This is a genomic window from Streptomyces sp. NPDC058576 (assembly GCF_042718715.1).
Classification (GTDB): domain Bacteria; phylum Actinomycetota; class Actinomycetes; order Streptomycetales; family Streptomycetaceae; genus Streptomyces.
The window spans coordinates 97,825-154,056 of the sequence record NZ_JBHXPF010000007.1 but is presented as its reverse complement, the minus strand read 5'-3'; the positions used below and the strand labels follow the sequence as shown (position 1 = coordinate 154,056).

Annotated in this window: 46 protein-coding genes, 1 tRNA gene and 1 pseudogene (1 of these 48 only partly in view); 24 read left to right on the top strand and 24 right to left on the bottom strand. The window is 71.5% G+C overall.

Going from position 1 to position 56,232, the window contains the following annotated elements; translation table 11 throughout:
* The 3 genes from ACFWRV_RS08490 to ACFWRV_RS08480 form a co-directional block, all read right to left on the bottom strand.
* Positions 1 to 127, bottom strand: partial view of an SWIM zinc finger family protein gene (locus tag ACFWRV_RS08490; protein ID WP_384330159.1) — the 5' portion only. Its footprint begins 1,229 nt before the window's first position; 127 of the gene's 1,356 nt are visible here — the first part of the coding sequence; the start codon lies at positions 125 to 127; the stop codon falls past the left edge of the window.
* Positions 124 to 3,159: an SNF2-related protein gene (locus ACFWRV_RS08485; RefSeq protein ID WP_384330156.1), complete on the bottom strand. Its 3,036-nt coding sequence runs from the start codon at positions 3,157 to 3,159 to the stop codon at positions 124 to 126. The genes ACFWRV_RS08490 and ACFWRV_RS08485 overlap by 4 nt, the downstream gene beginning before the upstream one ends.
* A gap of 183 nt (positions 3,160 to 3,342) precedes the next feature.
* Entirely contained in the window at positions 3,343 to 4,278 is a 936-nt protein-coding gene (locus tag ACFWRV_RS08480) for a slipin family protein (RefSeq protein WP_384330153.1), read from the bottom strand.
* A gap of 240 nt (positions 4,279 to 4,518) precedes the next feature.
* On the opposite strand from ACFWRV_RS08480, the gene ACFWRV_RS08475 reads away from it, so the two are divergent.
* The gene (locus ACFWRV_RS08475; protein WP_384330150.1) at positions 4,519 to 4,875 is read left to right on the top strand and encodes a hypothetical protein; all 357 of its coding nucleotides are present in this window, start codon (positions 4,519 to 4,521) and stop codon (positions 4,873 to 4,875) included.
* A 42-nt stretch (positions 4,876 to 4,917) separates the two neighbouring features.
* On the opposite strand, the gene ACFWRV_RS08470 is transcribed toward ACFWRV_RS08475, so the two are convergent.
* Entirely contained in the window at positions 4,918 to 5,616 is a 699-nt protein-coding gene (locus tag ACFWRV_RS08470; RefSeq protein ID WP_384330147.1) for a class I SAM-dependent methyltransferase, read from the bottom strand.
* 71 nt (positions 5,617 to 5,687) lie between these two features.
* On the opposite strand from ACFWRV_RS08470, the gene ACFWRV_RS08465 reads away from it, so the two are divergent.
* On the top strand, positions 5,688 to 6,053 hold the full coding sequence (locus tag ACFWRV_RS08465; protein ID WP_384330144.1) for a DUF6343 family protein: 366 nt from the start codon (positions 5,688 to 5,690) through the stop codon (positions 6,051 to 6,053).
* Positions 6,054 to 6,093: 40 nt separating this feature from the next.
* Here ACFWRV_RS08465 and ACFWRV_RS08460 read toward each other — a convergent pair whose 3' ends face one another.
* From ACFWRV_RS08460 to ACFWRV_RS08450, 3 genes are all read right to left on the bottom strand, one after another.
* Entirely contained in the window at positions 6,094 to 6,462 is a 369-nt protein-coding gene (locus ACFWRV_RS08460; RefSeq protein ID WP_384330141.1) for a tetratricopeptide repeat protein, read from the bottom strand.
* Between the two features lie 108 nt (positions 6,463 to 6,570).
* Positions 6,571 to 7,173 (bottom strand): dephospho-CoA kinase, encoded by a 603-nt coding sequence (gene coaE, locus ACFWRV_RS08455; protein WP_384330138.1) that lies wholly within the window; start codon positions 7,171 to 7,173, stop codon positions 6,571 to 6,573.
* A gap of 31 nt (positions 7,174 to 7,204) precedes the next feature.
* On the bottom strand, positions 7,205 to 8,143 hold the full coding sequence (locus ACFWRV_RS08450; protein WP_384330135.1) for a PAC2 family protein: 939 nt from the start codon (positions 8,141 to 8,143) through the stop codon (positions 7,205 to 7,207).
* A gap of 277 nt (positions 8,144 to 8,420) precedes the next feature.
* On the opposite strand from ACFWRV_RS08450, the gene ACFWRV_RS08445 reads away from it, so the two are divergent.
* Entirely contained in the window at positions 8,421 to 9,380 is a 960-nt protein-coding gene (locus ACFWRV_RS08445) for a right-handed parallel beta-helix repeat-containing protein (RefSeq protein WP_384330132.1), read from the top strand.
* Positions 9,381 to 9,490: 110 nt separating this feature from the next.
* Here the strand turns inward: ACFWRV_RS08445 and rpsA are convergent, their stop codons facing one another.
* The gene (gene rpsA / locus ACFWRV_RS08440; protein ID WP_030593748.1) at positions 9,491 to 11,011 is read right to left on the bottom strand and encodes a 30S ribosomal protein S1; all 1,521 of its coding nucleotides are present in this window, start codon (positions 11,009 to 11,011) and stop codon (positions 9,491 to 9,493) included.
* Positions 11,012 to 11,420: 409 nt separating this feature from the next.
* Between rpsA and ACFWRV_RS08435 the strand changes: the two genes are divergently transcribed.
* Both ACFWRV_RS08435 and hrpB read left to right on the top strand, forming a co-directional pair.
* On the top strand, positions 11,421 to 12,260 hold the full coding sequence (locus ACFWRV_RS08435; protein ID WP_384330129.1) for a class I SAM-dependent methyltransferase: 840 nt from the start codon (positions 11,421 to 11,423) through the stop codon (positions 12,258 to 12,260).
* Between the two features lie 38 nt (positions 12,261 to 12,298).
* Positions 12,299 to 14,806 (top strand): ATP-dependent helicase HrpB, encoded by a 2,508-nt coding sequence (gene hrpB / locus ACFWRV_RS08430; protein ID WP_384330126.1) that lies wholly within the window; start codon positions 12,299 to 12,301, stop codon positions 14,804 to 14,806.
* Here hrpB and ACFWRV_RS08425 read toward each other — a convergent pair.
* The 3 genes from ACFWRV_RS08425 to ACFWRV_RS08415 all read right to left on the bottom strand — a co-directional run bounded on the left by ACFWRV_RS08425 (position 14,778) and on the right by ACFWRV_RS08415 (position 17,822).
* A complete protein-coding gene (locus ACFWRV_RS08425; protein ID WP_384330123.1) occupies positions 14,778 to 15,758 on the bottom strand; it encodes a DUF3068 domain-containing protein in 981 nt (326 codons plus the stop codon). The genes hrpB and ACFWRV_RS08425 overlap by 29 nt on opposite strands.
* A 25-nt stretch (positions 15,759 to 15,783) precedes the next feature.
* Positions 15,784 to 15,921, bottom strand: a complete 138-nt coding sequence (locus ACFWRV_RS08420) for an SPW_0924 family protein (protein ID WP_107085744.1) — start codon at positions 15,919 to 15,921, stop codon at positions 15,784 to 15,786.
* Positions 15,922 to 16,076: 155 nt separating this feature from the next.
* Entirely contained in the window at positions 16,077 to 17,822 is a 1,746-nt protein-coding gene (locus tag ACFWRV_RS08415) for a lytic murein transglycosylase (protein WP_384330120.1), read from the bottom strand.
* Positions 17,823 to 18,010: 188 nt separating this feature from the next.
* On the opposite strand from ACFWRV_RS08415, the gene ACFWRV_RS08410 reads away from it, so the two are divergent.
* Entirely contained in the window at positions 18,011 to 18,889 is an 879-nt protein-coding gene (locus ACFWRV_RS08410; RefSeq protein WP_384330117.1) for a DUF4184 family protein, read from the top strand.
* 77 nt (positions 18,890 to 18,966) lie between these two features.
* On the opposite strand, the gene polA is transcribed toward ACFWRV_RS08410, so the two are convergent.
* Positions 18,967 to 21,678 (bottom strand): DNA polymerase I, encoded by a 2,712-nt coding sequence (gene polA, locus ACFWRV_RS08405; protein WP_384330114.1) that lies wholly within the window; start codon positions 21,676 to 21,678, stop codon positions 18,967 to 18,969.
* Between the two features lie 127 nt (positions 21,679 to 21,805).
* Here polA and ACFWRV_RS08400 point away from each other — a divergent pair, with 127 nt between their 5' ends.
* The 7 genes from ACFWRV_RS08400 (at position 21,806) to ACFWRV_RS08370 (ending at position 31,031) form a co-directional block, all read left to right on the top strand.
* On the top strand, positions 21,806 to 24,103 hold the full coding sequence (locus tag ACFWRV_RS08400; protein WP_384330111.1) for an FdhF/YdeP family oxidoreductase: 2,298 nt from the start codon (positions 21,806 to 21,808) through the stop codon (positions 24,101 to 24,103).
* 89 nt (positions 24,104 to 24,192) lie between these two features.
* Positions 24,193 to 24,663 carry a PaaI family thioesterase gene (locus tag ACFWRV_RS08395; protein WP_384330109.1) on the top strand — a complete coding sequence of 157 codons (471 nt, stop codon included), beginning with the start codon at positions 24,193 to 24,195 and terminating at the stop codon, positions 24,661 to 24,663.
* Positions 24,664 to 25,374: 711 nt separating this feature from the next.
* On the top strand, positions 25,375 to 26,610 hold the full coding sequence (locus tag ACFWRV_RS08390) for a branched-chain amino acid ABC transporter substrate-binding protein (protein ID WP_384330106.1): 1,236 nt from the start codon (positions 25,375 to 25,377) through the stop codon (positions 26,608 to 26,610).
* 101 nt (positions 26,611 to 26,711) lie between these two features.
* On the top strand, positions 26,712 to 27,644 hold the full coding sequence (locus ACFWRV_RS08385) for a branched-chain amino acid ABC transporter permease (protein WP_010061202.1): 933 nt from the start codon (positions 26,712 to 26,714) through the stop codon (positions 27,642 to 27,644).
* Between the two features lie 5 nt (positions 27,645 to 27,649).
* Entirely contained in the window at positions 27,650 to 29,434 is a 1,785-nt protein-coding gene (locus tag ACFWRV_RS08380; protein WP_384330103.1) for a branched-chain amino acid ABC transporter permease, read from the top strand.
* A 5-nt stretch (positions 29,435 to 29,439) separates the two neighbouring features.
* The gene (locus ACFWRV_RS08375) at positions 29,440 to 30,318 is read left to right on the top strand and encodes an ABC transporter ATP-binding protein (RefSeq protein ID WP_384330358.1); all 879 of its coding nucleotides are present in this window, start codon (positions 29,440 to 29,442) and stop codon (positions 30,316 to 30,318) included.
* Positions 30,315 to 31,031: an ABC transporter ATP-binding protein gene (locus ACFWRV_RS08370; RefSeq protein ID WP_010061197.1), complete on the top strand. Its 717-nt coding sequence runs from the start codon at positions 30,315 to 30,317 to the stop codon at positions 31,029 to 31,031. The genes ACFWRV_RS08375 and ACFWRV_RS08370 overlap by 4 nt, the downstream gene beginning before the upstream one ends.
* Positions 31,032 to 31,113: 82 nt before the next feature.
* On the opposite strand, the gene ACFWRV_RS08365 is transcribed toward ACFWRV_RS08370, so the two are convergent.
* A complete protein-coding gene (locus tag ACFWRV_RS08365) occupies positions 31,114 to 31,770 on the bottom strand; it encodes an ANTAR domain-containing response regulator (protein WP_003969810.1) in 657 nt (218 codons plus the stop codon).
* 99 nt (positions 31,771 to 31,869) lie between these two features.
* Here ACFWRV_RS08365 and ACFWRV_RS08360 point away from each other — a divergent pair.
* Both ACFWRV_RS08360 and ACFWRV_RS08355 read left to right on the top strand, forming a co-directional pair.
* A tRNA-Leu gene (locus ACFWRV_RS08360) sits at positions 31,870 to 31,942 on the top strand.
* A gap of 111 nt (positions 31,943 to 32,053) precedes the next feature.
* Positions 32,054 to 32,833 (top strand): helix-turn-helix domain-containing protein, encoded by a 780-nt coding sequence (locus ACFWRV_RS08355; protein WP_384330099.1) that lies wholly within the window; start codon positions 32,054 to 32,056, stop codon positions 32,831 to 32,833.
* 6 nt (positions 32,834 to 32,839) lie between these two features.
* On the opposite strand, the gene pyk is transcribed toward ACFWRV_RS08355, so the two are convergent.
* Together pyk and ACFWRV_RS08345 are read right to left on the bottom strand one after the other, a co-directional pair.
* Positions 32,840 to 34,279 carry a pyruvate kinase gene (gene pyk, locus ACFWRV_RS08350; RefSeq protein WP_384330096.1) on the bottom strand — a complete coding sequence of 480 codons (1,440 nt, stop codon included), beginning with the start codon at positions 34,277 to 34,279 and terminating at the stop codon, positions 32,840 to 32,842.
* Positions 34,280 to 34,399: 120 nt separating this feature from the next.
* On the bottom strand, positions 34,400 to 35,110 hold the full coding sequence (locus ACFWRV_RS08345) for an SIMPL domain-containing protein (RefSeq protein WP_384330093.1): 711 nt from the start codon (positions 35,108 to 35,110) through the stop codon (positions 34,400 to 34,402).
* A 140-nt stretch (positions 35,111 to 35,250) separates the two neighbouring features.
* Between ACFWRV_RS08345 and ACFWRV_RS08340 the strand changes: the two genes are divergently transcribed.
* Positions 35,251 to 37,065: a bifunctional metallophosphatase/5'-nucleotidase gene (locus tag ACFWRV_RS08340; protein WP_384330090.1), complete on the top strand. Its 1,815-nt coding sequence runs from the start codon at positions 35,251 to 35,253 to the stop codon at positions 37,063 to 37,065.
* 72 nt (positions 37,066 to 37,137) lie between these two features.
* Here ACFWRV_RS08340 and ACFWRV_RS08335 read toward each other — a convergent pair whose 3' ends face one another.
* From ACFWRV_RS08335 to pepN, 3 genes are all read right to left on the bottom strand, one after another.
* Positions 37,138 to 38,565, bottom strand: a complete 1,428-nt coding sequence (locus ACFWRV_RS08335) for a lysine N(6)-hydroxylase/L-ornithine N(5)-oxygenase family protein (RefSeq protein WP_384330087.1) — start codon at positions 38,563 to 38,565, stop codon at positions 37,138 to 37,140.
* Positions 38,562 to 39,989 carry a pyridoxal phosphate-dependent decarboxylase family protein gene (locus tag ACFWRV_RS08330; protein ID WP_384330084.1) on the bottom strand — a complete coding sequence of 476 codons (1,428 nt, stop codon included), beginning with the start codon at positions 39,987 to 39,989 and terminating at the stop codon, positions 38,562 to 38,564. Before ACFWRV_RS08330 ends, ACFWRV_RS08335 begins: the two co-directional genes overlap by 4 nt.
* 316 nt (positions 39,990 to 40,305) lie before the next feature.
* Complete coding sequence (pepN, locus tag ACFWRV_RS08325; protein ID WP_384330081.1) at positions 40,306 to 42,861, bottom strand: aminopeptidase N; 2,556 nt, start codon at positions 42,859 to 42,861, stop codon at positions 40,306 to 40,308.
* A gap of 159 nt (positions 42,862 to 43,020) precedes the next feature.
* Here pepN and ACFWRV_RS08320 point away from each other — a divergent pair, with 159 nt between their 5' ends.
* Entirely contained in the window at positions 43,021 to 43,821 is an 801-nt protein-coding gene (locus tag ACFWRV_RS08320) for an MIP/aquaporin family protein (protein WP_384330078.1), read from the top strand.
* Positions 43,822 to 43,949: 128 nt separating this feature from the next.
* Here ACFWRV_RS08320 and ACFWRV_RS08315 read toward each other — a convergent pair whose 3' ends face one another.
* Positions 43,950 to 44,297: a chorismate mutase gene (locus tag ACFWRV_RS08315; protein ID WP_384330075.1), complete on the bottom strand. Its 348-nt coding sequence runs from the start codon at positions 44,295 to 44,297 to the stop codon at positions 43,950 to 43,952.
* Between the two features lie 25 nt (positions 44,298 to 44,322).
* A complete protein-coding gene (locus ACFWRV_RS08310; RefSeq protein WP_384330072.1) occupies positions 44,323 to 45,201 on the bottom strand; it encodes a helix-turn-helix domain-containing protein in 879 nt (292 codons plus the stop codon).
* A gap of 170 nt (positions 45,202 to 45,371) precedes the next feature.
* Between ACFWRV_RS08310 and ACFWRV_RS08305 the strand changes: the two genes are divergently transcribed.
* Positions 45,372 to 47,192, top strand: coding sequence for a beta-galactosidase family protein (locus tag ACFWRV_RS08305; protein WP_384330069.1), 1,821 nt, complete (start codon positions 45,372 to 45,374; stop codon positions 47,190 to 47,192).
* 25 nt (positions 47,193 to 47,217) lie between these two features.
* Here ACFWRV_RS08305 and ACFWRV_RS08300 read toward each other — a convergent pair whose 3' ends face one another.
* The gene (locus ACFWRV_RS08300) at positions 47,218 to 47,985 is read right to left on the bottom strand and encodes a S1 family peptidase (RefSeq protein ID WP_384330066.1); all 768 of its coding nucleotides are present in this window, start codon (positions 47,983 to 47,985) and stop codon (positions 47,218 to 47,220) included.
* A 321-nt stretch (positions 47,986 to 48,306) separates the two neighbouring features.
* On the opposite strand from ACFWRV_RS08300, the gene ACFWRV_RS08295 reads away from it, so the two are divergent.
* A complete protein-coding gene (locus ACFWRV_RS08295; protein WP_384330063.1) occupies positions 48,307 to 49,224 on the top strand; it encodes a hypothetical protein in 918 nt (305 codons plus the stop codon).
* A 38-nt stretch (positions 49,225 to 49,262) separates the two neighbouring features.
* A complete protein-coding gene (locus ACFWRV_RS08290) occupies positions 49,263 to 50,081 on the top strand; it encodes an ankyrin repeat domain-containing protein (protein ID WP_384330060.1) in 819 nt (272 codons plus the stop codon).
* On the opposite strand, the gene ACFWRV_RS08285 is transcribed toward ACFWRV_RS08290, so the two are convergent.
* From ACFWRV_RS08285 to ACFWRV_RS08275, 3 genes and pseudogenes are all read right to left on the bottom strand, one after another.
* Positions 50,032 to 50,661, bottom strand: coding sequence for a GNAT family N-acetyltransferase (locus ACFWRV_RS08285; protein WP_384330354.1), 630 nt, complete (start codon positions 50,659 to 50,661; stop codon positions 50,032 to 50,034). The two genes, ACFWRV_RS08290 and ACFWRV_RS08285, sit on opposite strands and share 50 nt — an antisense overlap.
* 381 nt (positions 50,662 to 51,042) lie before the next feature.
* Positions 51,043 to 51,315: pseudogene (locus ACFWRV_RS08280) on the bottom strand (VOC family protein); the annotation flags it as partial.
* 170 nt (positions 51,316 to 51,485) lie between these two features.
* Positions 51,486 to 52,454, bottom strand: coding sequence for an SDR family oxidoreductase (locus ACFWRV_RS08275; RefSeq protein ID WP_384330056.1), 969 nt, complete (start codon positions 52,452 to 52,454; stop codon positions 51,486 to 51,488).
* 96 nt (positions 52,455 to 52,550) lie between these two features.
* On the opposite strand from ACFWRV_RS08275, the gene ACFWRV_RS08270 reads away from it, so the two are divergent.
* Genes ACFWRV_RS08270 through ACFWRV_RS08255 form a run of 4 tightly spaced genes read left to right on the top strand, consistent with a single transcriptional unit; the run spans position 52,551 to position 56,019 of the window.
* A complete protein-coding gene (locus tag ACFWRV_RS08270; protein ID WP_384330054.1) occupies positions 52,551 to 53,294 on the top strand; it encodes an enoyl-CoA hydratase family protein in 744 nt (247 codons plus the stop codon).
* A gap of 51 nt (positions 53,295 to 53,345) precedes the next feature.
* A complete protein-coding gene (locus tag ACFWRV_RS08265; RefSeq protein ID WP_384330351.1) occupies positions 53,346 to 54,203 on the top strand; it encodes a CoA transferase subunit A in 858 nt (285 codons plus the stop codon).
* Positions 54,200 to 54,949 (top strand): CoA-transferase subunit beta, encoded by a 750-nt coding sequence (locus ACFWRV_RS08260; RefSeq protein ID WP_384330051.1) that lies wholly within the window; start codon positions 54,200 to 54,202, stop codon positions 54,947 to 54,949. The genes ACFWRV_RS08265 and ACFWRV_RS08260 overlap by 4 nt, the downstream gene beginning before the upstream one ends.
* Entirely contained in the window at positions 54,949 to 56,019 is a 1,071-nt protein-coding gene (locus ACFWRV_RS08255) for an NAD(P)H-dependent flavin oxidoreductase (RefSeq protein ID WP_384330048.1), read from the top strand. The genes ACFWRV_RS08260 and ACFWRV_RS08255 overlap by 1 nt, the downstream gene beginning before the upstream one ends.
* Positions 56,020 to 56,232: the final 213 nt, after the last annotated feature.

The window sequence follows — 56,232 nt, the reverse complement described above, 5'->3', positions numbered from 1 at the left end:
AGGGCTCGCCCTCGACGGAGGTGCGCGCGGGCACCGCCTCGAAGGTGCGCCGCAGATCGTCCGGGCCGATCCGGGCGCGGGGCGCGGATCTGCGGGCGGCCGGGCCGGTGGTCGGGCGAGGGCTCATGCGGGCCTCCGCAGCGATACGAGGTCGGCGAGGTCACGGTCGCTCAGCTCGGTCAGAGCACTCTCCCCGCTGCCGAGCACCGCGTCCGCCAAGGCGCGCTTGGACTCCAGCAGCTCTCCGATCCGGTCCTCCACCGTGCCCTCGGCGATGATCCGGTGGACCTGGACGGGCTGGGTCTGACCGATGCGGTACGCCCGGTCGGTGGCCTGCTCCTCCACGGCCGGGTTCCACCAGCGGTCGAAGTGGACGACATGGGCGGCGCGGGTGAGGTTCAGCCCCGTGCCGGCCGCCTTGAGGGAGAGCAGGAAGACCGGGACATCGGCGGACTGGAAGCGGTCCACCATCCGCTCCCGCTCGGGCACCGGCGTACCGCCGTGCAGGAGTTGGGAGGGGATCGCGCGGGAGGCGAGGTGCGCGGAGAGGAGCCTCGCCATCGACACGTACTGGGTGAAGATCAGGACCGAGCCGTCCTCGGACAGGATCGTGTCCAGCAGTTCGTCGAGGAGGGCGAGCTTGCCGGAGCGGCCGGTGAGCCGGGTGGGCTCCTCCTTCAGATACTGGGCGGGGTGGTTGCAGATCTGCTTGAGCGAGGTCAGCAACTTCATGATCAGCCCTCGGCGGGCGATGCCCTCCGCCCCCTCGATCTGCGCCATCGTCTCGCGGACGGCCGCCTCGTAGAGCGTGGCCTGCTCACGGGTGAGGGAGACGGGGTGGTCGGTCTCCGTCTTGGGCGGCAGCTCGGGGGCGATGCCGGGATCGGACTTCTTGCGCCGCAGGAGGAAGGGGCGCACCAGCCGGGACAGCCGCTCGACGGCTTCCTCGTTGCCGAGACCGGCGGCGGTGTCCGTGTTCTCCACGATCCGGGCGTGCCGGGCGCGGAACGCCTTGAGCGGGCCGAGCAGTCCGGGGGTCGTCCAGTCGAGGAGCGCCCAGAGCTCGGAGAGGTTGTTCTCGACCGGGGTGCCGGTGAGGGCGACCCGGGCCGGTGCGGGGATGGTGCGCAGCGCCTTGGCCGTGGAGGAGTGCGGATTCTTCACGTGCTGCGCCTCGTCGGCGACGACCAGGCCCCAGCTCTGCTCGGCGAGCTGTGCCGCGCTGGAGCGCATGGTGCCGTAGGTGGTGAGGACGAAGCCACCGTCCGGGTCGGTCAGCGTCCGGTCGGTGCCGTGGAAGCGGCGCACGGGGACACCGGGGGCGAAGCGGTTGATCTCCCGGTGCCAGTTTCCGAGGAGGGAGGCGGGGCAGACCACGAGGGTGGGCGAGGGGTGCGCCCGGTGCAGATGGAGGGCGATGAGGGTGATCGTCTTGCCCAGGCCCATGTCGTCGGCGAGACAGCCGCCGAGCCCCAGCGAGGTCATCCGGTCCAGCCAGGCCAGGCCTCGCAGTTGGTAGTCGCGCAGGGTCGCGTCGAGGCCGGGCGGCGGGGCGATGGTCGTGTCCTCGGCGAGGATGCGGGTCCGGAGCGCGGCGAGGGCCCCGGCCGGGACGGCGTCCACCCGCTCGCCGTCCACCTCCGCGCTGCCGGTGAGGGCGACGGCCAGCGCGTCCACCGGGTCCAGGAGCCCCAACTCCCTTTTCCGCGCCTTGCGTACGAGGGCGGGGTCGACGACCACCCACTGGTCGCGCAGCCGCACCACCGGGCGGTGCGCCTCGGCCAGCAGGTCCATCTCGGCCTCGGTCAGCCACTCGTCGCCCAGGGACAGCTGCCAGTCGAAGGAGAAGAGGTGCTCGGCGTCGAAGAAGGACGTGCCGTCGGTGGCCGATCCGGGCGCGGACCGCACGACGGCGGCCGCGGTGAGCGAACGGGCCAGTTCGCGCGGCCAGTGCACCCCGACCCCGGCGGCGGCCAGCCGGGACCCGGCGTCGCTCAGCAGCTCGTACAGCTCGTCCTCGGTGATCGCGAGCACATCGGGGACCGGCTGCCCCAGGAGCCGTTCCAGCGGGGCCCAGACGCGGGCGGCGCGGCGCAGGGCCAGCACCGCGTCGACCTGGGAACGCGGCCCGAACGGCTCGCCCGCTCCGCCGTTCCACAGGGCCGCCGCGTCCACCACGTAGGTCGGGTCGGCGAGGCTGTGGACCTGGACGATCGCCGCGGCGGCGTGGCGGACCGCCGGGTCGTCCGCGTGCCCCGGCCGCGCGGATCCGTCGGCGGCCTCCGCCTCCTCCCGGGCGGCGGTGAGCGCGTAGGTGTCGGCGGTGTCGAACAGCTCGTACGCCGAGAGATCCAGGCGCAGCGAGACGCGCACGCCCGCGTCCAGGCCCGAGGCGACCTCGACGGCCCAGGCGGCGGCCTGGGGCAGGTGCTGGGCCTCGCGGGCGGCGAACGGCGCGCCCATCGCGAACGCGGCGGCGGGCGTGCGCGGCAAGGTGTCGGCGACGGCGTCCAGGAACGCCCCGGTCAGCGCCTCGGGGTCGGGCAACCGGGGCGGCTCGGAGCCGGGGACCGGCACCGCGTGCCCCTCGGGCGGCAGGGCGGCGGCGACCGCCCGCAGATGCGCGATGTCCTCGGCGTCCCTCGGACCGGCCCGCCAGGCGTCGTGGCCGTCCGCCGTGAGTCCGGGGAGGAGCCGGCCGCGGGCGACGAGCTGAAGGGCGTGCAGGGCGGCCGCGCCCCAGCAGCGCGTGGCGGGGTGGGCGGACGCCTGCTGCCGGGCCCGGACGAGCAGGGGCAGCGCGTCGGCCACGGACAGCAGTGCGGCGGGCGCCTCGGTGGTGCGGACGCCTCCGGGGCCCGCCGCCGGGTCCGGACGGACGACCGTGAGCCGGGCGGTGGTGTACGGGACGGTGTCGGGGCGCGCGGTGGCGTCCCCGTACGCGAAAGGGGCCCCGCTCCGCTCCGGAGCACCGTCGGCGTGCCAAGGGGCACCGTCGGCGGGTGCGTCGGCGTGGGGGTCCCAGAAGGCGATACGGCCGTCCCTGGGCACCGGTCCGGGCAGGAAGACCGCGGCACAGCGCAGCAGGCGGGCGACGTCCGCGGCCCGGGGCGCGCCCTCGGTGCCCCGCTCCTCGCCCTCACGGGCCCGTGCCGCCATGTCCACTCCCCCTCCCACGCGATCCCCGGCTTCCGGTCGCCGGTCTCCGTCGGCACGGAATGTGCTGACTCGGCGAGTCTAGGCGGGAGGTCTGACACCGTGGACGCCCACCGCATCATCCCAGCTCAGCAGCGGAACGACCGGAGCAGAGCGCGCCCGGCAGCGGGAGTGGAACCGCCACGCTCAGTGATGGGCGAACGGCTGCTTCGCGGAGGACCGTGCGGTGGAGGCGGCCGGGGCGCGTGTGGCCGGTGAGGGTGGCGCGGCCGGTGCGGCCGGGGTGCTCGGAGGGGTCGGTTCCTCGGGGATCGAGAGGCGCGTCTCCCGCCCTGCCTCTCCGCCCTCTGCCGCGATCGCCGGCTGCTGCGCGCGCTCCAGGAACCGGAGCAGCTCCACCGGGAAGGGCAGCACCAGCGTGGAGTTCTTCTCCGCCGCGACGGCGACGATCGTCTGCAACAGCCTCAGCTGGAGCGCGGCGGGCTGCTCGGACATCTCGCCCGCCGCCTGGGCCAGCTTCTTCGAGGCCTGGAGCTCCGCGTCGGCGTTGATCACCCTGGCGCGGCGCTCCCGGTCGGCCTCCGCCTGGCGGGCCATGGAACGCTTCATGGTCTCCGGCAGCGAGACGTCCTTGATCTCCACTCGGTCGATCTGCACGCCCCAGCTGACCGCCGGGCTGTCGATCATGACCTCCAGCCCCTCGTTCAGCTTCTCGCGGTTGGACAGCAGGTCGTCCAGGTCGCTCTTGCCGATGATCGACCGGAGCGAGGTCTGGGCCATCTGCGAGACGGCGAACCGGTAGTCCTCCACCGCGATGACGGCGCTCGCCGGGTCGACCACCTTGAAGTAGATGACGGCGTCCACGCGGACGGTGACGTTGTCCCGGGTGATGCCGTCCTGGGCGGGCACCGGCATGGTGACGATCTGCAGGTTGACCTTGCGCAGCCGGTCGATCCCCGGCACGACCATCGTGAAACCCGGGGGCCGCACGTCGTTCCGCAGTCTGCCGAGCCGCAGCACGACGCCGCGCTCGTACTGCCGGATCACCCGCGCCGCCGAGGCCACGTACAGCGCTCCGGCGCAGAGCACCGCCACCAACGCGATCACCAGTTCCTGGACCATGACGGCTCCCTGGAAGGAAGGGCGGCGGAGACCCGCGGGACCCCGACTACGTAACACCTTTTACGACTTTATGCCCTTTTTGGGCGCACCGGGAACCCCCGGCCACGCACGCCTCGCCCGGTCGGCCGCGCACGGGATGCCGGGGCCGTCCCCGCCGGGCAGGGTGGCCAGCGCCAGCACGTCTTCCCGACGTACCGATTTCGCCGGACGAGCACCGGACGAGCAGACGAGGACCCGCCCATGTCCGTGACCGCCACCGTTCCCCGCCGCCGACGCCGTCTCGCCATCGCCGCCGGCGTCTCGCTCCTCGCCCTCGCCGCCTCGGGCTGCTCCGGGCTCGGCCGCACCGCGGTGGGCCCGGTGACGTACACGACGGAGCGCGAAGCGGTGATCCAGGTGAACAGCCCGTCGGTACGCGGCTGCCACCGGATCGCCCCGGCGGGGGCCCGCGAGGTGGAGAACGGGACGCTGGTCGACGTGATCCTCTACCCCACACGGGACTGCACGGGCCGCGGGACGACGTACGTGCCGACCCGGTTCAGCGATGTGACGGCGCCGGGCAGCGGGCCGTGGCGCAGCTACAGCTTCGTGCACTGACACGCGGCCCCCGACGCGCGGAGGGTGAGACCCCGCGGCCGGTCAGAGCACCGGGCGGGCCAGCAGCCAGGTGCCGTCGTCGGTGAGGGTGCGGTCCACCGTGAGCCCGGCCGCCGCGAGATGTCCGGCGAGGTCCTCGTCGGACAGCTCCCGCGACAGGAACGTCTGCGTCCACCGCGCGTCGTCGAAGTGATACTCCGCGCGCACCGAGCGCACGCCGTCGCCCACCGGATCCGCGGAGACGATCCGGACCAGGCCGCCGGACGGGTCGGTCCGCTCCCACGGCAGCTCCGAGCGGTGCGCCGCGCCCTCGCGCTGGACGAGGACGATCCCGTCGTCCCGCACATGGGCCCGGCAGACGCGCAGCATCCCGTCCCGCACCCGGTGCTCACCCGCGTGGACCAGGAACGAACCGAGCAGCACCACATCGAACCGCTCGCCGCCCAGGTCCAGCGACTCGATGGGGCTGCGCACCGTGCGCGCCCCGACGATCTGTTCCAGCATCTCCGGCGACTCGTCCACCGCCGTCACCCGGAAGCCGCGCCCCACCAACGGGTGGGTCACCCGGCCCGCCCCGCAGCCCAGTTCGAGAAGGCTCGCCCCGGCCGGGGCCACGCCCGCGATCACGTCCGGCTCGTCGCCGACGGCCAGCCGGCGATACAGCTCCACCGCGCACCCGTCCGGCGTGATGGCTCCGGGACCGGTCCCCGCGTACCCCTCGCGTACCAGTGATTCGCCCATGCAGGACGAACGAGCCGCCGCCGGGCGCGGTTCCCGCCTCGGCGCTGTTCCGTCCGCCGCCGGGCGGGTCCATGCTGGTGAGTGAGGTGATCGCCATGCGTACGGGCAGTGAACCCGCGACCGCGCGCAGTCCCCTGCGGATGCGGCTCTGGCTGAGCCTGTGGGGAATGGCCTGGGCCCTGTTCGGCCTGGTGGCCTTCGCGCTGAACGGGCGGCCGGGCTGGGCGGCGGCCTGCGCGGTGGTGCTGCTGCTCGCGGTGGTGGACCTGGGCGTGATCACGTACCGCATGCGCCAGGGCCCGCACTACCAGCCGGGCCGTGGCGTGCCGCCGTACGAGCCGGACCACGGCGACGGCCGTCCGCGACGGCCGAAACGCGGGGCGGACGGCGGCCGGCCGGGTGGCGGAGGAACCGGCCCCTTCTCCGGGCGGCCCTAGGGCACGCCGTCCCCTCAGCCTCGTCCGAGTCCCGCTCGTCTCAGCCCCGCTCGTCGAACTTCGCCGCCCGCAGGTACTCCGGCTTCGGGTCCAGTGCCGCAGCCAGGCGGAAGTGCCGGGTCGCCCGCTCCGGGTTGCCGGACCGCTCGAAGGTGCGGGCCAGGGCGAAGTGGGCGAACGCGTTGTCCGGCTCGCGCTCCAGCACCAGCTCGAATTCCAGCTCCGCGGGGCGCAGTTGGGCAGCGGCGAAGAAGGCCCGGGCCCGGAGGAGCCGGGCGGCGGTGTTCTCCGGGTGGGCGGCGATCACCGAGTCGAGGAGCTTGACGGCTCCCCGGGGGTCCCGGGCGTCGAGCAGCTGCTCGGCCGCACGGAAGTCGATGACGTCGGTCTGCGGATTCCTCTCGGGCACGGTCGCGTCCTTTCCTCTCCTCGCGCGGGTCCACCGTCGCTTCCTCGCGCGTGTCCAACGTCCGCCCCGGGTCGGCCGTTCCGGCCGGAGCGTTCCCGTACGCCGCGCTCAGCCGGCGGCGGCCCTGCGGACCAGTTCCTCCCAGACCTCCCGGACCTGTGCGTCCAGCGCCTCGCGCGGCCCGTCGTTGTCCACGATCAGGTCGGCGACGGCCCGGCGCTGCTCGCGGGTGGCCTGGGCGGCCATCCTGGCACGGGCGTCGGACTCCGTCATTCCGCGCAGCCTCACGAGCCGGTCGAGCTGGGTCTCGGCGGAGGCGTCGACGACCACGACCAGGTCGTAGAAGGGGGCGAGCCCGTTCTCGGCGAGGAGGGGGACGTCGTGGATGACGACAGCGTCCTCGGGGGCGGCCCGTTCCAGCTCGGCGGCGCGCGCGCCGACCAGGGGGTGGACGATGGCGTTGAGGGCGGCCCTGCGGTCGGCGTCGGCGAAGACGACCGCGCCGAGCGCCGGGCGGTCGAGAGTGCCTTCGGCCGTCAGGACGCCCGGCCCGAACTCCTCGACGACGGACGCGAGTCCGGGGGTCCCGGGCTCGACGACCTCGCGGGAGATCCGGTCGGAGTCGATCAGGACGGCGCCGTGCTCGACGAGCAGCCGCGACACTTCGCTCTTGCCGGCGCCGATGCCGCCGGTCAGGCCCACTTTCAGCATGGGCCGCAGCCTACGGGCCGGGCGGGGGCGCTCAGCCCTCACCCTCCCGCTCGGCGAGGAAACGCTCGAACTCGCGGCCGATCTCGTCGGCGGACGGCAGGTCGACCGGCTCGGCGACGAGGTTGCCGCGCGTCTCGGAGCCGGCGACGGCGTCGTACTGGTGCTCCAGGCCCTCGACGAGGGAGACGAGCTCCTCGTCGCCCTGGCCGATCTGCCGGTCGATCTCGGTCTGGGTGCGGTGCGCCTCGGTCCGCAGGGAGTGCGCGAGGGCGGGCAGCACCAGACCGGTCGCCGCGGTGATCGCCTCCAGCGCGGTGAGCGCCGCGTCCGGGTAGGCGGACCGGGCCACGTAGTGCGGGACGTGGGTGGCGACCCCGAGGACGTCGTGGCCGGACTCCATCAGCCGGTACTCGACCAGGGCCTCGGCGGAACCGGGCACCTGGGCCTCGTCGAAGGGGCTGCGGTGGCCCGGCGTCAGGTCGGTGCGGTTGCCGTGCGGGGTGATGCCGACGGGGCGGGTGTGCGGGACGCCCATCGGGATGCCGTGGAAGTTCACCGCGAGCCGGACGCCGAGGCGCTCGACGATCTGCTCGACGGCGGCGGCGAACCGCTCCCACTCCACGTCGGGCTCCGGGCCCGACAGCAGCAGGAAGGGCGCTCCGGTGGCGTCCTGGACCACCCGGACCTCCAGGGTCGGGGCCTCGAAGGACGCCCAGCGGTCGCGCCGGAAGGTGAGCAGGGGGCGCCGTGCGCGGTAGTCGACGAGCCGGTCGTGGTCGAAGCGCGCGACGACCTGGTGCGGCAGTGTTTCGAGCAGGCCGTCGACGATCTGCTCGCCGGTCTCGCCCGCGTCGATGTAGCCGTCGAAGTGGTAGAGCATGACCAGGCCGGCCGACTCCTGCGCCAACGCCATGTCGACGACAGCCAGGCCCTTCGGCTCCCATTCGTACAAACTCTGCGGATCAGGCACGGTTACCGCTCCTCCTCGTGTTCCTAGGCAAGAACACGACCGGCGGCACACGCATTCCCCGTGCCCCGATCTTTCCCCGGTGAGGCCGGGTCACGGTGCGTCAGTTGCCCGTGCCGCGAGGACGCTTCACCGTTTCCGGTGGAGCCCGCCGATCCTGGTCCAGACCTTGACGCACTCCGCCGCCGTCCCTACCGTCACTGGGCAACACGTTCAGACACGCGCATCACGTTCATGTACGAGAACTCCTGAACATTTCCACGACGGGAAGGCAACCCCCATGCGCACCCGCATCCCCCTCACCGTCCTGCTCGCCGCCACCCTGGCCGCCGGCGGTCTCACCCTGGTCGGCGCCGGGCCCGCCGGCGCCGCGGTCATCGAGGTGAGCACCGCGGCCCAGCTCAAGGCGGCGCTCACCACCGTCTCCCCCGGCGACACGATCCGGCTCGCCGACGGCACGTACACAGGCAACTTCAAGGCCACCCGGCCCGGCGCCTCCGGGGCCAGGATCACCCTCACCGGCTCCAGCCGGGCGATCCTGACCGCGGGCGGCGGCTACGGGCTGCACCTCAACGGCGCCTCGTACTGGACGGTCCAGGGGGTCACGATCAAGGGCGGCCAGAAGGGCATCATGGCCGACGCGGCGAACGGTGTCGTCATCGACTCGGTGACCGTGCACGACCTCGACATGGAGGGCGTCCACTTCCGCACGTCCAGCAAGGACGGCGTCCTGAAGAACTCCCGCATCCACGACACCGGGCAGAACGGGCGCGGCATGGGCGAGGGCGTGTACGTCGGTTCGGCCGGCGACCTGTCCGACCGGAGCGACAACGCGCAGATCCTGAACAACACCATCGGGCCGGACGTCGGCGGCGAGTCCATCGACATCAAGGAAGGCACGACCGGCGCGCGGATCATCGGCAACACCTTCGACGGCCACGGCCTGACCGGCGCCAACTACGACGACTCCTGGGTCGACGTGAAGGGCAACGACGTCCTGGTCGAGGGCAACAAAGGCTCGCGCACCACCAACAACGGCTACGAGACCCATACCCAGCAGAGCGGCTGGGGGTGCGGCACCGTCTTCCGGAACAACTCCTCGAACCTCTCCGGGGCCACCGGCGACAAGCAGCTCGCCATCAACGTGACCAACCACAGCTCCAGTTGCCGCACGGCGGTCCACGCGAGCAACACCGTCACCGGCGGCAAGGGACTGACCAACATCGCCGTCACGCCGTAGCCGCAGGCGCAGCCGCCCGGATACGCGAGTGAGGCCCGCCCCCCGAAGGGAACGGGCCTCACTTACCGCTGTACAGCTACCGCAGCCGATGGGCCGCCGGGGTCAGAGCGTCAGCTCTGGCCGCCCGCGAGCTTCTCGCGCAGCGCGGCAAGGGCCTCGTCCGACGCCAGGGCGCCGGAGTTGTCCGCCGACTCCGAGGAGTAGGAGCCGCCGCCGCCACCACCGCTGCCGCCGGAGGCGGCCGGAGCAGCGCCGGCCGGGGCGGCAGCGCCCTCGGCCGCAGCAGCCTCGTCGGCCTCGCGGGACTTGATGACCTGGGCCTGGTGCTGCTCGAAGCGCTGCTGCGCCTCGGCGTACTGGGTCTCCCAGACCTCGCGCTGCGCCTCGAAGCCCTCGAGCCAGTCGTTGGTCTCGGGGTCGAAGCCCTCGGGGTAGATGTAGTTGCCCTGGTCGTCGTACGACGCGGCCATGCCGTACAGCGTCGGGTCGAACTCGACCGAGGCCGGGTCGCCACCGAAGGACTCGTTGGCCTGCTTCAGCGAGAGGCTGATGCGACGACGCTCGAGGTCGATGTCGATGACCTTGACGAAGATCTCGTCGTTGACCTGGACGACCTGCTCCGGGATCTCCACGTGGCGCTCGGCCAGCTCGGAGATGTGGACCAGACCCTCGATGCCCTCGTCGACGCGGACGAACGCACCGAACGGAACGAGCTTGGTGACCTTACCCGGGACGACCTGACCGATCTGGTGCGTCCGGGCGAACTGCTGCCACGGGTCTTCCTGCGTCGCCTTGAGCGACAGGGAGACGCGCTCGCGGTCCATGTCGACGTCGAGGACCTCGACGGTGACTTCCTGGCCGACCTCGACAACCTCGGAGGGGTGGTCGATGTGCTTCCAGGACAGCTCGGAGACGTGCACGAGACCGTCGACGCCACCCAGGTCCACGAAGGCACCGAAGTTGACGATCGAGGAGACGACGCCGGAGCGGACCTGACCCTTCTGCAGGGTGGTGAGGAACGTCTGGCGAACCTCGGACTGGGTCTGCTCGAGCCAGGCGCGGCGGGACAGGACCACGTTGTTGCGGTTCTTGTCCAGCTCGATGATCTTCGCCTCGAGCTCCTTGCCCACGTAGGGCTGAAGGTCGCGGACACGACGCATCTCGACGAGCGACGCCGGGAGGAAGCCGCGGAGGCCGATGTCGAGGATGAGACCACCCTTGACGACCTCGATGACGGTACCGGTGACGATGCCGTCCTCTTCCTTGATCTTCTCGATGGTGCCCCAGGCACGCTCGTACTGAGCGCGCTTCTTCGAGAGGATCAGGCGGCCTTCCTTGTCCTCCTTCTGGAGAACCAGGGCCTCGATCTCGTCGCCGACCTTGACGACCTCGTTCGGGTCGACGTCGTGCTTGATCGAGAGCTCGCGGCTCGGGATGACACCTTCGGTCTTGTAACCGATGTCGAGGAGAACCTCGTCCCGGTCAACCTTGACGATGACACCGTCAACGATGTCGCCGTCGTTGAAGTACTTGATCGTCTCGTCGATCGCCGCGAGGAACGCGTCCGCGTCGCCGATGTCGTTGACCGCAACCTGCGGAGTGGTGGCGGTGGTCTCGGTGCTGCTCGTCATGTGGGAAAGGGCTCCGGTACGGACAGAGAGTCGTAGGTACTGCCACGCCGAAAGCCCGTATCGCCTCTGCAGAAGCCGGACAGCCTGGAAAGCGCGCAATCCGTTTCCGGAGGGGCGCCTCGACAACCGAGGGGACATGCAACAGACGCGAGCGCGGCCTGCTAGGTCTGAGGCGCGCAGGCTCGCAGCGCAACTTGTAGCATACGGGGGCAGCCGGACAGGGTCAATGCGCGAAGGCGCACACCCGGGGCACTTCGCCCCATTCCCGGCACAACTTGTGTTCTCCGAGGCCACATCGGCCCGAGAACACTACGGCACGGCGTCGCGGACGCCCGTCCGTACCCCCGGGGCACACCCCTTGGTACGGACCGCGCGCGGCGGGTGAAGGCAAACTACAACGACGGGCACGATGAGCCAAGAGATCCACGGGACCTACTCCTCAGAACCGGCGGAGTCCCCTGAGCCGGAAGCCACGCGCCGTGCCGCGGACGAGGCCGAGAGCAGCCGGGCCAGCCGCGGCTGGTGGGACCGCAACGCCGACGAGTACCAGACCGACCACGGCGGCTTCCTCGGGGACGACCGCTTCGTCTGGGGCCCGGAAGGGCTGGACGAGGCGGACGCCGCTCTGCTGGGGCCGGCCGCCGATCTCAAGGGGCTCGACGTCCTGGAGATCGGGGCCGGGGCCGCCCAGTGCTCGCGCTGGCTGGCCGGTCAGGGCGCCCGCCCGGTCGCGCTGGACCTCTCGCACCGCCAGCTCCAGCACGCCCTGCGGATCGGCGGGGACGTCCCCCTGGTCGAGGCGGACGCGGGCCGGCTGCCGTTCCGGGACGGCGCCTTCGACCTGGCCTGCTCCGCGTACGGGGCGGTGCCCTTCGTCGCCGACCCGGTGCGGGTGTTCCGCGAGGTCCGCCGGGTGCTGCGGCCCGGTGGGCGCTGGGTGTTCTCCGTGACGCACCCGATCCGCTGGGCGTTCCCCGACGAGCCCGGGCCCGAGGGTCTTTCCGTCGCCGCCTCCTACTTCGACCGCGTCCCCTACGTCGAGCAGGACGAGAGCGGCGACGCCGTCTATGTGGAACACCACCGCACGCTCGGCGACCGGGTCCGGGACGTGGTGGCGGGCGGTTTCCGGCTGGTGGACCTGGTCGAACCGGAATGGCCCGCCTGGAACAACCAGGAGTGGGGCGGCTGGTCCCCGCTGCGCGGCAACCTGATCCCGGGCACGGCGATCTTCGTGTGCGAGCGGGACTGACCGTCCGCGAAAGGAAGCGCCCGTACGACACTGGGGGCGTGATCCGCACCGAAGCCCTGGACCGCCTGCCCGTCCGCACCGCCGTACCCGCCCTGGAGCGCGCGCTCGCCGACCGGGGAGTCGCCGTCCTGTGCGCCCCGCCCGGCACCGGCAAGACGACGCTCGTCCCGCTGGTGCTGGCCGGGCTGACCGGTGCGGGCCCCGTGCGCCGGGTCGTGGTCGCCGAGCCTCGCCGGATCGCCGCGCGGGCGGCGGCGCGGCGGATGGCCTGGCTGCTGGGCGAGCGGCCGGGTCAGCGGGTCGGCTTCACGGTGCGCGGCGAGCGCGTGGTGGGGCGGGAGACGGTGGTGGAGGTCGTGACCACCGGGGTGCTGCTCCAGCGGCTCCAGCGGGACCAGGAGCTGGCCGGGGTCGACGTGGTGATCATCGACGAGTGCCACGAGCGTCATCTGGACGCGGACACGGTCGCCGCCTTCCTTCTCGACGTACGCGAGGCGATCCGGCCCGATCTGCGGCTGGTGGCGGCCTCGGCGACGACGGACGCGGAGGGCTGGGCGCGGCTGCTGGGCGATGCCCCGGTGATCGAGGCCGAGGGCGTCTCGTACCCCGTGGAGGTTCTCTGGGCGCCGCCCGCCCGGCCGGTGAAGCCTCCGCACGGGATGAGGGTCGATCCGGCGCTGCTGACGCATGTGGCGGCGACCGTGCGGCGGGCGCTGGCGGAGCGGGAGGGGGACGTCCTGTGCTTCCTGCCCGGCGTCGGGGAGATCGGCCGGGTGGCCGGACAGCTCGCCGGGGTGGCAGCGGAGGTCCTCCAGGTGCACGGGCGCGCTCCGGCCGCTGTGCAGGACGCGGTGCTGGCCGGGTCCGCCGGGGGGCGGCGGGTGGTCCTGGCGACCTCGGTGGCGGAGTCGTCCCTGACCGTGCCGGGCGTGCGGATCGTCGTCGACTCGGGCCTCGCGCGCGAACCCCGTACCGACCATGCCCGGGGCCTGAGCGCTCTGACGACCGTACGGGCCTCCCGGGCCTCCGGGCGGCAGCGCGCGGGGCGGGCGGGGCGGGAGGCTCCGGGGGCGGTGTACCGGTGCTGGGACCAGGCCGAGGACGGGCGGCTCGCGCGTTTCCCGTCGCCGGAGATCAAGGTCGCCGACCTCGCGGCCTTCGCGCTCCAGGCGGCGTGCTGGGGCGATCCGGACGCCTCCTCGCTCGCCCTGCTGGACGCGCCGCCCGCCGGGGCGATGGGCGCGGCCCGCGAGGTGCTGGGGGCGATCGGTGCGGTGGACGGCGGCGGCCGGGTCACCGAGCGCGGCGTACGGATGTCCCGGCTCGGGCTGCACCCCCGGCTGGCCCGGGCCCTGCTGGACGGTGCTCGGGAGGCCGGGGCACGTCGCGCCGCGGAGGTGGTGGCGCTGCTGAGCGAGGAGCCGCCGAGGGAGTACGGGGACGATCTCGCGGCGGCGCTGCGGACCGCCCGCCGGGGCCAGGACGGGTACGCGGCGCGCTGGAAGCAGGAGGTGCGCCGGCTGTCGTCGTCGCTGGGGAGCGAGTCGTCCGGGACCGGCAGAGGCGGCTCCGACGACGCCGTCGTGGGGCTCGTCGCGGCGCTGGCGTTCCCCGAGCGGGTGGCGCGGGCCCGGGGCGACGGGGCATTCCTGATGGCGTCGGGCACGGGCGCGGAGCTGCGGGAGGGGTCGCGGCTGCGCAGCGCGCCCTGGCTGGCCGTGGCGGTCGCGGACCGGCCCTCCCACGCGGCGTCGGCGCGGGTGCGGCTGGCGGCGGTGATCGACGAGCCCACGGCGTTGCTGGCCGCCGGGCAGCTGCGGGTGCGGGGCGAGGAGGTCGGCTGGGTGGACGGGGAGGTGGTCGCCCGGTCCGTGGACCGGCTGGGGGCCGTCGAGTTGGCGGTAAGGCCGTTGAAGCAGCCCGATCCGGAGCTGGTGCGCGGGGCCCTCGTGGCGGGTCTGCGGCGCCAGGGGCCCGGGCTGCTGCGCTGGAACCGGGACACCGAGCAGCTGCGGTCGCGCCTGGCGTTCCTGCACCGGGTGCTGGGTCCGCCGTGGCCGGATGTGTCGGACGAGGCGCTGCTGGCGGATCCGGACGCCTGGCTGGAGCCCGAGTTGTCGCGGGCGCGGCACCGCTCCGACCTGGGCCGGATCGACGCGGGCCAGGCGCTGCGCCGGCTGCTGCCGTGGGCGACCGGGGAGGCCGTCCGGCTGGACGAGCTGGCGCCGGAGCGGATCGAGGTGCCGAGCGGGTCCCGGATCCGGGTGGAGTACGGCGGGGAGCAGCCCGTCCTGGCGGTGAAACTCCAGGAGTTGTTCGGGCTGGCCGAGACGCCCCGGGTGGCCGGGGTGCCGGTCCTGGTCCATCTCCTCTCCCCCGCCGGGCGGCCCGCGGCCGTCACCGCCGACCTGGCGTCGTTCTGGCAGGACGGCTACCGGGCCGTACGGGCGGAGCTGCGCGGCCGCTACCCGAAGCATCCGTGGCCGGAGGACCCGGCGACCGTACCGGCGACGCGGTTCACCTCGGCGCGGCGGGGGCGCTCGTAGGGCTCGGTGATGTTCGCGCGCGGGCTTCCAGCCACAGGGCGAGGGCGAGCAGTCCGATGCCGAGGCCGAGGAAGCCCCAGGGCAGGTACGAGGTGAGGAGGAGGACCAGGACGCGCTGGGACTTCACCAGGTCGACGGTGTCCGCGATGTAGTCCTCGCGCATCTTCACATGGCCGGAGAACGCGGTGACGGTGTCCTCGGACATGCCCATCTTCTTCGCGTCGCGCAGCTCCTCCGTGTGGATCTCCTCGCCGTTGACGGGGGCGCCGGTGACGGGGTCGACCCAGAACATGCGCTTGGTGGTGTACCAGCGGGTCATGCCGGTCTGCGCGATCTGCTCGGCGGTGACGCCCTCGATGGGCATCTTCTTCGGCATCGGGACCTTGGTCCACGGGATGGTCTGCTCGAAGTAGTAGACCTCCAGGCCGCGGAAGGTGCGGGTGCCCCGGTAGTGGATGGGGGCGGTGGTGCGGCTCTGGGCGTCGAAGTACTCGTAGTCCCGTTTCTCGGTGAGGAAGGGCCACTTGAACTCGATGCCCTCGCGCCGGACCGGGTCGCCGTCGACCATCTCGCCGGTGGCGTTGACGGGGGCCTGGGTGTGGGCGTCGAAGATGTAGCGCTCGGGGATCTCGGAGACCATCTTGCCGTCGGGGCCCTGGATGTAGGAGAGCGCGTCCCAGACGACGACGTCGCGTCCGGCGCTGCGCTCGATCTTCTCGGACTCCTCCACGTTGCCCTTGAGCGTCTGGACGATGGTGACCTTCTCGACCTCCTCGGCCTTGAGGGTGGTGTAGTCCAGGAGGGTCGCGGGGGCCGCCTCCAGGACGACTTCCTGGTACTGGCTCGGCGGGACCTTGGCCAGGCGCGGGAAGGCGTACCAGCGCATCAGCGGCGACAGGGCGGCGAAGAACACGGCGAAGGCCAGGAGTACGAGACCGGCTCGGCGGCGCATGGTGGTGACCTCTTCCTCTGCGGTGTTATCGCTTCGGACCCGGGACGGTGGTCAGCAGGGGTTTCGGCGAGGTCTCCCCGGCCGGGGAGCCGACGGCGGAGATGGTGAACACGAGCACGAGGGCGGCGGCCAGTCCGATGGCGGCGGCGACGAGGGCACGCATGCTCGGCCTCCCGGGGCGGTGATCCGACGACGGCCGCCTGATGGGCCGTCAGGGCTGGGGCACCGTAGCAACCGGGGCGCGAGATGAGAACACAACGGACAGCCCCTCGGCCGGGAGACCGAGGGGCTGTGCGACGGGTGTGCGGTGGGGCGGGGTCAGGGCTTGACGGCCTTGGGCGTCTTGGTCGGCTCCGGGGTGGCCGTCTTCTCCGGGGCCGTCTCCTCCGGGGCCTTGACGGTCAGCTCGACAACGACCGAGGCGCCGCCCGCGGTGGTGAGGCGCAGCAGATAGGTGCCCTCGTTGTCGTCGGCGAAGATCTCCGGGAGGCGGAGCTGCCCCCCGGCGTCCGTCGTCAGCGTGGTGAGGGTACGGACCGGCTTGCCGTCCGTGTCCTTGAAGTACGGGCCCTTGTCGTTGTCGATGATGCCCAGGCGGTCCTTGACCATGGTGGCGGTGACGGCCACTCCGCCCGCGACGGCGCCCTTGTAGGTGGCCTTGACGGTGACGGAGTCCGCGAACTTCTGGCCGGGGGCGGCGACGAGCGCCTTCTCGTCGGTGCGGGCGATCGCGTCGGCCTGGCGGGCGGTGACGGTCGCCGCGTACGTCAGGGTGCGCGGCCGGCCCGTGCCCGCGACGGCGGTCACGGTGAACTCCCCGGCCTTCTCGCCGGCCTGGAGCTCCGGTGCGGTGGCGGTGCCGTCGGGCCCGGTCCGTACCGTGACGGACTTCTTGCCGCCGGCGAAGAGCGTGCCGGTCCTGCCGGTGACGGTGAAGGTGACGGGCACCTTGGCGAGCGGGGCGCCCAGCGCGTTGCGGGCGCGGACGGAGACCCGCTCGTCGAACGCCTGGCCCGCCGTGGCGCGCAGCGGGCCGGTGCCCGCGTTCTCCAGGGAGCCGAAGGTCTCGGCCGGCGGCGTCGGCTTGGGGGTGGGCGGCTTCGGCGTGGGCGGCTTCGGCGTCGGGCTGGTGGAGCCGCCGCCGCCGGGCTTCGAGGGGCCCGGGCCCGGCTTGCCGCCCGGGTCGGACGGGGAGGGCTTCGGGCTCGGGGTGACGCTCGGGGTGGGGGTGCTCGGTGAGGTGGGCAGCGTGCCGGTGCCGTCGGGGATCTCGTGCGTACCGCGCTGGTAGTACGAGAACCAGGAGCGGACCGTGCGCAGGTACTCCGTCGACCGGTTGTAGCTCAGCACGGCCTGGTCGAGGTCGGCGGAGAGAGCCAGGTCGCGGTCGTTGGCGCAGAGGTAGCGGCCGGCGGCGAGCGACGCGTCGTAGATGTTGTTGGGGTCCTTGCGGCCGTCGCCGTTGGCGTCCTGGCCCCAGGAGGCCCAGGTCGACGGGATGAACTGCATCGGGCCGACCGCACGGTCGTGGACCGCGTCGCCGTCGTACGCTCCGCCGTCGGTGTCCTTGATCAGGGCGAAGCCCTGGCCGTTGAGGGCCGGGCCGAGGATGCGGGGGCTGGCGGTGCCGTTGGCGTCGACACGGCCACCGCGGGCCTGGCCGGACTCGACCTTGCCGATCGCCGCGAGGAGTTGCCAGGGCAGCCGGCACGTGGGGTCGGTGGTCGTGACGGTCCGCTCGGCCTGCTGGTACGCGGCCAGGATCGACGCCGGGATACCCGCTTCCGCGCTGCCGGCCGCCGGGAGGTTGCTGGACGAACCGGGCTTGTCGGGCGTGACCAGGGGCGGAAGGTCCGTGTAGTAGGGCGAGTTGCCGGTCGCGGCGCCGTCGGTGTCGGCGCTCGCGGTGTCCTCGCCCGCCGCCTTCGGGTCACCGCTGCCCGCGGGTCCGTCGGCCAGGGTCGCGGCGGGCGCCTGCGAGGCCGCGAGCGCCGCCACGGCGGCCGCCGCCACCGCGGTGGTCGTGGCTCCCTTGCGCAGACGACGGCGAATGTGCGCTGCCATACGTTCCGGTCCTCCCCCTCGACGGCTGCTCGCGCTCCCCAGCGCGAGAACTCCAGCGACCCTACGGCACCTTGTGTCGCCCAGGCACCGAGGGCTGACCGCTTCTTACTGTTTTTTCACGTTCGCGGGAACATGTTGTCCGGCCGGTCACCTGGGGGGTGCCCTGACGGTCCCGCATACTTGCCGCCATGCCGTTCACGCTCAGTCATGCCGCCGCCGTGCTCCCGGCGATCCGCCGGAACGGGACCGCCCGGTGGCCGCTGTTCCCCTCGGCGCTCGTCGCCGGTTCGTTCGCGCCCGACATCACCTACTTCGCGGACACGGTGATCCCCGGGGCGATGGAGTTCGGGTCGTTCACGCACACCTTCCTCGGGGTCGTCACGGTGAACGTGGCCATCGCCGCGGTGCTGGTCGCGGTGTGGGCGCTGCTGCGGGAGCCGCTGGTGGCGCTGCTGCCGGTACGCGTACGGGGCCGTGTCCACGCCTTCGTCCGGGGGCAGCGGTGGGGTCGGGCCTCCTTCGGGCCGTCCGCCTGGCTCTGGTTCGCCGCCTCCGGCGCGCTGGGCGCGGCCACGCATGTGGTGTGGGACGCGTTCACCCACCACAGCCGGTGGGGCACGGAGCTGGTGCCGGTGCTCAGCCACAGCGTCGGCGGCTTCCCGGTGTTCCAGATCGTGCAGTACGGGAGTTCGGCGCTCGCCCTCGTGGTCATCGGCTGGTTCGCCGCGACCGGGCTGCGGCGGACCCCGGCGGCGCCCGCACCCGTGGAGGTGCCGGTGCTCGGCCGCCGGGAGCGGCGGGGCGCCCTAGGCCTGCTGGCCCTGTGCGTGCTGGCGGGCGTCGTCCACCGGTGCGCCCGCTGGTACGCCCACTTCGGCCGGGTGGAGAGCCCGCTCGACATCATCCCCACGGCCTGCTTCGGCGCGGGCGCCGGACTGGCGGCCGGACTGCTGCTGTACGGAGGGTGGATGCGGGTGCGGCGGACGCGACGGGGAGCCCGGGGTCCGGGCCGGTCCGTGTCCGTACCGGAGGAGTCCCGTACGGAAACTCCGGCCGGTCGGGGGTAGCTGCGGGAAGAAGGGGGTGGGCCCGGAACCGACGCGGTTCCGGGCCCACCCCCCTTGAGGATCGGGGCGCGGGTCGTTCAGTGCGCGGCCGACTCCCAGTCCTTGCCGACGCCGACCGAGACGTCGAGCGGGGCGCGCAGTTCGACCGCGTGGGCCATCTCGTGGCGCAGGATCTCCTCCACCTGCTTCCGCTCGCCCTTCGCGATCTCCAGGACGATTTCGTCGTGGACCTGGAGCAGCATCCGCGAGGTCAGCTCCGCCTCCCGCAGCGCCTTGTCCACCCGCAGCATCGCCACCTTCACGATGTCCGCGGCGGTGCCCTGGATGGGGGCGTTGAGCGCCATCCGCTCGGCGGCCTCGCGGCGCTGGCGGTTGTCGCTGTTCAGGTCGGGGAGATAGCGGCGGCGGCCGAGGATCGTCTCCGTGTAGCCGGTGGCCCTCGCCTCCTCGACGACCCGGTGGAGATAGTCCCGCACACCGCCGAACCGCTCGAAGTAGGTGTCCATCAGCACCCGGGCCTCGGCGGGGTCGATGTTCAGCTGCTGGGAGAGGCCGAACGCGGAGAGACCGTAGGCCAGGCCGTAGGACATGGCCTTGATCTTGCGGCGCATCTCCGCGTCGACCGCGTCCTTCCCGACGCCGAAGACCTGCGAGGCGACCGTGGTGTGCAGGTCCTCGCCGGAGGTGAACGCCTCGATCAGACCGGCGTCCTCGGAGAGGTGCGCCATCACCCGCAGCTCGATCTGGCTGTAGTCCGCCGTCATCAGCGTCTCGAAGCCCTCGCCGACGACGAAGCCCCGGCGGATCGCCCGGCCCTCGTCGGTCCGGACGGGGATGTTCTGCAGGTTGGGGTCGGTGGAGGAGAGCCGGCCGGTCGCCGCCACCGTCTGGTTGAACGTGGTGTGGATCCGGCCGTCGGCGGCGATCGTCTTGATGAGGCCCTCGACGGTGACCCGCAGCTTGGCCTGCTCACGGTGGCGCAGCATCAGCACCGGCAGCTCGTGCTCGGTCTGCGCGGCCAGCCAGGCGAGCGCGTCCGCGTCCGTCGTGTACCCCGTCTTGGTCTTCTTCGTCTTCGGCAGACCCAGCTCGCCGAAGAGGATCTCCTGGAGCTGCTTGGGCGATCCGAGGTTGAACTCGCGGCCGACCGCCGCGTGCGCCTCCTTCACCGCCTGCTGCACGGTCCCGGCGAACTGCTGCTCCATGGACTCCAGATGGGCCCGGTCCGCGGCGATCCCGTGCCGCTCCAGACGGGCGAGGAGGATCGAGGTCGGCAGCTCCATGTCGTGCAGCAGCTCCGCCGCGCCCACCTCCTTCAGCCGGGTGGTGAACGCGTCGCCCAGGTCGAGCACGGCGCGGGCCTGCGCCATCAGGGCGTCCTGCTCGGCCCGGTCGTCCGCGCCGAAGGCCAGCTGCCCGTCGGACGCGGCGGCCGGGGCCAGCTCGCGGCCCAGATACTCCACGGCCAGCGCGTCCAGGGCGAAGGACCGGCGGCCCGGCTTCACCAGATACGCGGCGAGCGCCGTGTCCATCGCGACGCCTTCGAGCCGCCAGCCGTGCTCGGGGAAGACCCGCATCACGTTCTTCGCGTTGTGCAGGACCTTCGGGCGGGCCGGGTCCGACACCCAGGCCGCGAACGCCTGCTCGTCGGCCTCCTCCAGCTGCGTCGGGTCCAGCCAGGCGGCGGCCCCGTCGGCGGCGGCGAGCGCGACCTCGGTGACCGTGCCGGCGCCCAGCGACCAGGTGTCCACCGTCATGACGCCGAGCGGCTGGGCGCCGTGCGCCTCCAGCCACGGGGCGACCTCGCCGGAGCCGAGCACGGCCCCGTCCAGCTCGATCCCGGCGGCGGGCGCGGGCGGCTCCGCCTCCGCCGCCCCAGGGTCGACGGCGAGCAGCCGCTCGCGCAGGCTCGGGTTGCGGATCTCCAGTATGTCCAGGACACCGGTGACCGCCGTGCGGTCGTACGGAGCGCGCTCCAGGTCGGCCGGGGTCTTCGGGAGCTCCACGTCCCGGACCATCTCGGTCAGCACCCGGTTCATCTTCACCGCGTCCAGGTGGTCGCGGAAATTCTGCCCGGCCTTGCCCTTGACCTCCTCGGCCCGCTCGACCAGGTCGGCGAACGAACCGAACTGGTTGATCCACTTCGCGGCCGTCTTCTCACCGACCCCGGGAATGCCCGGGAGGTTGTCCGACGGGTCGCCGCGCAGGGCGGCGAAGTCCGGATACTGCTGCGGGGTGAGCCCGTACTTCTCGACGACCTTCTCCGGGGTGAACCGGGTCAGCTCGGAGACCCCCTTCGTGGGGTAGAGCACGGTCACGTTCTCCGTGATCAGCTGGAAGGAGTCGCGGTCGCCGGTGACGATCAGCACCTCGAACCCGGCGGCCTCGGCCTGGGTCGCCAGCGTCGCGATGACGTCGTCCGCCTCGAACCCGTCCACCGCGAACCGGTCCGCGTGCATCGCGTCCAGCAGCTCCCCGATCAGCTCGACCTGCCCCTTGAACTCGTCGGGGGTCTTGGAGCGGTTCGCCTTGTACTCCGGGAACTCCTGGGCGCGCCAGGTCTTGCGGGACACGTCGAACGCCACCGCGAAGTGCGTGGGCGCCTCGTCACGCAGGGTGTTCGCCAGCATCGACATGAAGCCGTACACGGCGTTCGTCGGCTGCCCCACCGCCGTCGTGAAATTCTCCGCGGGCAGGGCGAAGAACGCCCGGTACGCCAGGGAGTGCCCGTCCATGAGGAGCAGGCGCGGTCGGTTGTCTGCCGTCTTCTTCGATGCCGTCTCAGCCACGCCCCCGATCCTGCCACGGCCCACTGACAATCCGGACCGGCACGGCCTTGCGCGACCGTGACAGGATCGATGGTGAGGACATGCACCACGTCGCCACGTGCACGAGCGCTCGAAGGGGAGCAGCATCATGGCCAGCAAGCCGCCGACCGGTGACCCGGTCCAGGACGCCCCGCAGGTCGAAGCGGCACCGCACGCCGCCGCCGGGCTGCCCGCCGTCGCCCACTCCCTGCGCATCGCCCAGCAGCAGATGGGCGTGCGCCGCACCGCGCAGACCCTCCTCAAGGTCAACCAGAAGAACGGCTTCGACTGCCCCGGCTGCGCCTGGCCCGAGGGCGACAAACGGCACACCGCCGAATTCTGCGAGAACGGCGCCAAGGCCGTCGCCGAAGAGGCCACGCTGCGCCGCGTCACCCCCGACTTCTTCGCCGCGCACCCGGTGGCCGACCTCGCGGAGCGCAGCGGCTACTGGCTCGGCCAGCAGGGCAGGATCACCCAGCCGGTGTACCTCCCCGAGGGCGCCGACCGGTACGAGGCCATCCCCTGGGACCGGGCGTTCGCGATCATCGCCGAGGAGCTGACCGCCCTCGGCTCCCCCGACGAGGCCCTCTTCTACACCTCGGGCCGCACCAGCAACGAGGCCGCGTTCCTCCTCCAGCTGTTCGCCCGCGAGTTCGGCACCAACAACCTGCCCGACTGCTCCAACATGTGCCACGAGTCGTCCGGCTCGGCGCTCAACGAGACCATCGGCATCGGCAAAGGCAGCGTCTCCCTGGAGGACATCCACCAGGCCGACCTGATCATCGTCGCCGGCCAGAACCCCGGCACCAACCACCCCCGGATGCTCTCCGCCCTGGAGAAGGCGAAGAACTCCGGCGCGAGGATCATCTCGGTGAACCCGCTGCCCGAAGCCGGAATGGAGCGGTTCAAGAACCCCCAGACCCCGCACGGCATGCTCAAGGGGACCCCACTCAACGACCTCTTCCTCCAGATCCGCATCGGCGGCGACCAAGCCCTCTTCCGCCTCCTGAACAAGCTGATCCTGGCCACCGAGGGCGCCGTCGACACCGCGTTCGTCACCGAACACACCCACGGTTACGAAGAGTTCGCCAAGGCAGCCGAAGCGGCCGACTGGGACGAGACGCTGAAGGCCACCGGCCTCACCCGCGCCGAGATCGAAGAGGCCCTCGCCCTCGTCCTCGCCTCGCGGCGCACCATCGTCTGCTGGGCGATGGGCCTCACCCAGCACAAGCACTCCGTGCCCACCATCCGCGAAGTCGTCAACTTCCTTCTGCTGCGCGGCAACATCGGCCGACCCGGCGCCGGAGTCTGCCCGGTGCGCGGCCACTCCAACGTCCAGGGCGACCGCACCATGGGCATCTTCGAACGCCCCGCGCCGGCCTTCCTCGACGCCCTCGACAAGGAGTTCGGCATCACCTCGCCGCGCCACCACGGCATGGACGTGGTGCGCTCCATCCAGGCGCTCCGCGACGGCGAGGCCAAGGTCTTCTTCGCGATGGGCGGCAACTTCGTCGCGGCCACCCCCGACACCACCGTCACCGAGGCCGCGATGCGCCGCGCCCGCCTCACCGTCCACGTATCGACCAAGCTCAACCGCAGCCACGCCGTCACCGGGACCCGCGCCCTGATCCTGCCGACGCTGGGCCGCACCGACAAGGACGTCCAGGCGGGCGGCAAGCAGTTCGTCACCGTCGAGGACTCCATGGGCATGGTCCACGCCTCCCGCGGCAACCTCACCCCCGCGAGCCCCCACCTGCTCTCCGAGCCCGCCATCGTCGCCCGCCTCGCCCGCGCGGTCCTGGGCGCCGGCTCCCGTACCGACTGGGAAGCCTTCGAGCACGACTACGCCACCATCCGCGACCGCATCTCCCGCGTCGTCGCGGGCTTCGAGGACTTCAACACCCGCATCGCCCGCCCCGGCGGCTTCACCCTCCCGCACGCCCCCCGCGACGAACGCCGCTTCCCCACCGCCACCGGCCGCGCCAACTTCACCGCCGCCCCCGTCGAGTACCCCGAACTCCCCGACGGCAGGCTCCTGTTGCAGACCCTGCGCTCCCACGACCAGTACAACACCACCATCTACGGCCTCGACGACCGCTACCGGGGCATCAAGGGCGGCCGTCGCATCGTCATGGTCAACCCCGAGGACGCGGCGGCCCTCGACCTCGCCGACGGCGCCTACACCGACCTCGTCAGCGAGTGGAAGGACGGCGTGGAGCGCCGCGCGGAGGGCTTCCGCATCGTCCACTACCCCACCGCCCGGGGCTGCGCCGCCGCCTACTACCCCGAGACCAACGTCCTGGTCCCCCTCGACTCCACGGCCGACACCAGCAACACCCCGGCCAGCAAGTCCGTCGTCGTCCGCTTCGAGAACACCCGGAGCCCGGAGAGCACCCGGAGCGACTGAAAACCGCCACTCCCTAAGCGTCCGCTCAGCCGTCTGATAAGAACAGTGCAGACAGCAACGAACCAGCGCAGCCGAACGGAGCCGGATCCATGGGCGAGCACACCGCACCCCTCTTCCCGCAGGAAGTCATCGACGAGTACGCGGCACTCGGCGTCGACCTGCCCGCCCTCTTCTCCGCCGGCCACCTCGGCGAACGCATGGGCGTCACCATCGTCGAGGCCGCCGCCGACCGCGTCGTCGGCACCATGCCCGTCGAGGGCAACACCCAGCCCTACGGCCTCCTGCACGGCGGGGCCTCCGCCGTACTCGCCGAGACCCTCGGATCCATCGGCTCCATGCTCCACGGCGGCGCCTCCAAGATCGCCGTCGGCGTCGACCTCAACTGCACCCACCACCGCGGCGCCCGCAGCGGCCTCGTCACCGGCGTCGCCACCCCCGTACACCGGGGCCGCTCCACCGCCACGTACGAGATCGTCATCACCGACGAACAGGACAAGCGGGTCTGCACCGCACGCCTCACCTGCCTGCTCCGCGACGTCCCCCGGACCGAAGCGGGCTGACCCCTCGCAGCGCGCCAACGGCCTGCCGACCTCGGTCGGCAGGCCGTTGGCGTACCCCCTGGCCCCCCGGGACCCGACGGCCCGTACAGCCGGGCTACAGCGAGGACGCCCGTCGGCCACCCTCGCGAACGCACCGCGAGCGCACCGCGACCACACCGCATTCCGGACCGCGCAGACCCATATCCGAAGCGCTCACCGGAAGTTGACGGAAACGCACGGTCAACACCCTTGACCAGCGCACCCGTTCCATGACCTGCTTCAACAGCGGCACCGGCCTCGCGACGCATCACACATATCCCACACATGTAACACTGCGTAACGTGTGTGCAATACACGAAAACGCCGCACCCCACCCCGGCACCCCCGGCCGGCATCCCCCCGCATCCCCCGCGCCCCGACGCGCGCGACAGCACCAAGATCACCTCAAGCCCCTTAGCAGAGCTGCGCGTTCTCACCATGCGGTCAATTCGCAGTCCAGGCGAAACCCGCACATCCCCTCACAGGAACCTCAAGCCTTGCTCAAGGGCATAACAAGAGAGTCACATCCGCCGCCGACCTGTCCCGGTGGCCCCCGGCTGCGCTTAGAGTCACGGCCAGTCACCGCGCCGCCGGGCGCGTCTGCTGCACGGCCCTGTACCAACCCAGTACGGCCCGGCGAAGACCACGGCACCTCACGCCCGAGGAGCGCCGCGCCAGGGAAAGGACCCTCTCGTGCGACACCGTTCTTTGCTCATACTCACCGCAGTGCTCACCACCGGAGCACTGACGCTCACCGCCTGCGGGTCGCGCGACGAAGGCAGCAAGGACAGCGGAGACAGCGGTGGCAAGACCACCGTCGTCATCGGCGTCGACGCGCCCCTGACCGGCTCCCTCTCCGCGCTCGGCCAGGGCATCAAGAACTCCGTGGACCTCGCGGCCAAGACCGCGAACAAGAACAACGAGGTCCCCGGCATCGAGTTCAAGATCGAAGCCCTCGACGACCAGGCCGTCCCCGCCTCCGGACAGGCCAACGCCACCAAGCTCGTCGGCAACACCGACGTCCTCGGCGCCGTCGGCCCCCTGAACTCCGGCGTCGCCCAGTCCATGCAGGGCGTCTTCGAGAAGGCCGACCTCGCCCAGGTCTCCCCCGCCAACACCAACCCGGCCCTCAGCCAGGGTGACAACTGGGCCAAGGGCGACGTACAGCGCCCCTTCAAGACCTACTTCCGCACCTGTGCCACCGACGTCGTCCAGGGCAAGTTCGCCGCCCAGTACCTCTACAACGACGCCAAGAAGAAGAAGGTCTACGTCGTCGACGACAAGCAGACCTACGGCGCCGGCCTCGCCGCCATCTTCTCCGCCGAATTCGAGCGCCTCGGCGGCAAGGTCGTCGGCACCGACCACGTCACCGTCAAGGAGACCGACTTCTCCAGCACCGCCGACAAGGTCAAGAGCTCCGGCGCCGACTCCGTCTACTACGGCGGCCAGTACCCCGAGGGCGGCCTGCTCTCCGACCAGATCAAGAAGACCGGCGCCAAGATCCCCACCATGGGCGGCGACGGCATCTACGACCCCGCCTTCATCAGCGCCTCCGGCGAGGCCAACGACGGTGACTACGCCACCTCCATCGGCTACCCCGTCGAGGCCCTCCCGACCGCCAAGAAGTTCATCGAGGACTACAAGGCCGGCGGCTACAAGGACCCCTACGCCGCCTACGGCGGCTACTCCTACGACGCCGGATGGGCCATCATCCAGGCCGTCAAGGCCGTCGTCGCCGACAACGACGGCAAGCTCCCCGACGACGCCCGCGCCAAGGTCACCGAAGCCATGGGCAAGGTCTCCTTCGACGGCGTGACCGGCAAGGTCTCCTTCGACGAGAACGGTGACACCACCAACAAGCAGCTCACCGTCTACGAGGTCCAGAAGGGTGCCTGGAAGGACGTCAAGAGCGCCACGTTCGAAGACTGATCCCCCAGCACAGCCCCGCCCCACCTGACCCAATCCGCGCGAGGGCGCAAACAGCGCCCTCGCGCGGAGTCATATCCGACAAGCTCATCGGAGGCCCTGCGGTGCACGAACTGCCGCAACAGCTGGCCAACGGCCTTGCCCTCGGCGCCCTCTATGGCCTCATAGCCATCGGGTACACCATGGTGTACGGCATCGTCCAGCTCATCAACTTCGCCCACGGCGAGATCTTCATGATCGGGGGCTTCGGCGCCCTCACCACCTACATCATGCTCCCCAGCGGGACCACCCTCCTGGTCGCCATCCCGCTCATGATCATCGGTGGTGCCATCGCCTCCGTCGCCGTGGCCACCGCCGCGGAACGGTTCGCCTACCGGCCCCTGCGCGGCGCCCCCCGCCTCGCCCCGCTCATCACCGCGATCGGCCTCTCGATCGTGCTCCAGCAGCTCGTCTGGGGCTTCTACCCCGACGCGAAGAAGCCCCGCAGCTTCCCCGAATTCCAAGGCGAATCGTTCAAGCTGCTCGACAACCTCTACCTCCAGCGCGCCGACGCCTTCGTCCTCGTCCTCGCCCCGCTCTGCATGCTCGCCCTCGGCCTCTTCGTCGCCAAGAGCCGCAGCGGCCGCGCCATGCAGGCCACCGCCCAGGACCCCGACACGGCCAAGCTCATGGGCATCAACACCGACCGCATCATCGTGATGGCCTTCGCCATCGGCGCCGCCTTCGCCGCCGTCGCCTCGGTCGCCTACGGCCTCGACAAGGGCCAGATCAACTTCGAGATGGGCTTCATCCTCGGACTCAAGGCCTTCACCGCCGCAGTCCTCGGCGGCATCGGCAACATCTACGGAGCCATGGTCGGCGGCGTCGTCCTCGGCCTCGCCGAAGCCCTCTCCATCGCCTACATCGAAGAAATCCCCGGCATGCAGCAGCTCGGCGGCGGAGCCTGGGCCAACGTCTGGGCCTTCGTCCTTCTCATCGTCGTCCTCCTCGTCAGGCCACAAGGCCTGCTCGGCGAGCGCGTCACGGATCGGGCGTGATACCGATGACCACCAAAACCCACGAGACGACGCCCGTCCTCGCCATCCCCACACCGGCGGCCCGCGCGGCCACCACCCTCGGAGCCGCCCTCACCCTCGGCTCCACCTTCCTCGCCTGGACCTGGACCGCCGAATTCCCCGGCGACCTCACCGTCACCGGCTACCCCGGCGGCCTCCAAGTCCTCACCCTCGTCGGCGCAGCACTCACCCTGCTCTTCGCCCTCTCCGGGTACGGCATCAAGGGCCTTCGCTGGCTCACCCCCGGCGGCTCCAACAGCCCCGTCCGACTCGCCGCATTCGGCGTCCTCGGCACCATGGGCTTCACCGTCGGCGCCATCTCCGTCGAACTCGGCGGCGTCGTCAACCTGGAACCCGGAGCCTGGATCGGTCTCGTCGGCGCCATCATCACCGTCGTCGCCTCCCTCGGCCTCCCGCACGACCAGGACATCACCGACACCACCACCCCCTCGCCCCTGGAACGGTTCCTCAACAGCCTCCGCGCCCCCGCGCCCGGACGCCCCAAGGAACTCCCCTCCTGGGCCGAGATCCTGATCATCGTCGCCGCCTTCGGCATCGGTCTCTTCGTCGTCACCTACGGCATCGACACCGCATACCCCGAACTCTTCGTCGGCTACCTGATCATCAGCGCCTTCGCGGTCGCCGCACTCTTCAAGGCCGGCCTCATGGCCCGCCTCTCCGCGCTCACCACGAAGTACCGCTCCATCGCCGTCGCCGCGGCCTTCGTCGCCGCAGCCGTCTTCCCGTTCACCCAGAACACCGACCAGTACACCCTCATCGCGGTCAACATCCTCATCTTCGCGACCGTGGCACTGGGCCTGAACATCGTCGTCGGCCTCGCCGGACTCCTCGACCTCGGATACGTCGCCTTCCTCGGCGTCGGCGCCTACACAGCCGCCCTCGTCTCCGGCACCACCGCATCCGCGTTCGGCGTCCAGTTCCCCTTCTGGGCCTCCGTCCTCACCGGCGCCGCCGTCTCCCTCATCTTCGGCGTCGTCATCGGAGCACCCACCCTCCGCCTCCGCGGCGACTACCTCGCCATCGTCACCCTCGGCTTCGGCGAAATCTTCCGCATCGCCGTCGGCAACCTCGACGGCGTCTCCGGACCACGCGTCACCAACGGCCCCAACGGCGTACCGAACATCCCCGACCTCAACTTCTTCGGGTACGACTTCGGCGAATCCCACACCATCCTGGGCTTCGAACTCGGCGCCTACGCCAACTACTACCTGCTCATGCTGCTCGCGATGATCCTCGTGGTCCTCGTCTTCAGCCGAGCCGGCAGCTCCCGCATCGGCCGCGCCTGGGTCGCCATCCGCGAGGACGAGACCGCCGCCACCGCCATGGGCATCAACGGCTTCCGCGTCAAGCTCATCGCCTTCGCCCTCGGCGCCACCCTCGCCGGCATCGCCGGCACCGTACAGGCCCACGTCCAGAGCACCGTCGTCCCCGAGATGTACGTCTTCGCCGGACCCGTACCGCCCAACTCCGCCTTCCTCCTCGCCGCCGTCATCCTCGGCGGCATGGGAACCATCAGCGGACCCCTCATCGGCGCGGCACTCCTCTACATGATCCCGGCCAAGCTCCAGTTCCTCTCGGACTACCAGCTCCTCGGCTTCGGTCTCGCCCTCATCCTCCTCATGCGCTTCCGCCCGGAGGGCCTCATCGCCAACCGGCGGGCCAAGCTGGAGTACCACGAGACCGGCCAGCTCGACGTACCGGACGAAACCCTGGCCGGTACCACCTCCGGCACCACGAAGGCGGGGGCGTGAACACCATGACCACCACCACGACCGACACCGCCACCACGGTGCTCGACGCGAGCGGCGTCACCATGCGCTTCGGCGGACTCACCGCCGTCCGCAACGTCGACCTCACCGTCACAGCAGGCGAGATCGTCGGCCTCATCGGCCCCAACGGCGCCGGCAAGACCACCTTCTTCAACTGCCTCACCGGCCTCTACGTCCCCACCGAGGGCAAGGTCCGCTACAAGGGCACCGTCCTGCCGCCCAAGCCCCACCTCGTCACCCAGGCAGGCATCGCCCGGACCTTCCAGAACATCCGGCTCTTCGCCAACATGACCGTTCTGGAAAACGTCCTCGTCGGACGCCACACCCGCACCAAGGAAGGCCTCTGGTCCGCCCTCCTGCGCGGCCCAGGCTTCAAGAAGGCCGAAGCCGCCTCGCACGAACGCGCCATGGAACTCCTGGAGTTCATCGGCCTCCAGGACAAGGCCGACCACCTCGCGCGCAACCTCCCCTACGGAGACCAGCGCAAGCTGGAGATCGCCCGCGCACTCGCCAGCGACCCCGGTCTCCTCCTCCTGGACGAGCCCACCGCCGGCATGAACCCGCAGGAAACCCGCGTCACCGAAGAGCTCATCTTCGCGATCCGGGACATGGGCATCGCCGTACTCGTCATCGAGCACGACATGCGCTTCATCTTCAACCTCTGCGACCGCGTCGCCTGCCTCGTCCAGGGCGAGAAGCTCGTCGAGGGCACCCCGAGCGTCGTCCAGGCCGACGAACGCGTCGTCGCCGCCTACCTCGGCACGCCGTTCGAAGACGCCCCCGGAGCCGACGAAGTCGCCGAGGTCGAAGCTGCGGAGACGCAGAGCACCACCCGCACCACCAGCACGGAAGGGGAAACCCCGTGACCGCCCTGCTAGAGGTCGAAGACCTCCGCGTCGCCTACGGCAAGATCGAAGCCGTCAAGGGCATCTCCTTCAGCGTCGAAGCCGGCCAGGTCGTCACCCTCATCGGCACCAACGGCGCGGGCAAGACCACCACCCTGCGGACCCTCTCCGGGCTCCTCAAGCCCTCCGGCGGCCGCATCACCTTCGACGGGAAGCCCCTCGGCAGCGTCCCCGCGCACAAGATCGTCGCGCTCGGACTCGCCCACTCCCCCGAAGGCCGGCACATCTTCCCCCGCCTCACCATCACGGAGAACCTCCAGCTCGGAGCGTTCCTCCGGACCGACAAGGCAGGCATCGAAAAGGACGTCCAGCGCGCCTACGACCTCTTCCCCATCCTCGGGGAACGCCGGAAGCAGGCCGCCGGCACCCTCTCGGGCGGCGAGCAGCAGATGCTCGCCATGGGACGCGCCCTGATGTCCCAGCCCAAGCTGCTCATGCTCGACGAGCCCTCCATGGGACTCTCCCCGATCATGATGCAGAAGATCATGGAGACCATCGTCGAGCTCAAGGCGGCGGGCACCACGATCCTGCTCGTCGAGCAGAACGCCCAGGCCGCCCTGTCCCTCGCGGACCAGGGTCACGTCATGGAGGTCGGCAAGATCGTCCTCTCCGGCCCCGGCTCGGACCTGCTCCACGACGAGTCGGTCCGCAAGGCGTACCTCGGCGAGGACTGACGCCCCTGCCGCACGGAAGAGGCCCGCACCGGTTCACCCCGGTGCGGGCCTCTCCGTACGTACGTACAGGTCGTGTACGTGGCTACTCGGCCGACTTCTTCTTCTCCTCGGCGTCCTCGATCAACGCCTCCGCCAGCTGCTGCATCGACATCCGCCTGTCCATCGACGTCTTCTGGATCCACCGGAACGCGGCCGGCTCGGAGAGCCCGTAATCCGTCTGCAGGATGCTCTTCGCCCGGTCCACCAGCTTGCGGGTCTCCAGCCGCTGGGACAGGTCCGCGATCTCGCTCTCCAGCGCCTTCAGCTCCGCGAACCGGGAGACGGCCATCTCGATGGCCGGCACCACGTCGCTCTTGCTGAACGGCTTCACGAGGTACGCCATGGCCCCGGCGTCCCGGGCCCGCTCGACGAGATCGCGCTGCGAGAAGGCCGTGAGCATCAGGACGGGCGCGATGGACTCCTCGGCGATCTTCTCGGCGGCGGAGATGCCGTCGAGGACCGGCATCTTCACGTCCAGGATGACCAGGTCCGGCTTGTGCTCCCGGGCCAGCTCGACGGCCTGCTGCCCGTCGCCCGCCTCACCGACGACCGAGTAGCCCTCCTCCTCCAGCATCTCCTTGAGGTCGAGGCGGATGAGGGCCTCGTCCTCGGCGATGACGACGCGGGTCGTCAGCGGCGGGACGTGCGACTTGTCGTCGTCGACGGCGTCTACGGGCTGGGGCGACTCGGGGGTGGTCACGGGGCTCCTTGTTAGGACAGGGGTGCAGCTCCCAAGAGACTACCTAGTTACGGTATGTTTGAGGCACGGAGGGTCATCGGTATCCTTCGTTTCGAAGGGGCCCCGGTAGCCCAGCGGCAGAGGCGATGGATTCAAAACCCATACAGCGTCGGTTCGAATCCGACTCGGGGCACTTCTCCTTGGATTCCAAGGTCGAGCAACAATTTGACGATCTTCACCCTTGCTGGTGAACGCGCCTTCGATCCGGGCACACCCCTTCGAAGCTCGCAGAAAACTACGCTGCATGGAGCAGCACAACCCCTCGATACGTGACGAAGCGCTCGCCCTCTTGCGGAGCGGGACCACCAATCGAGCAGTGGCGGAACGTCTCAACGTGCCGCGCGGGACTGTCGGCTGGTGGCTGCACGAGGACCGCAAGCGACGCGGAGTGCGGTACGAACAGCCCACCGACTGTCCCGTGTGCACGAGCCGGGAGCTCGACCACGCCGCCTACGCCTACTTACTGGGGCTGTACCTCGGCGACGGCCACATCACGTCGAAGCCCAAGCAACATCATCTGTCGATCTTCTGCGACGCCATCTGGCCGGGCGTGATCGATGAGGCGGAATCGGCCATGCGCGCAGTCATGCCCATGCCCCGCACCGGTCGGCGACAGCGGAACAACTGCGTCGAAGTGAAGTCGTACAGCAAACATTGGACCTGTGCCTTTCCTCAGCACGGGCCGGGCAAGAAGCACGAGCGGCCGATCGCTCTCGAAGAGTGGCAACAGCAGATCGTCGACGCCTACCCCTGGCACTTCGTCCGGGGCCTGATCCACTCCGACGGTTGTCGGAACATGAACTGGACGACCAGGACCGTCCAGGGTGAACGGAAGCGCTACGAGTACCCCCGGTACTACTTCACCAACGTCTCCGACGACATCCGCCGCCTCTACACCGACACCCTCGACGCGCTCGGCATCGTATGGACGCACTGCACGCGCGCGGGCAAGCCCTACAACATCTCCGTAGCCCGACGGGCATCCGTAGCCCTCATGGATGCGCACGTCGGGCCGAAATACTGAGCCGCCCTACTTCGGGCTGTCGTCCTCGCCGATGTGGTGGACGCGGACCAGGTTGGTGGAGCCCGCGACGCCGGGCGGGGAGCCGGCGGTGATGACGACCACGTCGCCCTTCTTGCAGCGGCCGATCCGCAGCAGTTCCTCGTCGACCTGGGCGACCATCGCGTCCGTGGAGTCGACCTTCGGGCCGAGGAAGGTCTCGACGCCCCAGGTGAGGTTGAGCTGGGCGCGGGTGGCCTCGTCGGGGGTGAAGGCGAGGAGCGGGATGGGTGAGCGGTAGCGGGAGAGGCGCTTGACCGTGTCGCCGCTCTGGGTGAAGGCGACGAGGAATTTCGCGCCGAGGAAGTCGCCCATCTCGGCGGCGGCCCTGGCTACGGCGCCGCCCTGGGTGCGGGGCTTGTTGCGCTCGGTGAGGGGCGGGAGGCCCTTGGCGAGGAGGTCTTCCTCGGCGGCCTCGACGATGCGGGACATGGTGCGCACGGTCTCGATGGGGTATTTGCCGACGCTGGTCTCGCCGGAGAGCATCACCGCGTCGGTGCCGTCGATGATGGCGTTGGCGACGTCGGAGGCCTCGGCGCGGGTGGGGCGGGAGTTGTCGATCATCGAGTCGAGCATCTGGGTGGCGACGATGACCGGCTTGGCGTTGCGCTTGGCGAGTTTGACGGCGCGCTTCTGGACGATCGGGACCTGTTCCAGGGGCATTTCGACGCCGAGGTCGCCGCGGGCGACCATGATGCCGTCGAAGGCGGCGACGATGTCGTCGATGTTGTCGACGGCCTGGGGTTTTTCGACCTTGGCGATGACGGGGAGGCGGCGGCCTTCTTCGTCCATGATGCGGTGGACGTCGTCGATGTCGCGTCCGGTGCGGACGAAGGAGAGGGCGATGATGTCGGCGCCGGTGCGCAGGGCCCAGCGGAGGTCGTCGATGTCCTTCTCGGAGAGGGCGGGGACGGAGACGGCGACGCCGGGGAGGTTGAGTCCCTTGTTGTCGGAGACCATGCCGCCTTCGATGACGGTGGTGTGGACGCGGGGGCCGTCGACTCCGGTGACTTCGAGGGTGACGCGGCCGTCGTCGACGAGGATGCGTTCCCCGGTGGTGACGTCTGCGGCGAGTCCGTCGTAGGTGGTGCCGCAGATGTCGCCGGTGCCCTGTCCTTCGAGGGGTTCGACGGTGATGGTGAAGGTGTCGCCGCGTTCAAGGAGTACGGGGCCTTCGCGGAAGCGTCCGAGGCGGATCTTCGGGCCTTGAAGGTCGGCGAGGATGCCGACGCTGCGGCCGGTCTCCTCGGACGCTTTGCGCACGTGGTCGTAGCGCTCTTGGTGTTCGGCGTAGCTGCCGTGGCTGAGGTTGAAGCGGGCGATGTCCATTCCCGCTTCGACCAGGGCTTTGATCTGGTCGTATGAGTCGGTTGCGGGTCCCAGGGTACAAACGATTTTCGCTCGGCGCATGGTTCGAGCCTAAACCTTACCTACGGGTAGGTATTTGGCTCTGCATGACACCTCAACCACCTTTGCGTGAAGGGTTATTGACAAGTGTTGAATTGTGCGGCGGGGTGCTCTGATGAGCGTTTATCCGAGGTTCGGCGGGATGAGGGTGAAGGAGGCTTCGACCTGGGCGTCGACGGTTTGGCGTACGGGTTCGAGGTCGATGGGTGCGGTGTCGGTGGCGGCCTCGGTGGCGGTGCCTCCGTAGGTCTGGGTGGAGAAGGCGGCGCGGGCCATGCGGGGGCCGCCGCCGACGCCGGTGTCGCTGAGTTCGAGGAGGGCGCCGATGCGGGTGTCGAGGGCTTCGGCGTATTCGCGGGCGCGTTGGAGGGCTTCCTGGACGGCTTGGCGGCGGGCGGCGGCGTGGTGGGGGGAGGTGGGGCGCAGGGCCCACCAGGGGCCGTCGACGCGGGTGAGGTCGTGGTCGGCGAGGCGGGTGACGAGTTCGCCGAGGGTGGTGAAGTCGTTGAGGGTGGCGGTGAGTTGGATGCTGCCGTGGTAGGCGCGGATGCGTTCGGCGCGGCCGTGGCGGGTGAGTTCGGGGCGGATGGTGAGGGTGCCGGTTTCGAGCTTTTCGACGGTGTCGCCGTAGGTCTTGATGAGGTCGAGGGTGGTGGTGTTGCGGTGGGTGAGGTCGTCGAGGGTGGTGCGGCGGTCGGTGTTGCGGGCGGTGAGGGTGATGGTGATGTGGGCGATTTCGGGGTCGACTTCGAGGTGGGCTTCGCCGCGGACGGTGACGTGGGGGGTGGCGGGGGTGCCGTAGGGGTGGTGCGTGGGGGTGGAGGTTTCGGTCATGTGTTCACTGTGGCACGGGGGGTGGTGTGTCGTGGTGTGTGTCGCGTGGTCATCGGATCGAAACCTGCGTGGGGTGTTGTGCGGGGTGGCTGCTGGGCCAGAATCTACGCGCGTTGCCCTACTGAACGAGGAGTGAAGAGATGCCGTTGAACCGTAGGACGTTTCTTGGCCGTTCGGCTGCCGCCGGTGCGGGTGCGGCGATGGCGGGCGGGGCGGTCGTGGGCTCGGCGGGTGGTGCGGAGGCGACGGGTCACGGTGGCGGACGTCCGGCACAGCGGTATTCGTTCACGGTGATGGGGACGACCGATCTGCACGGGAACGTCTTCAACTGGGACTACTTCACGGACAAGGAGTACGACGACTCCGCCCGCAACGACGTCGGGCTGGCGAAGATCTCGACGCTGGTGGATCAGGTGCGCCGGGAGAAGGGGCGCCGGAACACGCTGTTGATCGACGCGGGTGACACGATCCAGGGCACGCAGTTGTCGTACTACTACGCGAAGGTCGATCCGATCACGGCGCGGCGTGGTCCGGTGCATCCGATGGCACGGGCGATGAACGTGATCGGTTACGACGCCGCGGCGCTCGGGAATCACGAGTTCAATTACGGCATTCCGGTGCTGCGGAAATTCGAGGAGCAGTGCGATTTCCCGCTGCTGGGGGCGAATGCGCTGGACGCGAAGACGTTGCGGCCGGCGTTCGCCCCGTATGTGATCAAGCGGATGCACACGCCGTGCGGGCGTGATGTGCGGGTGGCCGTGCTGGGGCTGACGAATCCCGGTGTCGCGATCTGGGACAAGGCGAATGTGGGCGGGAAGATGGTGTTCCCGGGTCTGGAGGAGCAGGCGGCGAAGTGGGTGCCGAAGCTGCGGTCGATGGGTGCGGACGTGGTGATCGTCTCGGCGCATTCGGGTTCGTCGGGGACGTCGTCGTGGGGTGATCAGCTGCCGTACGTGGAGAACGCGGCGGCGCTGGTGGCGGAGCAGGTGCCGGGGATCGACGCGATTCTGGTGGGGCACGCGCATGTGGAGATCGCCGAGCACTTCGTGACGAACAAGGAGACCGGCAGGCGGGTCGTGCTCTCGGAGCCGGCGAAGTGGGGGCAGCGGCTGACGCTGTTCGACTTCGATCTGGTGTGGAAGAGGGGCCGTTGGACGGTCGAGAGAGCCGGTTCGCGGGTGTTGAACTCCAACACGGTGGCGGAGGACCGGAGGGTGACGTCGCTGCTGCGGCGCGAGCATCGCAAGGTGGTGGAGTACGTCAACCAGGTGATCGGTTCGTCGGTGGTGGCGATGTCGACGGCTCAGGCGCCGTGGAAGGACGAGCCGATCATCGATCTGATCAATCAGGTGCAGGCGGAGACGGTGAGGGCGGCGCTGGCGGGCGGGGAGTACGCGGCGTTGCCGGTGCTGTCGCAGGCTTCGTGTTTCTCGCGGACGGCGGGGATTCCGGCCGGTGATGTGACGATCAGGGATGCGGCGGGGCTGTATCCGTTCGAGAACACGCTGGAGGCGCGGCTGATCACGGGTGCCCAGCTGAAGGATTACCTGGAGTATTCGGCCCGCTATTACGTGCGGACGGCGGCGGGCGGTCCGGTGGACACGGCGAAGCTGACGAACGCGGACGGGATTCCGGACTACAACTACGACGCCGTGTCGGGCGTGACGTATGACATCGACATCGCGGAGCCGGCGGGTTCGCGGGTCGTGGGTCTTTCGTTCGAGGGGAAGGCGGTCGACCCGGCGGCGGAGTTCGTGTTCGCGGTGAACAACTACCGGGCGAGCGGTGGGGGGAACTTCCCGCATGTGCCGGGTGCGCGGCAGTTGTGGGCGAATTCGGACGAGATCCGGAACACGATCATCGGGTGGGTGCGGGAGAAGGGGTCGGTGGATCCGGCCGCGTTCGCTTCGGTGGGGTGGCGGCTGACGCGTGGGGGGACGCCGGTGTTCCCGTAGCCCTGTGCGCTTTGTGCTGTTCTTTCGGCCCGGGTCTCCTTCGGTGGGGGCCCGGGCCGTTGGTTGTGGGGGCTAGAGGGATTGGCTCAGGGGGACGAGGGCGGGGGCCTGGGCGGGGATGGTGGGGGGTTGGGGGGTGAGGCCGAAGGTGGTGAAGGCGGTGCGTTCGGGGAGGGGGTAGGGGTTGGCGCCGGTGAGGTTGTTGAGGATGGTGGCGCTGCGCCAGGCGGCGAGGCCGAGGTCGGGGGCGCCGACTCCGTGGGTGTGGCGTTCGGCGTTCTGTACGTAGACGTGTCCGGTGACGGCGGGGTCGAGGACGAGGCGGTAGTGGTCGTCGATGCGGGGGCGGTGGGAGGCGTCGCGGCTGAGGTAGGGGGCGAGGCCGCCGAGGATGGCGTCGAGGGGGCGTTCGCGGTAGCCGGTGGCGAGGATGACGGCGTCGGTGGTGAGGCGGGTGCGGGTGCCTTGCTGGGTGTGTTCGAGGTGGAGTTCGACGCGGGTGTTGGCGAGGCGGCCGGCGGTGCGGACGTGGACGCCGGGGGTGAGGGTGGCGTCGGGCCAGCCGCCGTGGAGGGTGCGGCGGTAGAGCTCGTCGTGGATGGCGGCGATGGTGTCGGCGTCGATGCCTTTGTGGAGTTGCCATTGGCGGGGGACGAGTTCGTCGCGGGCGGATTCGGGGAGGGCGTGGAAGTAGCGGCTGTAGTCGGGGGTGAAGTGCTCCAGGCCGAGCTTGGAATATTCCATGGGGGCGAAGGCCTGGGTGCGGGCGAGCCAGTGGATCTTCTCGGCGCCTTCGGGGCGGGCGCGCAGGAGGTCGAGGAAGATCTCGGCGCCGGACTGGCCGGATCCGATGACGGTGATGTGGTCGGCGGCGAGGAGTCGTTCGCGGTGGCGGAGGTAGTCGGCGGAGTGGAGTACGGGGACGGATTCGGCTTCGGCGAGGGGTTTGAGGGGTTCGGGGACGAAGGGTTCGGTGCCGATGCCGAGGGCGATGTGGCGGGCGTAGGCGCGGCCGAGAGCTTCGGCTTCGCCGTCGCGGTCGAGTTGGGTGAAGTCGACTTCGAAGAGGGCGCGGTCGGTGTTCCAGCGGACGGCGTCGACCTGGTGGCCGAAGTGCAGTCCGGGGAGTTGTTCGCTGACCCAGCGGCAGTAGGCGTCGTATTCGGCTCGTTGGATGTGGAAGCGCTCGGCGAAGTAGAAGGGGAAGAGGCGGTCGCGGGTGCGGAGGTAGTTGAGGAAGCTCCAGGGGCTGGCGGGGTCGGCGAGGGTGACGAGGTCGGCGAGGAAGGGGACTTGGAGGCTGGCGCCGTCGAGGAGGAGGCCGGGGTGCCAGTGGAAGGCGGGGCGTTGTTCGTAGAAGGTCGCGGCGAGGGGGCGGGGGTCGTCGGGGGCGGCGGGGATGTTGTGGGCGAGGGCGGCGAGGGAGAGGTTGAAGGGGCCGATGCCGATGCCGACGAGGTCGTGTGGCTGGTCGGGTTCGTGGGCGGGCCGGTCGGTCATCGCGGGGTTTCGCCTTCCGTGGTGTGGGGTGCGGCAGGGGTGCCGGTGACGAGGTCGGCGGTGGTGCCGGTGACGAGGTCCAGGAGGGCTTGGAGGTCCTGGGGGGTGGTGTGGGGGTTGAGGAGGGTGGCTTTGAGCCAGAGGCGGCCTTCGGCGTGGGCGCGGCCGAGGACGGCGTGTCCGCGTTGGAGGAGGGTGCGGCGGACGGTGGCGACGGTGTGGTCGTCGGTGCCGGTGGGGCGGAAGAGGACGGTGCTGATGGTGGGGCGGTCGTAGAGGTCGAGGGTGGGGCTCTTGGTGATGAGGTCGGCGAGGTGGTGGGCGGTGGCGACGGTGCGGTCGATGAGGTCGGCGAGTCCGGTGCGGCCGAGGGCCTGGAGGGTGACGGCGATCTTGAGGGCGTCGGGGCGGCGGGTGGTGCGCAGGGAGCGGCCGAGGAGGTCGGGGAGGCCGGCTTCGGTGTCGTCGTCGGCGTTGAGGTAGGGGGCGTGGTGGTGGAGGGGGGTGAGGTGGTGGTGTTCGGGTACGGCGAGGAGGCCGGCGGAGGCGGGCTGCCAGCCGAGTTTGTGCAGGTCGAGGGTGACGCTGTGGGCGCGGTCGAGTCCGTGGAGGAGTCCGCGGTGGGTGGGGCTGAAGAGGAGTGGCCCGCCGTAGGCGGCGTCGATGTGGAGTTCGGCGTCGTGGGTGGTGCAGAGGTCGGCGATGGCGTCGAGGGGGTCGATCTCGCCGGTGTCGGTGGTGCCGGCGGTGGCGACGACGAGGAGGGGGCGGTGGAGTTCGGTGAGGGCTTCGTCGAGGGCGGCGAGGTCGAGGGTGCCGGTGGGGGCGGGGACGACGACGGGTTCGGGGAGGCCGAGGAGCCAGGCGGCGCGGGCGATGCTGTGGTGGGTGTTGGCGCCGCAGACGGTCTGGACGGGGCCGTGGCGTTCGCGGGCGAGGAGCAGGGCGAGTTGGTTGGCCTCGGTGCCGCCGGTGGTGATGACGGCGTCGGGTGAGGGAGCGCCGGGGTAGATCTCGGTGGCGAGGGCGCTGGTGAGGTCGGCTTCGAGGGCGGAGGCGGCGGGGGCCTGGTCCCAGGAGTCCATGGAGGGGTTGAGGGCGCTGGCGGCGAGGTCGGCTGCTGCTGCCAGGGCGAGGGGTGGGGTGTGGAGGTGGGCGGCGCAGTGGGGGTGGGCGGGGTCGGCGGCGCCTGCGGCGAGGGCGGTGACGAGGGAGCGCAGGGCGTGGTGGGGGCCGGTGCCGTGGTCGGGGATGAGGGGGTGGGTGGCGGTGCGGGTGCGGGGGGTGACGGTGTCGGGTCCGCCGGCGGGGAGGGGGCCGTCGCGGAGGGTCGCGCCGTCGTGGAGTGCGGTGAGGACGGTGTCGATGAGGGGGCGCAGTGCGGCGGGGCCTGCGGTGCCTCCGGCGAGGGGTGGGGTGGGCATGGGTGGGGTGGTCCTTCGGGTGCGCGGGGGTGGACATGCCAGCTTGTCCCGGGTTTCGGGTGGCGCGGCCGAAGAGCCCAACGATCTGAACTCGAAAGGGGTACTAGCGGTCCATGTGACCCGATCGGGTTGGGGTGGGGTGGTAAAGGTGTGCGGTTGCTGGACGGGTGTACGGGCCTGGCGCGCGGTGGGGCCGCTCGTCCGGGCGGCGCACAGCCATGGCACGCGGACGGCCCCCGGCGGTCGGTGCCGGGGGCCGTGCGTGGGTCGTCGTGGGTGGGAGCCGTGGCCGGGCGGGGCGCGGGTCGGTGTCGGGTCAGCCGGTCGTGGTGATGGCCGTCCGTACCGCGAGGGCGCGGCGCAGGTCGTCGAGCTGATCGACGAGCTTGCGGCGCAGGGCGGGGATGAGGGCCGGGTCCTCCAGGGCGCGGGTGCCCGTGGCGAGGCTCTCGGCGTCGATGGCGTAGGCGGGGAAGGCGTAGCGTCCGGCGGCCTCGGCGATGGCGGGGCCGCGGCGGGCGGCGAGTGCGGTGGCTTCCGGGTAGAAGCGGGGCACGTACGGGGCCAGCAGTTCTTCCTGGCCGGGCTGCCAGAAGCCCTGGGCGGTCGCGGTGAAGAGGTAGTTGGACAGGGTGTCGTCGGTGAACAGGGCGTCCCAGGCGGCGGTCTTGGCCTCGGGGGTGGGCAGAGCCGCGCGGCAGCGGGCGGCGCCTTCGCGGCCGGTGGCGCTGGGGTCGACTTCGAGTGCGGCGGCGATGGTGGTCTCGTCGGTGGCGCCGAGGACGGCGAGCCGGGTGAGGATGCGCCAGCGCAGCTCGGGGTCGAGCTCGGGTCCGCCGTGGACGGTGCCTTCGTCGAGCCAGTTGCGCAGGGTGTCGGGCTGGGTGGCGGCGTCGATGAAGTGGCGTACGGCGACGAGGCGCAGGCCCGGCTGTGAGCCGTCCTCGGTGCGGCGGATGAGGTCGCGGCAGAGGCCGGCGAGGGTGGCGAGGGCGGCCGGGCGGTCCTCGGGGTCGGCGTAGCGGGCGGCGATCTGTCCGGCGGCGAAGGTGAGGACCCCCTGGACGAGTGCGAGGTCGCTCTCGTGCGGGAGGTGGGTGCGGGCGGTGGCGAGGTAGGTGGCGGGGTTCAGGTCGCCGTCGCGGACCATGTCGCGGGCGGTGTTCCACAGGACGGCCCGGGTGAGGGCGTCGGGGATGCCGGAGAGGCCGGCCAGGACGGTGTCCCAGGAGGCGGTGTCCAGGCGGACCTTGGCGTAGGTGAGGTCGCCGTCGTTGAGGACGACGAGGGCGGGGCGGCGGCCGGGGCGGATCGTGGGTGTGCCGTCGCCGGGCACGTCGATCTCGAAGCGGTCGCGGAGGGCGAGGTGGCCGGGTCCTGCCTGGGTGTTGAGGGCGTGGTCGTAGGCGCCGACGGTGATGCGGTGGGGGCGGGAGCCTTCGCGGGTGACGGTGAGGGCCCAGGACTGGCCGTTGCCGTTCGCCGGGGGCCCGGCCGGTTCGGTGGGCTCGGGGGCGCCGACCTCGGCGGTGAGGGTGTCGATGCCGGTGGTGCGCAGCCACTGCTCGGCCCAGGCGTGGACGTCGCGGTCGGTGGCGGAGGCCAGGTTGTCGATGAAGTCGGCGAGGGTGGCGTTGGCGAACTTGTGGCGGGCGAAGTGGGCGTTGATGCCGGCCAGGAAGTCCTTCTCACCGAGCCAGGCGACGAGCTGGCGGAGGGCGGAGGCGCCCTTGGCGTAGCTGATGCCGTCGAAGTTGAGGAGGGCGGAGGCGGTGTCGGGGACGGCGTCGGGGTCGGGGGCGACGGGGTGGGTGGAGGGGCGCTGGTCGGCGTCGTAGCCCCAGCCCTTGCGGGCGACGCCGAAGTCGACCCAGGTGTCGGTGAAGTGCGTGGCTTCGGTGAGGGTCTGGTAGCCCATGTACTCGGCGAAGGACTCGTTCAGCCAGATGTCGTCCCACCAGGTGAGGGTGACGAGGTCGCCGAACCACATGTGGGCCATCTCGTGGGCGATGACCATGGCGCGGGTCTGGCGCTCGGTGTCGGTGACGGCGGAGCGGTAGACGAACTCGTCGCGGAAGGTGACGAGTCCGGGGTTCTCCATGGCGCCCGCGTTGAACTCGGGGACGAAGGCCTGGTCGTAGGAGTCGAACGGGTAGGGCTCGTCGAACTTCTCGTGGTAGCGGTCGTAGCAGGCGCGGGTGATGTCGAGGATCTCCTCGGCGTCGGCGTCCAGGTACGGCGCGAGGGAGCGGCGGCAGTGGATGCCGAAGGGCAGTCCGGCGTGCTCGGTGGTGATCGAGTGCCAGGGTCCCGCGGCGATCGCGACGAGGTAGGTGGAGACGAGCGGGGTGGGGGCGATGGTCCAGCGCCCCTGCCCCGTGTGTTCGGCGACGCCGTTGCCGAGGACGGTCCAGCCTTCGGGGGCCCTCACGTCGATGGCGAAGACGGACTTGAGGTCGGGCTGGTCGAAGGCGGCGAAGACGCGTTGGACGTCCTCCATGAACAGCTGGGTGTAGAGGTAGGTCTCGCCGTCGGTGGGGTCGGTGAAGCGGTGCATGCCCTCGCCGGTGCGGGAGTAGTGCATCGCGGCGTCGATGTGCAGTTCGTGGGGGCCGGCGGCGAGTCCGGTGAGGGGGTAGCGGTTGCCGTCGAGGAGGGCGGGGTCCAGGGGCTGTCCGTCGAGACTGACCGAGCGCAGGGTGGCGGGCTTGACCTCGACGAAGGTGTCTCCGGCCGCGCGGGCGGTGAACCGGATGGCGGTGGCGGAGTCGAAGGTCTCCTCGCCGGTGGTGAGGTCGAGGGCGATCGTGTACCGCTCCACGTCGAGGATCTGGGCTCGGGTCTGCGCTTCGTCGCGCGTCAGTACGGACATGGCCCCATGCTGCCGTACGGGGGACGGCGGGCGCAGCGGGGTTCTCCCTGGGCGGACGCCCCGTCCCGGGAGTGGCCCGGAGGCTCGCGGATACCCCTGGGGGCTGTTGGCGCATACCATTTCCTCGGCGCGGCACACCGAGTACCGAGGACGTCCCTCATGACGCTCACGCCTGCGCCCGAACCTGTGGTTCCGAGACCCGGGCCCGACGCCCCGCCCACCGCGGAGGGTCCCCGGACACCGGAGCTCCCGCACGATCCCGGTCCCGGTCCGGTGCTGCCCCGGGCCGTGTGCGAGGCGGCGCTGACCGCGCTGCTGCTGTTCCTCATCGTGTCGAGTGTGCGGTGGCTCGTGGGACCGGACCCGGGGGCTGCGGCGGCCCGTCCGGCCGTGCTGGGCTGCGTCGTCGGAACCCTGCTCGCCCTGTTCATGATGTCTCCGCCCGGCCGGTGCTCGGGCGGTCATCTGAACCCGGCCGTCACCCTCGCCCTGTGGCGGCTCGGGGCCTTCCCCGGCCGTGAGGTCGTGCCGTACGCGGTGGCGCAGCTGGCCGGGTCGGTGCTCGGGGTGTGGTGCGCCGGCCTGGTGTGGGGTCCGGCGGCCGGGCGCCCGCCGGTCCGCCACGCGTCGGTGCGGGCGGATCCGGCGTGGGGCGACGCGGCGGTCCTGAGCACCGAGGCGGGGGTTCTGGCGGGGTCGACGCTGATGCTCGGGGCGCTGCTCGCCTCCCCCGGCGGGCGCCGGGTGCTGCCGTACGCGGTGGGGCTGACGACCGCCCTGGTCATCGGGGTGCTCGGGCCGCTGAGCGGCGGATCGGCCAACCCCGCGCGGCAGTTCGGCCCGGCGCTGCTGGCCGGGGACACGGGGCGGCTGTGGGTGTACGTGCTCGGGCCGGTCCTGGGGGCGCTGCTGGGTGCGTGGCTCGCGGGGCGGGTCGGGCTCCGGCGGCCGTACCGGTGACGCGGGTGGCCGGAAGCCGGAGGCCGTACCGGTAGCGGCTCCCGAGTCCGTACCGGTAGCGGCTGCGGAGGCCGCCCCGGTAGCGGTAGCCGGAGCGGTTCCGACCCCGCTCAGCGGTCCGACGCCGCTCAGCCGTTCGCCGCCTCGCCGTTCCCCGCTCCGCCGTTCTCCGCCTCGTCGGCGATGCGCTCGTGGTGGCGGATGACCTCGGCGATGATGAAGTTCAGCAGCTTCTCGGCGAACGCCGGGTCCAGGTTGGCGCTCTGCGCCAGCTGCCGGAGCCGGGCGATCTGGCGGGTCTCGCGGGCGGGGTCGGCGGGCGGCAGCTTGTGGTCGGCCTTGAGGCGGCCGACCTGCTGGGTGGCCTTGAAGCGTTCGGCCAGCATGTGGACGACGGCGGCGTCGATGTTGTCGATGCTCTCGCGCAGCCGGTCCAGCTCGGCCCGCACGGACGCGTCGATCTCGCTCGTACTCATGGTCAGCGAGCTTAGACCGCCGCGCTCACGTGGTGATCGTCGGCGGGTCGTCGGGGTCGGGCACCCGGTCGCTCCAGCCGCCGGGCACGCTGCGGCCCTGTTGTTCGCGGAAGCGGACGGGGGCGGTGCCGACCCGGCGGGCGAAGAGCCGGGAGAAGTAGGCGGGGTCGTCGTAGCCGACGCGGCGGGCCACGGCGGCGACCGGGAGGTCCGTGGCGGCGAGGAGTTCCTTGGCCCGGCCGAGGCGGATGCCGAGCAGGTAGTCCTTGGGGCTGCAGCCGGCGCCGCGCCGTACGGCGGTGCGCAGTTCGGCCGGGGTCATGCCGTGCCGGGAGGCGTGCTGGGCGACGGTGAGCGGCTGGTAGGCGTCGCGGGCGAGTGCCTGGAGCACCGGATCGCCGTCGGGGCCGATGTCGGCGCGGGCGCGGCGCAGGGAGACGAGGAGTTCGTGGACGGCGGCCCCGGTCTCGACCTCCAGGAGGGGGTTGCCGCGGCGGGCGGCGCGCACGATGCGGCCGACGGCGGCGCGGGGGGCGGCGGTGTCGGCGAGCGGGACGAGGGGGCGGTCGGGCTCGATGTAGCCGAGTTCGGTGTACGTGGTGGTGGCGGGGCCGGTGAAGTCGACGAAGCTCTCGTCCCAGCCGGCGTGGGGGTCGGCGCCGTAGTGGTGGGGGGTGCCGGGGGTCAGCCAGATGAGGCTGGGGCCGGTGACGGGGGTGCGGCGGCCGTCGGGGCCCTTGAACCAGCCGGTGCCGGAGTGGACGACCACGGCGACGTGGTGGTCGAGGGTGCGGGGTCCGACGGTGGGCAGCGCGCCGTGCTGGAGGCCGACGCCGAGGCAGACGAGGCCCAGGCGGTGGTGGAGCGGGCTGGGGGTGAAGAAGCGCATCCAGGTGTGGTACATCGCGGCCTTCCCCTCCCAGGTGGTCCGTCGCGGCCGGGCCCGGCCGGTCCGTTGCGTCCAATCAACAGCGATCTTTGTCCATGGACCCGGTACGCGCCAGAGGTGAAAGTGGTCGGACCACTTGACCGGAGGGCCGCGGGCGCGGCCGAGCACGGGAGCGTAACTGCACCATGACCGACTTCACCGTGGGCGACGACTGCTTCCGGCTCGGCGGGAGGCCCGTGCGGCTGCTGTCGGGCGCCCTGCACTACTTCCGGGTGCACGAGGAGCAGTGGGAGCACCGGCTCGCGATGCTCGCGGCGATGGGCCTGAACTGCGTCGAGACGTACGTCCCGTGGAATCTGCACGAGCCCCGGGAGGGCGTGGTGCGGGATGTGGGGGCGCTCGGCCGGTTCCTGGACGCGGTGGAGCGGGCGGGGCTGTGGGCGATCGTGCGGCCGGGGCCGTACATCTGCGCCGAGTGGGAGAACGGCGGTCTCCCGGTGTGGGTGACGGGCCGGTTCGGGCGGCGGGTGCGGACCCGGGACGGGGAGTACCGGGCGGTGGTGGAGCGGTGGTTCCGGGAGCTGCTGCCGCAGGTGGTGGAGCGGCAGGTGTCGCGGGGCGGTCCGGTGATCCTCGTGCAGGCGGAGAACGAGTACGGGAGTTACGGCAGCGACGCGGTGTATCTGGGGTGGCTGGCGGGGCTGTTGCGGCAGTGCGGGGTGACGGTTCCGCTGTTCACGTCGGACGGTCCGGAGGACCACATGCTGACAGGGGGTTCGGTGCCGGGTCTCCTGGCGACGGCGAACTTCGGTTCGGGGGCGCGGGAGGGCTTCGAGGTGCTGCGCCGGTACCAGCCGAAGGGCCCGTTGATGTGCATGGAGTTCTGGTGCGGCTGGTTCGACCACTGGGGGGCCGAGCCGGTGCTGCGGGATCCCGAGGAGGCGGCCGGGGCGCTGCGGGAGATCCTGGAGTGCGGGGCGTCGGTGAACGTCTACATGGCGCACGGGGGGACGAACTTCGCGGGCTGGGCCGGGGCGAACCGCGGTGGCCCCCTCCAGGACGGGGAGTTCCAGCCGACGGTGACGTCGTACGACTACGACGCGCCGGTCGACGAGTACGGGCGGGCCACGGAGAAGTTCCACCTGTTCCGGAAGGTTCTGGAGGCATACGCCGAGGGGCCGTTGCCCGCGCTGCCGCCGGAGCCGGCGGGGCTCGCCGTGCCGGTGCGGGCGGAGCTGGCGGAGTGGGTCGGGCTCGGGGACGTACTGGAGGCGCTGGGGGATCCGGAGACGGAGTCGGGGGTGCCGCCGACGTTCGAGGAGCTGGGTGTGGACCGGGGGCTGGTGCGCTACCGGGTGGCGGTGCCGGGGCCGCGCCGGGCGTATCCGCTGGGGGCTTCGGGGCTGCGGGACCGGGCGGTGGTGTATGTCGACGGGGTGCGGGCCGGGGTGCTGACCGAGGGGTCCGGGACGCTGCCGGAGCCGGTGGCGGGGCCCGCGGAGGTCGAGCTGTGGGTGGAGTCGCTGGGCCGGGTCAACTACGGGCCGCGTCTCGGCGAGCCGAAGGGCGTCACGGGCGGGGTGCTGCACGAGCGGCAGTATCTGCACGGGGTGCGGGCCCGGGGGCTCCGGCTGGATGCCTTCGAGGTGGCGGGCGCGGTGGCGGCGGTGCCGTTTCGTCCGGTGGGGGCCGCGGCCGGGGCCGGTGACGCGGGGCGGACGGGCCTGTTCCGGGGGACGTTCACGGTGGGGGGCGCGGCGGGCGTCGATCACGCGGGGCTCGAACTGCCGGGCTGGAGCCGCGGGTTCGTCTGGGTGAACGGCTTCTGCCTCGGCCGGTACTGGTCGGCGGGCCCGCAGCGGACCCTGTACGTGCCGGGTCCGGTGCTCCGCGAGGGCGCGAACGAGGTGTGGGTGCTGGAGCTGGAGGAGGCGGGCGAGCCGTGGGTGGAGCTGGGTCCGGGGGCGCCTGTCGGAAGGGGCGCCCCCGGGGTGGTTCAGCCGTGATCAGCGGCCGCTCGCTCCGTGCGGGTCAGAGCGAGTCGGCGGCGGAGGCGATGTCGGCCGCGAAGTGCGAGACCTCGGTGTAGACGCCCGGGTAGTTCGGGCGGGCGCAGCCCTGGCCCCAGCTGACGATGCCGACCTGGATCCACTCGTCGGAGTCGTCCTTGCGGAACATCGGGCCGCCGGAGTCGCCCTGGCAGCTGTCGACGCCGCCAGTGTCGAGGAGGCCGGCGCACAGCTCCTCGTCGGCGACGAGGTTGCTGTAGGCGCCCTGGCAGTCGGCGTCGGAGACGAACGGGACGTCGGCCTTGAGCAGGTGTTGCTGCTGGCTGCCGCCCTCCTTGTCGGCGCCCCAGCCCGCGACGGTGAAGGTGCCCTCGTCGTAGGTGGCGTCGGTGGCGATCTTCAGGGTGGGCTGGTCGATCGGCTGGGCGAGCTTGATCAGCGCCCAGTCCTTGCCGGTGCCGTTGTAGCCGGGGGCCTGGAGGACCTTGGTGGACTGGACCTCGACGGCGTCGGGCGACTGGAGGTCGGCGACGCCGCCGGTGACGGTGATCGAGGTGTCGTCGCCCGAGCCGTCCAGGCAGTGGGCGGCGGTGAGGACGATGTCCTTCGCGTACAGGGCGCCACCGCAGCCCATGGAGAGCCGGACCATGAAGGGGAACTCGCCCTGCTCGGCGCGTTCCCCGCCGACGATCGGCTGGGGGGCCGCGGAGGCGGGCTGGAGGCTGACGGTCGCGAGGGCGACGGCTGCTATGGCGACGGAACACCTTTTCAGCGCACTCAGAAGCTTCACAGAGGCCTGCTTTCGTGGGGGGATTTCGTGTGGGGGGTTGCTGTGGGAGGTTGCCGAACCGTGTTGCCGTGCAGGAGTTCCTGTACGCGGTGCTGGAAGTGCTGTGGGGTGCGCGGTCCGGCACGCGTGTCCCCGCCGGGTGACGACCCCCGGCACGGAAGCCGAAGAAGTCATGCACCTGACAAGAACACTCCGATTATCGGTGCCGGGTGACCGCTGCCACAAGGTGCACTTTTCGGCCAAGATCATCAGATGGCTCTCCGGACCCCCTCCCCGGCCCCGGCATACAGTGGGGGTCCGTTGAACGTCCGACCGTCACGGATGGGGGGTTCCGGCGTGGCGAACGACCCTCCGGGCGCACCCGTCGTCCACGGCTTTCCGCATCTGGACACGGTCCGCTCCGCGGTCACCGCGCTCTATCGGCGGCTCTCCGCGGACGGCGTCCACACCTATGCCACCAGCCTCGCGCCCGCCGACGCCGCGTTCGCGGACGAGGACGATCTGCACCTGGGGTCCCAGCGGGTGGCGCGGGCGTTGGTCCAGCACCTCCGGCTGCCCGAGGCCCGCATGATCGTCGGCTTCCGGGCGATGGAGCACGCGGCGAGCGTGGAGCTGACCGCGGGCCCGGAGTACTTCATCGAGCTGAACGACCGCTTCCGCACCCATCGCAGGGACATCGGGGCGGCGCTCGCGCACGAGATCACCCATGTGCTGCTGCACCGGCTCGGCCTGGAGTTCCCCGGCACCCGCGCCAACGAGATCCTGACCGACACGACGACCGCCTACCTCGGCACGGGCTGGCTGCTGCTGGACGCGTTCCGGGAGGACGCCACGTCCCGCCAGAAGCTCGGCTACCTCACCCCGGAGGAGTTCGGATACGTCCTGGCCAAGCGGGCGTTCGCCTTCGACGAGGACCCCTCCCCGTGGTTCACCAGCCCCCAGGCGTACACCGCGTACACCAAGGGGCGGGTCAGGGCGCTGGAGGATCTGCGCAGGCCGCCGCTGACCGCCGCCGGCTGGGCGGGCCGCCGCCGCTACGCCAAGGACCGGCGCTCTGCCCAGGACCACCCCGGCACCGCCCCGGATCCGCACGTTCCGTACGCCTTCGAGACCGGCGGCGAAGGACTGCGCGTCTCCTTCCCCTGCCCGACCTGCCACCAGCGCATCCGGCTCCCGGTCCGGGGCCGGGTCAGCGCACGCTGCGGGCTGTGCCGTACGCGCCTGGAGTGCGACACCTGAGCACGGGCGTTGTCCGTGACGCCCCGTAGGGTCGAAGCATGACGAACGAGCCGATCAGGGACGAACCAAGCCTGTTCGACGCGCTGTACGAGGACGACAACGCGGTCGTACGGGCGCTGCGCGCGGGTGCGCGGGCCGAGTCGAGCGACGAGGAGGGCACGACCGCGCTCTATCTGGCATCGGTCCAGGACCGCCCCGAGGCGGTACGGCTGCTGCTCGCGGCCGGGGCCGACCCCGACCGGCCGAGCGGCCCCGACGCGGGCGACCTGCCGCTGTGCGGGGCGGCGTGCGGCGGGCACACCGAGGTGGTGGAGGCGCTGCTGTCCGCCGGGGCCCGGCCGGATCTGCGCGAGGAGTTCGGCTTCACCGCACTGCGGTGGGCGGTCGGTCTGGGGCACTCGGCGACGGTGGAAGTGCTCCTCGCCCGGGGTGCGGACCCGCTGCTGCCGGGCCCTCGGGGGGAGGCGATGCTGGTGCTGGCGGCGGAGCGCGGATCCCCCCGGACGGTCCGGGCGCTGCTCGCGCACCGCGCCGGGGCCAGGGGGCAGGAGACCGTGGTCGCCCTCGCACTGGCCGAGGCGCGGCGCATCGCCGGGCTCGATCCGGAAGAGGAGTTGCGGCGCCGGCTGGAGGAGATGTACGGCTCCGGAATCGAGACGGTGACGCTCCAGGACCGGAGGGACGGCGAGGAGACGGTGGCGGTGGAGCTGCTCCGGGACGGGGTGCCGTCGGCGGGCGTGGACCAGCACCTGGGGCACGAGGAGATCGCGGCGCTGCTGGAGGCGCACGTCCGGGCCGGACCGCCGCCTACCGTCCGCGCGCCCCTATATCCGCCGCCTCCCATGCCTCCCGGGTGAGTTCGTACTCGACCTCGCCGTGCTCGGAGCCCTCGATGGCCTCCGGCCAGTCCTCGGAGTAGGCCCGCAGGAAGGTCAGGCCCGTCTTCTCCATCACGCGCCGGGATCCCGTGTTGACCGCCATCGTGTTCGCGGTGACCCGCCGCACCCCGAGGTCCGTGAACCCCTTGTCGACCAGGGCCCGCGCGCCCTCGGTGGCGTAACCGCGGCCCCAGGCGGCCCGGTTCAGGCGGTAGCCGAGTTCGACGACGGCGGGGTCGTGGTCGTCCAGCGGCCGGAGTTCGAACCAGCCGATGAACGCTTCGGTGTCCTTCCGCTGCGCGGCCCAGAAACCGCGGGTTCCGGTGCAGGGGTGGTCGTGCAGCAGCCGGGGCAGCGTGCGTTCCCGGATGCTCTCGCGGCTCGTGGGGCGGCCGCCGTTGATGTGGCGCATGACCTCCGGGTCGTTGTCGAGGGCGACCAGCAGATCGGTGTCGGCGCCGGCGTCCGTGAAGGGGCGCAGGACGAGCCGCTCGGTCTCCAGGAAGACGTCGGGGCGGCCGCTCCCGTCCCGGTCCGACACGGCCGACGCCCGGGCCAGGAAGGACAGCCCCTCCGGGCTCCGCAGGCGTACCAGCCCCTCGGACAGCGTGACCGGATCCCGCCCCTCGGCACGGGCCCGGGCGATGACCGCGTCCAGGTCCGCCACGGCCACGGCCAGCTCCCACCGCGGCGGCACGGTGGTGGCCGGGGTCGCGCCGGGAGCCTGGAGGAACGTGGCCCGGGCCAGGGGAGCACCGGTCGTCTCGGTGTAGAAGTGCCGGGCCCGCTCCGGCTGGTCGCAGACGAGGACCATGTGGTGGGGAACGGCGGCACCGCCTCGGGGCGGTCCCGCCCACCGCACGGGCCCGGGCCGCTCCCAGAGGGAGAAGGCCGCGCCCGACGGGTCGGTCAGGGTGGCGATCCGGCCCTGGTCCCCCGCGTCGAACGGCGGCACGACGAGGTGGGCACCGTTCGCGGTCGCCGCCTCCGTACGGCGGTCCACGTCGTCGACCGCGAGGTAATAGGCGGTGTGCGGTGGCGTTCCGGGCGGGTGGACCGGCTGGGCGAGGTCGCTCAGCCCGCCGATCCGGCGACCGCCCGCGGAGATCTTCACGACCCGGCGCCCGTCCTCCTCGCCGACGGCGAAGTCCCACCCCAGCACCGAGGAGAGGAAGGCGGCGGTGCCGTCCGGGTCGCGGGTCTTGAGGTCCATCCAGCAGAACTCGTTCATCGGGTCGGTGCCGTGTTCCTGTCGTCGGGTGCGTTCCGGAAACGTCCTGAGCTGGATACCGGCTGCCGGAACGCCCGTGCAAGCGGATTTCGGCCCGGCGGTCTCCGGCGCACCGGGCGGATGGACCACGGACCACCGCCACGGACCCTGGGCTACGGCGCCCCGTACACCGGCCGCGGCTTCTCCGCGTCCGCCAGCAGCCGGCGGACCGTTTCGCCCGCATCGGCCGGGGACCGGCGCGCGCCCCGGTCGTCGGTGGGGCCGGGGCGCCAGCCCTCCATGACGGTGATGCGGCCCGCCTCGGCCTCGAAGACCCGGCCCGTCACCCCGTCGCTCGCGGCGGAGCCGAGCCAGACGACCAGCGGCGAGACGTTCGCGGGAGCCATGGCGTCGAACTCCCCCTCCCCCGGGGCCGCCATCGCCTCGGCGAAGGTCTGTTCGGTCATCCGGGTCCGGGCGGCGGGGGCGAGGGCGTTGACGAGGACCCCGTACCGCCCCAGCTCGGCTGCCGCGACCAGGGTCAGGGCGACGATGCCGGCCTTGGCGGCCGCGTAGTTGCCCTGGCCGACGCTGCCGAGGAGTCCGGCGCCGGAGCTGGTGTTGATCACCCGGGCGACCGGCGGGCGGCCCGCCTTCGTCTCGGCGCGCCAGTGCGCGGCGGCGTGCTTGAGGGGCAGGAAATGGCCCCTGAGGTGGACCCGCATCACCGCGTCCCAGTCGTCCTCGTCCAGGTTGACGAGCATCCGGTCGCGCAGGAAACCCGCGTTGTTGACCAGGGTGTCGAGGCGGCCGAAGGCGTGTACGGCGGTGGTGACCAGGGAGGCCGCGCCCTCGGCGGTGGCGATGTCGCCGCCGTGGACGACGGCTTCGCCGCCCGCCGCCACGATCGCGTCGACGACCTCCCGGGCCGGGCCGGCGGAGTCCCCGTTCCCGTCCGGTCCGACGCCGAGGTCGTTGACGACGACCCGGGCGCCTTCGGCGGCGAAGGCCAGGGCGTGGGCCCGGCCGAGCCCCCGCCCGGCTCCGGTGACGGCGACGACCCGGTCGGCGCAGAGTCCGCCACGGTGTGCGGTGGGTCCGGTGGACGGGGTGGGTCCGGTGGACGGGGTGGGTGCGGTCATCTCATCTCCCCTGGAAGCAGGACTGGTTGGCGGGCGGGGGTGTGCCTGCTACCGTTCACCTAACAAATGTTTGGTGGAAAGGTAGCCGATCCTCCGATGAGTGTCTCCACCGCCTCCCCCCTCGACGGCGTCCGCGTCGTCACCGTGGACCGTCCCCCCGTCAACGCGCTTCCCGTGCAGGGCTGGTACGACCTGGCGGACGCCGTACGGACGGCGGGCCGCGATCCCGGGGTGCGCTGCGTCGTCCTCGCCGCCGCCGGGCGCGGCTTCAACGCGGGCGTCGACATCAAGGAGTTGCAGCGCGACGCGGGGCACGAGGCCCTGATCGGCGCCAACCGGGGCTGCGCCGAGGCGTTCGCGGCGGTGTACACGTGCGAGGTGCCGGTCGTCGCGGCGGTGCACGGCTTCTGTCTGGGCGGCGGCGTCGGCCTCGTCGGGAACGCCGACGCGATCGTCGCGAGCGAGGACGCGGTCTTCGGCCTGCCGGAGCTTGACCGGGGCGCGCTCGGCGCCGCGACCCATCTGGCCCGGCTGGTCCCGCAGCACCTGATGCGCACGCTGTACTACACCTCCCGGACCGTCACCGCGGCCGAACTGCTCGCCCACGGATCGGTCTGGCGGGTGGTACCCGGTCCTGAACTGCTCGACGCGTCCTTGGAGCTGGCGGCCGAGATCGCCGCCAAGGACGGCCATCTGCTGCGACTGGCCAAGGCCGCCCTGAACGGCATCGACCCCGTCGACGTCCAGCGCAGCTACCGCTTCGAGCAGGGGTTCACCTTCGAGGCGAACCTCGCCGGGACCGCCGCCCGGGTCCGCGACACCTTCGGCAAGGAGGCCTGAACCGTGACCACTCCCCCGCACGATGTGCGCGGCGCCCCGCGCGACAAGACGATGACGCCCGAGGAGGTCGTCGAGCGGCTGAGCAGCGGCATGACGATCGGGATCGGCGGCTGGGGGTCACGCCGCAAGCCGATGGCCCTGGTCAGGGCGCTGCTGCGGTCGCCGGTCACCGATCTCACGGTGATTTCCTACGGTGGCCCGGACGTGGGGCTGCTGGCCGCGGCGGGCCGGATCCGCCGCCTGGTCACGGCGTTCGTGACGCTCGACTCCATACCGCTGGAGCCGCACTACCGGGCGGCCCGGCAGCGCGGGGCGTTCGCGCTGACGGAGATCGACGAGGCGATGTTCATGTGGGGACTGCACGCGGCGGCGAACCGGCTGCCGTTCCTGCCGGTGCGCGCGGGCCTCGGATCGGATGTGATGCGGGTCAACCCCGAGCTGCGCACGGTGACTTCGCCCTACGAGGACGGCGAGGAGTTCGTGGCGATGCCCGCCCTGCGGATGGACGCGGCGCTGGTCCATCTGAACCGGGCGGACCGGCTGGGCAACGGCCAGTACCTGGGCCCCGACCCGTACTTCGACGACCTGTTCTGCGAGGCGGCGGACGCGGCGTATGTCTCCTGCGAACGCCTGCTGGAAACACGGGAGTTGACCGAGAACTCCACCGCTCCGCAGACCCTCCTCGTCCAACGGCACTCCGTCGCCGGTGTGGTGGAGACGCCGGGCGGGGCGCACTTCACCTCCTGCGCCCCCGACCACCCGCGCGACGAGCCGTTCCAGCAGGCGTACGCGGCCGCGGCGGCGGACCCGGCCGCCTGGGCGGAGTTCACGGCCCGCTTCCTGCCGCCGGACGGCGACGAGAAGAGCTACCAGCAGGCGGTCCGTACCTGGCACGAGGAGCGGAAATGAACACGTCCACGAACGGGGACGTCACCCGTGCCGAGTACTGCGTGATCGCCTGCGCGGAGGCCTGGCGGGGCGACGGGGAGATCCTGGCCAGTCCGATGGGCGCGGTCCCGTCGGCCGGCGCACGGCTGGCCCGGCTGACCTTCGCGCCCGACCTGCTCCTCACGGACGGCGAGGCGACGCTCGTCGGTCCGGGCGGCGAAGCGGAGGGCTGGCTCCCCTACCGCAGGCATCTGGCCCTGGTGACCGGTGGGCGGCGGCACGTGATGATGGGCGCGAGCCAGATCGACCGCTTCGGCAACCAGAACATCTCCTGCATCGGCGACTGGCAACGGCCCTCCCGACAGCTGCTGGGCGTGCGCGGAGCACCGGTCAACACCCTTAACAACCCGGTGAGTTACTGGATCCCCCGGCACTCGCCCCGGGCCTTCGTGGAACGCGTCGACATGATCTGCGGGGTCGGTTACGACAGTGCGCGGGCGGCGGGCGCCTCGGCCACCCGTTTCCACCGGATCCCCCGGGTGGTCAGCGATCTCGGGGTCTTCGACTTCGCGACGCCGGACCGTTCGATGCGGCTGGTCTCGGTCCACCCCGGCGTCACGGTCGAAGCGGTCCGGGAGGCGACGGGATTCCCGCTCACGATCCCGGACGACGTCCCGTACACCCGCGCCCCCTCCCCCGCCGAACTCGCTCTGATCCGCGAGGTCCTCGACCCGGCCCGCACCCGGGACCGGGAGGTCAGGGCCTGATGCGCACCGCCCTGACCGACCTCGTCGGCGTCCGGCACCCGATCGTGCAGACCGGGATGGGCTGGGTGGCGGGCCCCCGCCTGGTGACCGCGACCGCACGGGCCGGGGCGCTCGGCATTCTGGCCTCCGCGACCATGACACCGGACCAACTGCGTGCCGCCGTACGGGAGGTGAAGTCCCGCACGGACGCACCGTTCGGGGTGAATCTGCGGGCGGACGCGGGGGACGCACCGGAGCGGGTCCGGATCATCGTCGAGGAAGGCGTCCGGGTGGCGTCGTTCGCGCTCGCCCCGTCGAGGGAGCTGATCGCGGAACTCAAGGACGCGGGCGTGGTCGTCGTCCCGTCGGTGGGAGCCCGGCGGCACGCGGAGAAGGTCGCGGCCTGGGGTGCGGACGCGGTGATCGTGCAGGGCGGCGAGGGCGGCGGTCACACCGGAGACGTCGCCACCACGGTGCTGCTGCCGCAGGTGGTCGACGCGGTGGACATTCCGGTGGTCGCGGCGGGCGGCTTCCACGACGGCCGGGGCCTGGTGGCGGCGCTGGCGTACGGGGCGGCGGGGGTCGCGATGGGAACCCGGTTCCTGCTGACCTCGGACTCGACGGTCCCGGACGCGGTGAAGGCCCGCTACCTGGCGGCGACCGCCAAGGACATCACGCTGACGCGGGCGGTGGACGGGCTCCCGCACCGGATGCTCCGTACGGAGATGGTGGCGGAACTGGAGGGCGGCGCGGGCCGGCTGCGCTCCCTGTTCGGGGCGCTGCGCCGGGCGTCCCGCTTCCGCCGGCTCTCCGGGCTGAGCTGGCCGGGCATGGTCCGCGACGGCCTGGCGATGCGGCACGGCAAGGACCTGAGCTGGAGCCAGGTGCTGATGGCGGCGAACACCCCGATGCTGCTGCGGGCGTCCATGGTCGAGGGCCGCACGGACCTCGGCATCATGGCCTCGGGCCAGGTGGCGGCCCTGATCGAGGACCTGCCGAGCGTGGCGGAGCTGGTGTCCCGGATCCTGACCGAGGCGAACGAGACCCGGGCGGCCCTGTCGAGCCCATCCGGCACCCCCCACTCAGCGTGATACCCGAGCGCCCCCATCAAGCCCGTCCGGCACCCTCAACTCAGCGTGATGCCCGAGCGCCCCTATCAAGCCCGTCCGGCGATTGAGGACGGCCCCAGCCCACAACCAGCCCGTCGCGGATTGAGGACAGAGCACCGCCCCACAACCAGCCCGTCCGGCGATTGAGGACAAGCCCCGGTCCGGGGCTTTGGGGGGGGGGGGGGGCGCGGCCGG

What these genes read in the sequence shown, in the direction of transcription:
- ACFWRV_RS08335 (WP_384330087.1), bottom strand. Translation starts at nt 38,565, where the DNA reads ATGACCGACCGGCCCGCCCACGAACCCGACCAGCCACACGACCTCGTC.
- ACFWRV_RS08470 (WP_384330147.1), bottom strand. Translation starts at nt 5,616, where the DNA reads ATGGGCGAATCACTGGTACGCGAGGGGTACGCGGGGACCGGTCCCGGA.
- ACFWRV_RS08340 (WP_384330090.1), top strand. Translation starts at nt 35,251, where the DNA reads ATGCCGTTGAACCGTAGGACGTTTCTTGGCCGTTCGGCTGCCGCCGGT.
- ACFWRV_RS08295 (WP_384330063.1), top strand. Translation starts at nt 48,307, where the DNA reads ATGGGGGGTTCCGGCGTGGCGAACGACCCTCCGGGCGCACCCGTCGTC.
- ACFWRV_RS08435 (WP_384330129.1), top strand. Translation starts at nt 11,421, where the DNA reads ATGAGCCAAGAGATCCACGGGACCTACTCCTCAGAACCGGCGGAGTCC.
- pyk (WP_384330096.1), bottom strand. Translation starts at nt 34,279, where the DNA reads ATGCGCCGAGCGAAAATCGTTTGTACCCTGGGACCCGCAACCGACTCA.
- rpsA (WP_030593748.1), bottom strand. Translation starts at nt 11,011, where the DNA reads ATGACGAGCAGCACCGAGACCACCGCCACCACTCCGCAGGTTGCGGTC.
- ACFWRV_RS08305 (WP_384330069.1), top strand. Translation starts at nt 45,372, where the DNA reads ATGACCGACTTCACCGTGGGCGACGACTGCTTCCGGCTCGGCGGGAGG.
- ACFWRV_RS08290 (WP_384330060.1), top strand. Translation starts at nt 49,263, where the DNA reads ATGACGAACGAGCCGATCAGGGACGAACCAAGCCTGTTCGACGCGCTG.
- ACFWRV_RS08375 (WP_384330358.1), top strand. Translation starts at nt 29,440, where the DNA reads ATGACCACCACCACGACCGACACCGCCACCACGGTGCTCGACGCGAGC.
- ACFWRV_RS08420 (WP_107085744.1), bottom strand. Translation starts at nt 15,921, where the DNA reads ATGCGTGCCCTCGTCGCCGCCGCCATCGGACTGGCCGCCGCCCTCGTG.
- ACFWRV_RS08315 (WP_384330075.1), bottom strand. Translation starts at nt 44,297, where the DNA reads ATGAGTACGAGCGAGATCGACGCGTCCGTGCGGGCCGAGCTGGACCGG.
- ACFWRV_RS08320 (WP_384330078.1), top strand. Translation starts at nt 43,021, where the DNA reads ATGACGCTCACGCCTGCGCCCGAACCTGTGGTTCCGAGACCCGGGCCC.
- ACFWRV_RS08445 (WP_384330132.1), top strand. Translation starts at nt 8,421, where the DNA reads ATGCGCACCCGCATCCCCCTCACCGTCCTGCTCGCCGCCACCCTGGCC.
- ACFWRV_RS08345 (WP_384330093.1), bottom strand. Translation starts at nt 35,110, where the DNA reads ATGACCGAAACCTCCACCCCCACGCACCACCCCTACGGCACCCCCGCC.
- ACFWRV_RS08260 (WP_384330051.1), top strand. Translation starts at nt 54,200, where the DNA reads ATGAACACGTCCACGAACGGGGACGTCACCCGTGCCGAGTACTGCGTG.
- ACFWRV_RS08330 (WP_384330084.1), bottom strand. Translation starts at nt 39,989, where the DNA reads ATGCCCACCCCACCCCTCGCCGGAGGCACCGCAGGCCCCGCCGCACTG.
- ACFWRV_RS08395 (WP_384330109.1), top strand. Translation starts at nt 24,193, where the DNA reads ATGGGCGAGCACACCGCACCCCTCTTCCCGCAGGAAGTCATCGACGAG.
- ACFWRV_RS08255 (WP_384330048.1), top strand. Translation starts at nt 54,949, where the DNA reads ATGCGCACCGCCCTGACCGACCTCGTCGGCGTCCGGCACCCGATCGTG.
- pepN (WP_384330081.1), bottom strand. Translation starts at nt 42,861, where the DNA reads ATGTCCGTACTGACGCGCGACGAAGCGCAGACCCGAGCCCAGATCCTC.
- ACFWRV_RS08475 (WP_384330150.1), top strand. Translation starts at nt 4,519, where the DNA reads ATGTCCGTGACCGCCACCGTTCCCCGCCGCCGACGCCGTCTCGCCATC.
- ACFWRV_RS08265 (WP_384330351.1), top strand. Translation starts at nt 53,346, where the DNA reads ATGACGCCCGAGGAGGTCGTCGAGCGGCTGAGCAGCGGCATGACGATC.
- ACFWRV_RS08465 (WP_384330144.1), top strand. Translation starts at nt 5,688, where the DNA reads ATGCTGGTGAGTGAGGTGATCGCCATGCGTACGGGCAGTGAACCCGCG.
- ACFWRV_RS08400 (WP_384330111.1), top strand. Translation starts at nt 21,806, where the DNA reads ATGGCCAGCAAGCCGCCGACCGGTGACCCGGTCCAGGACGCCCCGCAG.
- coaE (WP_384330138.1), bottom strand. Translation starts at nt 7,173, where the DNA reads ATGCTGAAAGTGGGCCTGACCGGCGGCATCGGCGCCGGCAAGAGCGAA.
- ACFWRV_RS08380 (WP_384330103.1), top strand. Translation starts at nt 27,650, where the DNA reads ATGACCACCAAAACCCACGAGACGACGCCCGTCCTCGCCATCCCCACA.
- ACFWRV_RS08355 (WP_384330099.1), top strand. Translation starts at nt 32,054, where the DNA reads ATGGAGCAGCACAACCCCTCGATACGTGACGAAGCGCTCGCCCTCTTG.
- ACFWRV_RS08270 (WP_384330054.1), top strand. Translation starts at nt 52,551, where the DNA reads ATGAGTGTCTCCACCGCCTCCCCCCTCGACGGCGTCCGCGTCGTCACC.
- ACFWRV_RS08425 (WP_384330123.1), bottom strand. Translation starts at nt 15,758, where the DNA reads ATGCGCCGCCGAGCCGGTCTCGTACTCCTGGCCTTCGCCGTGTTCTTC.
- ACFWRV_RS08415 (WP_384330120.1), bottom strand. Translation starts at nt 17,822, where the DNA reads ATGGCAGCGCACATTCGCCGTCGTCTGCGCAAGGGAGCCACGACCACC.
- ACFWRV_RS08410 (WP_384330117.1), top strand. Translation starts at nt 18,011, where the DNA reads ATGCCGTTCACGCTCAGTCATGCCGCCGCCGTGCTCCCGGCGATCCGC.
- ACFWRV_RS08275 (WP_384330056.1), bottom strand. Translation starts at nt 52,454, where the DNA reads ATGACCGCACCCACCCCGTCCACCGGACCCACCCCGTCCACCGGACCC.
- ACFWRV_RS08310 (WP_384330072.1), bottom strand. Translation starts at nt 45,201, where the DNA reads ATGTACCACACCTGGATGCGCTTCTTCACCCCCAGCCCGCTCCACCAC.
- ACFWRV_RS08480 (WP_384330153.1), bottom strand. Translation starts at nt 4,278, where the DNA reads ATGGTCCAGGAACTGGTGATCGCGTTGGTGGCGGTGCTCTGCGCCGGA.
- ACFWRV_RS08485 (WP_384330156.1), bottom strand. Translation starts at nt 3,159, where the DNA reads ATGGCGGCACGGGCCCGTGAGGGCGAGGAGCGGGGCACCGAGGGCGCG.